Origin of the sequence: Rhizobium sp. CB3090, from assembly GCF_029714285.1 — a bacterium.
Taxonomy (GTDB): Bacteria; Pseudomonadota; Alphaproteobacteria; order Rhizobiales; family Rhizobiaceae; genus Rhizobium.
Map to the genome: position 1 here is coordinate 1 of NZ_CP121665.1, position 57396 is coordinate 57396.

Here is a 57396-nt window from a genome sequence, read left to right on the forward strand (position 1 = left end):
ATGGCGAAGAACGCCGCAAAAACTGCGCCGGAGATCGAGGGACTGACCGCTTTGATGGAGCGACATGCCGACGCTTTATCAGGGCAGTTGCAAGCGCATCACGTCAAGGTCTTTCCGCCGTCTGCAGAAAAAGGAATCCGAGGGTTTGCGCCATCGGAGGCAGCAAAACTCTTGGGCGTTAAAGAGTCATACTTGCGCCAGATCGCGTCTGACATGCCGGAACTGAACGTCAGTACGAGCGCTGGCGGGCGCCGTATATTCTCGATCGAAGACATTCATCAAATCCGAAAGCATATGGATCAGGTCGGCCGTGGGAACCGGCGTTATCTGCCGCATCGGCGAGACGGCGAGCAGTTGCAAGTCATTTCGGTCATGAATTTCAAAGGCGGATCGGGAAAGACCACAACATCCGCGCACCTCGCGCAATATTTAGCGATGCGTGGGTATCGTGTTCTGGCGATTGATTTGGACCCGCAGGCGAGCCTTTCCGCTCTGTTTGGAAACCAGCCGGAAATCCATGTCGGTGCGAATGAGACGCTTTACGGTGCCATTCGCTATGATGACGAGCAACGGCCTATCGAAGAGGTCGTCAGGGGAACCTACATTCCCGACCTTCATCTCATTCCCGGCAATCTCGAGCTCATGGAGTTCGAGCATGACACGCCGCGTGCGTTGATGAGTCGCAAGGAAGGCGACACGCTCTTTTACGGACGGATCAGTCAAGTCATTGAGGACATCGCGGACAATTATGACGTGGTCGTCATCGACTGCCCTCCCCAGCTCGGCTACCTCACCCTTTCGGCCCTGACAGCGGCAACGTCCATCCTGGTGACGGTGCACCCGCAGATGCTCGATGTGATGTCGATGAACCAGTTCCTGGCGATGACGTCGAATTTGCTTAGAGAAATCGAAAATGCCGGGGCCAAGTTCAACTTCAATTGGATGCGGTATCTCATCACCCGCTTCGAGCCAAGCGACGGCCCGCAAAACCAGATGGTCGGTTATCTCAGGTCGATTTTCGGCGAGAACGTGCTCAATTTCCCGATGCTGAAGACAACGGCCGTCTCGGATGCCGGACTTACTAACCAAACTCTCTTCGAGGTTGAGCGCGGTCAATTCACGCGGTCTACCTATGATCGCGCCTTGGAGGCAATGAACGCCGTCAACGACGAGATCGAGTCTCTCATCAAAAAAGCATGGGGTAGACCCACATGAGCCGAAAGGACATCCTGGGCGTTTCCGCGACCCTGCCAACTGCACACGCTCCGAACGACGCGCATGCCCCGAAAACCCGAACGATGCCCCTTCTCGGTGTGGCTCGAAAGGATCGTGATCCGTCGGCCAAGCTGACTGCCAACATCGGCAACGCTTTACGCGAGCAGAACGACCGCGTCGAGCGCGCCGAGGAAATCGAACGCCGTCTTGCCGAAGGACAGGCCGTGGTCGATCTCGATCCGAAGGTCATTGACCCTTCTTTCATGCAGGACCGGATGCCTGGCGAGATCGATGGCCTGCTTGCGTCCATAAAGGAACAGGGTCAGCAGGTGCCGATTCTTGTGCGCCCTCATCCGCAACAGCCCGGCCGATATGAAGTCGCGTTCGGTCATCGCCGCCTGAGAGCGGTGAGCGAACTGGGCCTGCCGGTGAAAGCCGTCGTTCGCGATCTGACCGATGAGCAGCTGGTGGTCGCGCAGGGCCAGGAGAACAATGAACGTCAGGACCTGACGTTCATCGAGAAAGCTCGATTTGCGGCCCGACTCAAGGAGCGTTTCACACGCGACGTGATTATCTCGTCGATGTCCGTTGATAAGGGCGACCTCTCCAAGATGCTATCGATCGTCGACGCCCTCCCCTCGGACCTGATCGATGCGATCGGATCCGCGCCAGGTGTCGGTCTGAGAAGCTGGCAGGAATTGGCCGGGCTGATCGAAAAGGCATCCTCGGCGGAGAACTCTCTCAAGCTTGTGCGTTCGAGTGAAATTCAGGGACTTCAGTCGGCCGACCGGTTCAAGGCGTTGATGGTGCATCTGAAGCCGCGTCGGACGGAACGCGGCCTTCCTGATGTCATGGCGAGCCCAAATGGCGAGCGCCTGGCACAAGTGAAGCAGAGCAAGGCCAAGGTAGAAATCATGATCGATCGCAAGGCGGCGCCCGATTTCGCGGCCTTCGTGCTCGAGCAATTGCCGGCGCTCTATGAGGCGCACCGTGCGAAACAGAAACAAAAGAAGGAAGCGTAAGACGCAAAAAGAAAAGAGCCCCCTCAACGTTGCCGTCGCGGAAGCCCTTCTGTCTCTGTAGCAAGAACAGAATCGCATTTCCTCGAATCCTCGTCAAGAGTCTTTGGCACCGTTTTGGTGAGCAAATTTCGTTTGCCTGCTGAAAGGTAAGAGACGATGCAAACGGGAAATGTGACGACGCCCTTCGGGCGGCGGCCGGTTTCGCTTGCCCTGGTGAGACGGCAGCAAGCTGCCGTAGAAATCAAGGCAGGTAAGTCGGCCGAGAAATGGAAAATCTTTCGCGACGTCTCTGCGGCGATGGCGCCGCTCGGCATTCAGTCGAACAGCCTCGCAGTACTCGATGCGCTTTTGAGCTTTTATCCGGACAACGAGCTGCGCCAGGACGCGCAGCTGATCGTATTCCCTTCGAATACACAGCTGTCGTTGCGAGCTCATGGAATGGCAGGATCGACTCTGCGGCGCCATCTCGCCGCACTTGTCGAAGCTGGTTTGATCATTCGAAAGGATAGCGCCAATGGCAAGCGCTACGCCCGCAGGGATGACGATGGCGACGTCGAAAGCGCCTTCGGTTTCGATCTATCCCCGCTTCTTTCCCGTGCTGAAGAACTCGCGATGCTGGCGCAGCAGGTCGTCGCGGAGCGCGCCGCCTTCCGGAAGATGAAAGAGAACCTGACGATCTGCCGGCGTGACGTGCGCAAGCTGATCACCGCGGCGATGGAGGAAGGCGCAGAGGGCGATTGGCAGGCCATTGAGGACATCTATGTAGCGCTGATTGCACGCCTCCCGCGCACGCCGTCGATAGCCGACGTCAACGGAATCCTCGAAGAAATGCAGATGCTGAAAGAGGAAGTACTCAACCGGCTGGAAACTCAGGAAAAATTAGAAAATCCAGGCGCCAATGGCGCCCAAATCGAGCAGCACATACAGAATTCAAAACCCGAATCCATCCATGAACTTGAACCTTGCTCTGAAGACAGGCGGGGGGCAAAATCGAGCAAGCCAACTAGGACGGAGAGGGAAGGGTTGAAGGCATTTCCGCTTGGCTTGGTTTTGAAGGCGTGCCCGCAAGTCTCAAATTACGCCGCCGGCGGTTCGATCGGGAACTGGCGTGAATTGATGTCCGCGGCTGTTGTCGTTCGCTCGATGTTGGGCATCAGCCCATCGGCTTATCAGGAGGCTTGCGAAGTCATGGGGCCGGAAAATGCGGCCGTCGCCGTTGCCGGCATCCTGGAGCGAGCAAACATGATCAACTCGCCCGGCGGGTATCTCCGTGAACTGACGCGACGCTCCGAGCGTGGACAGTTTTCACTGGGGCCGATGATCATGGCCTTGTTGAAGGCGAATGGTGTTGCGCAAAGCCGAGTGGGGTAGGGTAGGCGAGGGCAATCGTATTCCCGATGACGAAAGTGTTCAGATCGTGGATTTCGGCATGCTTTTTCGGGGGCCCGGCAAAAAGTTGGTCGCGACCAACTCATCTAAGCTTCTGATCTACCTTGCTTTTTGAAAACGGGTTTTCTGCGGCGATGGAAAAACGCTGAGAAACTATCTTCAGGAAAGAAACGGCGGTTCGGTCGCCCGCGTAGCCGAAATAATCCGCTCGAGGGGCGCGGGCCTCCTCTGTAAAAGCGAGTAAGACTTCCGGAAGCGTTAACAAAGAAACGCCTGATCGGTTCGGCGATAGCCATTGGTGCTGCGGCTGGCGTGAGCTCGCCACGCAGATTAAAACGTCCGAAACAGCTCGTCGGTGATGCCTTTGTTCTCGTGGAGGAGCTTTACGTCAAAGAGGTAGTGGGAATGTCGACGATCGGCTGCAGAATGCACCTCTCCATCGAAGGGAGGCTCAAGCGTAAGAGCCTCCATTTCAGGCGAAGGTCGATCCGCCCTCAACACGACTGCTCACTCTGGGAGTTAGGCAGGATGCACCGTCTTTCTGGTGACAGAGAAAGTTCCTAGTTTAATTTCCGTTTGGTCTGCCCAACGTCAACAACTGGGTCGCCTTCACTAGCAATATGTTTGCGCACCGCCCACGGTCCTCTCGATTTTTGCCGCGACGCGATCGACGGTCTAGCCGATTTCGGCGAGGTGCTTGTCTCTTGGCCTAAGCGGAAGATATGTGAGATCGAGACCGACAGGGCGAAGGAAGAGAGTAATAGCGGTCCCGCCCCTCGTTGCAAAGACGGGTTCGCCTGCGATCGCCGGCAGCGCCTGCTCGAGAGGTTTAAGTTGAGAGGCATATTGGTCAAGAGCCAATGTTCTTTCCGGCATAACAGCTAAATATCCAGCTGGGACCGTGATGCCAAGTCAGGTGCACTTTGCCGCTCTTCACGAATGCCCGGTCGCATTTGCCCAAATCGATCAGCGAGTGAACCCAGGTCGAAACCGCAAACGTCCGTTTTAGACGGACGATTCCGTCAACAATTAAAGCGGTTCAAGTCCATAAACTGCGGATACGACTGCGATGAATGGGGGCTGGCGGAAAGACATTCGCGGCATATTTTTCTCCACGCGCCAGTCCGCTGCCTCCGCCATCCACTGCAGCTGCAGACGCAAACGGGCCAACCTATCTTGGAATCTGTGGTCCAGAGCTGCCGAATCCAAAACGCTCTTTCATCTCGGGCGTGCGGATCCAGGGATCGCCGGCGATCTTGACGACTATTTCTTCGAACACGCGCGTGAAGGCATTTTTGGTGGCTTCCTCGGAGAGGCTTTCCGCCTGTTCAAGAGGAAGCAGCGGTTTCATGTCGATCAGGAGGCGCGGATTTGCCAGCTTGGCAAACATTCGTTCCTCGGCCTGGGCACGCGATATCGATTGCCCTGCAAGGTCAAGATACTGACTAAACAACGCAGCGACACGTTCCACATTCAATCCTTCGAACGCCTCCAACGAATAGGAAAGATCGTACAGGTCGCGGCCTTTCTCGCGTTGCAGAAACGCGCGCAACTTCGTCGCCAGCATCTCCTCGCGCGAAAAGGTCGGGATTGCTGCTTCGCCGGCGAACCACGGATTGTCCACCTGGAGCAGCCGGGACTGCGGTGGATCGAGCGCTTCGATCTCTCGCGTATTGATTTCTACCTTCAGCCGGATAGGTACGCCACTCCCGTCTTCTGCTTCCACGCGGAAACGAAACTTGGGAGCGACGGGGCTCTGGTCAAATTGCGCGCGGCCGAGCCAAGGTTCGAGGACGACACGCAATTGATCGAGGATCGGCCCAATCGGTCCCGAAGACGTTCGGACGAGATCGATATCCTCAGAGTAGCGAAGCGGCTTCGGGAAGTGGAGCTTGTTCAGAGCTGTGCCGCCACGGAAACGGAGTTCGGTGCCGAGCATCTTGTCGTTGAAGATATTTATTAGCGCCCGGCTGATGATGAGATCCTGCTCCACCTGCCGCTGGTCCGCCCAAGGAACGACGGCACCCCAAGCAACGATGTTTTGAGAGGGGATCATTCGTCTACCTCCGGTGTACGGCGGACGATCACATGCCAACGATCGTCCCGCTCCTGTGGTTCGAGCGTGAAGTCCGGGTCGCGCACCTCCTGCCTGTCAAGCTCTGTCCATGACACCGGGCCGCGGGCCATCAGAGCGGCGTACATCGTATTCGCCAGATCGGCATGTCCGAGCAGATCCAGCAAATGGCCAAGACGTTGCACGACAGGCCGCTCGGCGGCATCGGAAAGTTCGGCCAGCTGGGCAGGCGAGATTTTCTCGGCGAGATCCGTAAGCACGGTTGCAACATTGTCGGTGCCCCCAGCTGCTTGGGGGTAGCGTAGGAGATCAAGCGCTGTGAGCGCTGGTGAAGATATCTTCATTCTGCCTGTATCTGTTTTCCGGTCCTCAATGCCCGCTTCCACTGCCGCTATGTCCTTGCGGAAATAGAAGACTATGAAATTGCGGCCCGCCTTGATCCTCGGCATACGCTTTCCGGTAATGACCTGAAATTCCATGACGGCCTGATGCGTGGCCCCATGAAGCTCTGCCGCCTTCAGGAGACCGACATAGTAGGGCTGCTGTTCATTTCGCATCAGAGCGTCGATATACCAGGACGGAGGCGGTGCGCCCCAGGAGGCGAACTGCGGGGGTACTGCGACATAAAGGCCCTGCCGCGGCCTTATCAGCGCCTTACGGCGTTGTAGGCGCTCGGCTGCGTCAAGGAAAGCGCCGCGCCCCAACCCGAGCGCATGCTCCACTTCCTTGCTTGTAAACACCACTTTGCCTGCTGATAGCAGACTGGCGATATAGGATGATAGGGGGGATCGCTGATCGTAAACCATGTGACATTATCCGCGCTTCGTGCGGATATTTCAACATGATTTCTGACGTTCAGAAAATCATGTTCGTCTCTCCGCGCCAAGAGCGGCTTTTTCAGCATGATTTGCGAGAGTACACCAGCAACGGCGGCTATGTCCTCATTGTCCGCTGGCACGATATCGTTCGGATTTCTGCGCATTTTCTCATAACCTGTTGAGGTTATCCATCAGTTGATGGTGGGTGGCGACAAAGTGAGCCATGTGCGACGTCTGATGAAACTTTAAAAGATTGCTCGACGACTGGTGCGAAGTCTGAGGGTCACTTTTGAGCTTTAAGAGGAGCGAGGATCCGGCGAGGGCCGATCTTACGCACCACTGATCACAGATTGCGTCCGATTTTCAACGCCGCAGGCGTGCATGTTGACTCTTCGATCGCGGTGGCGGAAAAAGCAGTCAATCCCAGAGGACAATCGATGGCTGACCAAGAGACCCAGAGCCCAGCGGACGATGCCGTGGCGGCCGAAGCCAAGCCCGCTACTCCGAAAAAGGCTTCCAGGGCAAAGAACGCAACAACTGAAACGACGCGGGTGGGCTCGTCCAAATCGGCGAAGCCGAAGACCCGCGGCCTCAGCGATCAGGAAAAGCTAGAAAGGATTGGTCAGATCGAAGCTCAGGTCGCCGGTGGTTCTACCTTGAAAGATGCCGTCAAAGACGCGGGTATTTCCGATCAGACCTATTATCAGTGGAAGAAAGCCGTAGCTCGACCTGCCACGCCAGTTCTGGACCAGTCTGTTTCGGTGGATGATGAGCTTGCCGAGTTCATCCAGCTAGAGGAAGAGAACCGGCGGCTCAGAAAACTGCTTTCTGAAAAGCTACGCGCGGAAAATGCTGATCTGCGCAAGAGACTTGGAATGAACTAGCGGGTTGACCGCCTCCCTACTAAAACCCTCTCGTAGGTATCCCACTGCAAGCAAATGATCTGGAAGTTCTAAGCATCCTGATCATTGCGCGTCGCCATCCAATTCCAATCTTCCGGCACATGAGAACACCACGACCCAACTTCGTCGTCGAATATAAGACGAACAGACGTCAAGCCAAGGCTCGACCCATGTCGATCTGGGGCAATCTGGATCTGCGGGCGGTGGCCCGCGCGGTCGAGTCCGATGGGGTCATGCTGGACGTTGATCCGCGTCAGGTCCCAGCAGTCCTTGAAGACGCTGCGTTGGTTGAACCGGACGTGGCCGCTTCGAATGCCGAGGAAGAGGCTCAAGGCCTTCCGGCGAGTCCCGCCACGATGTCTTCGCCGGACGAAACCGTCGAGCCGGCGGCCGGCGAGTACAACTCATACGACGGCGGGCCTTCCGTCCAGGAGCAACGAATCTCGGCGCCCGAGCGGGTTCCAAAGCCGCGGGCGAGGACGCAGTGCCTGGGCAACTCCAAACATCGGGACGTGTTCGATCATCGGTGCGATCCCTCTCTCCAGGACATATCGGACGAAGAGCTTGCCGCTCTCGAAGCTGCAAATCGGCATCTGAAACGGCTGATGGTCGTAAGGCTCCGTGAGGAGAACGACAGACTCAAGTTCATGCTTCGACGGTTTGGGACTGCCTAAGCACCGAAAGGTCGCGCCAAGAAAATCAGCTCTCTTCAACAGCGACGACGCGTGCGCTCCGAAACCATTTCATGCGATACAATAGCGGTGGTGTCGCTCCACGGGGCCAGCCGACAGCCAGTCGGCAGTCGCCGATTGCCACTTGCGAGCCTCGTCCCGCACCCGGCAAATCCGCACCTAGCGGAGAGGAGAGAGGGAGAGGAGGGAAGGGAGGCTGTGACGGATTGAGAGGGTTGGAGAGAGGCTCCGGCCGGTCCGTCATGGAGAAACGACATGGCTCAGGCCACATCGAAAATCACCCTCAGTGCAGCCCGCGACATTCCCTTCAACAAACTGGTGCTCAGCCAGCAGAACGTCCGCAAGATCAAGGCGGGCGTCTCGATCGAAGATCTGGCGGAAGACATCGCCCATCGCGGGCTGCTCACCAGCCTCAACGTCCGCCCGGAACTCGACGGTGATGGCAACGAGACCGGCATATATCGGATCCCGGCGGGCGGGCGCCGTTATCGCGCCCTCGAGCGTCTTGTGGCGCAGAAGCGTCTGGCCAAGACTGCCGGGGTTCCCTGCATCGTCAGCAAGGGCGAGACCCTCGAAGTCGAGGATTCGCTCGCTGAAAACGTCCAGCGCGTATCCGTGCATCCGCTCGATCAGTTCCGCGCCTTCCAGACCTTGCGTGAGCAGGGGTTGGGTGAGGAGGAGATCGCCGCGCGCTTCTTCGTCTCGGTTGCGACAGTCAGGCAGCGCCTGCGGCTGGCCTCCGTCTCGCCGCGGCTTCTTGATCTCTATGCCGAAGACGAGATGACGCTCGAGCAGATCATGGCGTTTTCGATCACCAACGATCCTGTTCGCCAGGAGCAGGTCTGGGACACGGTCTCGCGGTCGCATAGCCGGGAGCCGTACTACATCCGCCGACTGCTGACCGAAACCGCGATCCGCGCTAGCGACCGCCGCGCCGTTTATGTCGGTGTCGAAGCCTACGAGGCCGCTGGCGGCGTCGTGATGCGGGATCTGTTCGACCAGGATCAGGGCGGATGGCTGCAGGATCCGGCGCTGCTGGAGCAGCTCGTGATGGAAAAGCTGAAGGCCGACGCCGAGGCGATCCGCGTGAGCGAAGGCTGGAAGTGGGTCGAAGCAGCCTTCGACTTCCCCTACGGCCACACATCCGGCCTGCGGCGCTTCTACGGCGATCAGGCCGAAATGACGGAAGACGAACTGGCCCGCTATGACGCCGCCCGCGCCGAATACGACAAGCTCGACGCAGAGTACGCGGAGGCGGACGAGTACTCGGAAGCGACCGAACAGAAACTGGAGGAGCTTGGTATCGAGCTCGACCGGCTCAACGACCGTCCACACATGTTCGATCCGCAGGAGGTCGCCCGCGGTGGGGCCTTCGTCTCGCTCGGCGTGGGTGGCGAGCTCAAGATCGAGCGAGGTTTCGTGCGGCCCGAGGACGAACCGAAGGATGAAGCCGATCCCTCGGCTGATGCCGGCGATGGTGCCGATTATGCCAGCAGCCTTCCGGCAACCGGAGCCGCCGGCGGCGAGGTTACCCAACCGGATGACGAGGACGACACAATCAAGCCGCTTCCCGACCGTCTCGTTCTCGATCTCACGGCAGCTCGCACGATCGCTTTGCGCAATGCGCTGGCGAACAACTCGGTCATCGCCTTCATCGCGGTCCTGCATGCCTTCGTCCTGAAGACCTTCTACGTCTACGGCTCGGATTCGTGCCTGGAGGTGACACTGCAGAGCGCTCGCTTCAGCCAGACGCCCGGTCTCGGCGATACGGTCTGGACGAAGGAGATCGAGCAGCGGCAGGAAGCCTGGGGCCAGGATCTGCCCAAGGATCCAAACGATCTCTGGGATTTCCTGATCGAGCTCGACGAGGTCAGCCGGCAGGCGCTGTTTGCCCATTGCGCCTCGTTGTCGGTGAACGCGGTGACCGAACCCTGGAACAAGCGGACCCGGGCGATCGCCCATGCCGAGCAGCTGGCTCGCTCGATCGGCTTCGACATGGTGAAAGCCGGCTGGACGGCGACCGCCGACAACTATCTCGGCCGCGTCACCAAAGCGCATATCCTGCAGGCCGTCCGGGAAGCCAAGGGCGACCAGGCCGCGGAACTGATCGGCCATCTCAAGAAGACCGACATGGCCCGCGAGGCCGAGCGGCTGATGACAGGCTGCGGGTGGCTGCCGGAACCGCTTCGCATGCCGGTCGAAAGCGGCATCAACCAAAGCGACGCTGTCGCCGATGATGCCTCAGTCGGATCCGATGAGGGCGAGACCCCCTCGCAGCTCTCCAACCTGCCGGCCTTCCTCCTCGACCAGCCCGAAACATCGGACGACGACACGCAGGATATGGAAAGCGGGATCGACGGCGAGCATCTCGCCGCCGCCGAATAGGTTCACGAGCATCACATCACCTGACCCGATCGTCATTGCGGTCGGGTCTTCGTTGCAAAACAGCCCGGCCATCGCGCCGGGTTTTTCCGTTTCAGGAGGCACCCATGCCTGACTTCACCATCGAGACCACCTACGACCTGCCGGTCTTCCGACGCCGCACTTACGCGGCGGACACACTGGAGGCGGCCTGCCGTGCCGCCATCGACGACGACAGCTGGGATATCGCCGAGAAGGACTTCGATTCCTCCGGTCCAGTTCATATCACTGGGCTCTGGGACGGCACACATGCGGCCTATGAAGGTCCACCCATCCAAGTCCCGCAGCAATTCGATGAACCTATCCAGCGCCGGGCGCGTCATTTCGAGATCCTGCTCGGACTGTTGAAGATGTTGTTGGATGACATCAGTTCGGCCCGGCCGCCGTCGCTCGAATGGCTCGCCCGATCTGCCTGGGCGATTGCCCGAGGAGAAGCCATTCTCGCCGGAGAACCGGATCCTGAAGAACCGGCCACCCCACCAAAGCCTTCCCACGTCCTGGTCAGGCTGCAAGAGGCTGGTGTGCGCGATGCAATCGCCGCCGTGCTCGAAATAGATCCGAGCTTCAAAGCTCTATCTCCCGAGGCAGTGACCGACGACGAGGTCCATGCAGCATGCGTTTCCATCGCCACCACGATGGATTTTTCCGACGTCGTCGGAAACGCCGAATTCCAGGCTGCGCTCTCGGCGATTAGGTCGGCGCACCGCCGGCTGACGTTCGATTGATCCTTCTTCTTCCCCAGTCATCCCTCAACCTCGCCCGGCCGCAGCGCCGGGTTTTCGTCTTTAAGGAGACATCCAATGAACACTCTCGCTCCCACCACTCAGACCGTTCCCTCCGCCTTCAAGGTCGATATCTCGCGCGGCGAGAGGATCGCCCGCGTGTCGTCGGAATGGTTTTCGCGTCCTGATGATGAACGCTTCCTGTCACTGACCGATCTCTACGACACCGTTCGATCCCGCGCCGAGCGCGCCCATGCCAGAACGATCGAGAGCGCTGCGATCCGGGTCGAAGCGACGCGCGACAATGCGGAGCGGCTTGAGCTTCTCGTTCCGGGTCAGCGTCAAGCGATCGCACCGACCCATTGGAGCTACGGCCAGCTCTGCAGCCTCGTTCGCGCACCCGCCACCTATATGCGGCAGCTGCCAGCGCCGCTTGCCGCGATCAACCTGCAGCACGGCCTGCTCAACCACCGTGCCGAGCTCGTCAAGACGCTCGAGATGGACGATCGGCGGCTTGAACTACGAGCCGTCACCGGGCCCGAATACGGCCGCATCTGGGACCATGAACTGGTCTCCGCCGTGATGAAGATCGCCGGCAACGGGACCGGCGACACGATGTGGAAAGTGCCGGGTCAGCTCGATTGGGCAACGATGACCCACAATCCCTTCGTCGACATCACCAAGGATACGACGACGCTTTACGCCAGCGACCGGGACGTTTTCCTGTTCCTGGTGGACGACACCCATCCGATCGAAGCCGGACGATTGCCGAATGGCGAGCCGGATCTCTATTTCCGCGGCTTCTATGCCTGGAACTCCGAGGTCGGCTCGCAGACGCTCGGCATCGCCTCCTTTTATCTGCGGGCGGTCTGCGCCAACAGGAACCTCTGGGGCACAGAGAATTTTGAAGAAATCACCATCCGCCACTCGAAGTTCGCCGCCCAACGATTTGCGCATGAGGCAGCACCCGCGCTCACCAGCTTTGCCAATTCGTCGCCGGCGCCCTTCATCGCCGGCATCAAGGCGGCGCGTGAGCGGATCGTCGCGCGCAAGGACGACGATCGCGAAGTGTTCCTGCGTCGTCGCGGCTTCTCAAAGGGCGAGACCGGCAAGGTGATCGAGATGGTGCTGTCGGAGGAGGGGAGGCCGCCCGAGTCGATCTTATGCCGATATCGGCATAAGATCGATTATGCGGAGTATATGATTATGCCGACCACGCCGTGCCAATTGCCGTCATGCTGGGCAAAATCCAACTGATTTACTCGGCATAATTACGGCTCGTTTGACGAGCGAGAACGTGTCACCTTTAGGCTGGAAGTTCTCTGCTTTAAGCTGGGTGCAGGTGTGTGGCACGGACGATCGAACCGTTGAGCGGCGAAGAAATTGAACATGAGATTGGGCGTATCAAGCAACGCTTAGCGGCTTTGGACGCCGAGAAGAACGAGCTTGAGCGCATCCTCGTGTCGCTTGAGCAGGAGCTGGCGCTTGCCGTTACACGCTCCGACCAAACTGAATTGTTTGTCGGCGCCCCCGTTACCAACAACTCCCCGGTATCGGAAAAGGTGGCGCTGTTCCGCCGCATGTTTGCCGGTCGTATGGATGTTTTCCCTGTCCGATGGGAAAACCGAAAGACGGCCCGCTCGGGATATTCTCCGGCTTGCGCCAACGAATGGGCAAAGGGGCTGTGCGGCAAGCCGAAGATCAAATGCGGAGATTGTCCCCACCAGGCATTTATCCCGCTTTCGGATGAGATTGTCGAAAGACATCTGCGCGGCGGTGACAGCTTCAGTGCCGGGGATTTTGTCGCCGGGGTATATCCTCTGCTGCAGGATGAGACCTGCTGGTTCCTGGCTGCCGACTTCGACAAGGAGAACTGGGCCGACGACGCCACCGCGCTTTTGGAAACATGCCGATCCAAGGGGATCGCAGCGGCGCTGGAACGGTCGAGATCCGGGAACGGCGGACATGTGTGGCTGTTCTTCGACGAGCCTGTGCCGGCACGGATTGCGCGTCAACTGGGAGCCGCGCTGATCACGGAAACGATGGAGCGGCGCCCGGAGATCGGCTTTGCTTCGTATGATCGGTTCTTTCCCAATCAGGACACGATGCCGGTTGGCGGCTTTGGCAACCTGATCGCTCTTCCGCTGCAACGAAGGGCGCGGGAAAAAGGAAATAGCGTATTCGTCGACAAGAACTTGCGCCCATATGACGATCAGTGGGCGTTCCTGTCGTCCTTGCCGAGGCTCTCCGCCGATGCGGTCTTTGAGCTTGTCGATGACGCGGAGAGGTCTGGCCGTGTCCTTGCCGTTCGGATGCCGGTGGAAGACGAGCATGCCGACGAGCCCTGGCGGATGACGCCGTCCAGGCGCTCCGACATCGGCCGAATAGAAGCTACGCTACCGAAGAGCGTCAAGATCGTTGTTGCTGATCAGGTCTATATCGACAGGACGGAGATACCGCCAGCTCTGACCACCCGGTTCATTCGCCTTGCGGCTTTCCAGAATCCGGAGTTCTATCGCGCGCAAGCCATGCGTTTGCCGGCCTTCGGCAAGCCGCGGATTATCTCATGTGCCGAGCTTCACCCTCGGCATGTGGGGCTGCCAAGGGGCTGTCTTGACGAAGCGATCGAACTTCTTAGAAACCACGATATCGATGTCGACCTCCAGGACCATCGGGAAGACGGCAAGCAGTTGCCTGCTGGAATCTCCTTCCAGGGAGATTTGCGGCCGCCGCAACTGAAAGCTTTCGACGCTCTCGTCACTCACGATACCGGCGTGCTTGCCGCGACGACCGCATTCGGAAAAACCGTTCTTGCCGCATCGCTGATTGCTGAACGCGCGCGCAATACATTGGTGCTCGTTCACCGTCGAGAACTGCTCGACCAATGGCTGGAACGCTTGCGTTCGTTCCTGAATATCGATCCGAAGCAGATCGGAATTGTCGGCGGAGGGAAGCGAAAGCCAACCGGAATAATCGACGTTGCACTGATCCAGAGCCTTGTCCGTAAAGGAGAGGTATCGGATCTTGTCGGGGAATACGGGCATCTCATCGTCGACGAATGCCATCACCTGTCGGCGGCGAGCTTTGAACTTGTGGCGCGCCGATCGAAAGCCCGGTTTGTCCTCGGCCTTTCCGCAACGGTCGCGCGTAAGGATGGCCATCACCCGATTATCTTCATGCAGTGCGGCCCGGTTCGCCACCGGGTCGGCGCGCAGCAGCAGGCGCTTGAACGAGGCATTCGCCATCGTGCACGCGAGCGCTCGACCAAGTTCGAATTGCCGTTGTCACTGGCAATGTCAGAACGCCCCGCGATGCCGGCGGTCTATGCAGCGTTGAGCCAGGATGCGCGAAGAAACGACCTGATCTTCGACGACGTCCTGAAATCGCTTGAGGCAAAACGCTCGCCAATCGTCTTGACAGAGCGGAAGGATCATCTCGACTATCTTAGAGACCGCTTCTCGCCTTTCGTCCGCAACCTTGCCGTTCTGCGCGGCGGCATGTCCGCCGCTGAGCGTAAAGCGGCGGAAGCGGCATTGCGGGTACCCGACGAGCAGGAGCGCCTGATCCTCGCGACGGGCCGCTATATTGGAGAAGGCTTCGACGATCCCCGGCTCGATACGCTATTCCTGACCATGCCGATCTCGTGGAAAGGCACTTTGGCCCAGTACGTAGGCCGCCTGCACCGACAACATGACGACAAGTTGGACGTTCTCGTCATCGACTATGTCGATGCTGCCGTGCCTGTGCTGGCACGCATGGCGGCGAAACGGCGCACAGGATATCGGTCCCTTGGCTATAGGCTCGAATAGCCGAGAGATCGGGGCTCCCTTTTGTCTCCGACCTGGTGAAGAGGCCCCGATACCGTGCGCTACGTGGCGTTGCGCAGTTCGGTGAGCACCGCCATCAGCTTATCGGATGGTGGTCGGAAACGACCCTGCTTGATGGCTGGCGGCGCATGTGCTGCCAGCACAGCCAGCTTGTCGGCGGGATCCGCGCGTAGATAGGCTTCCGTGCTTTGCAAGCTTGCGTGACCGAGCCATAGCGACACCTTGCGGACATCGCCGGTCGCGGCGAGCGTGTGCATGGCGCAACTGTGCCGGAGCACATGCGGCGTCACCCGCTTGCCGGACAACGCCGGCCGTTTCCGGGTGGCGGTAGCAACGTGCAGTGCCAACCGATGAGCGAAGCCGTCCCGGCTCATGCGTTCGCCGTTCCTGCTGAGGAACAGCTCCGGAGTCGAGGCTTGCGGCCTCACCACGATCCAAGCCCGCAACGCAGCCTGCGTCTCACGCCAGAGCGGCAGGACGCGCTCCCGTCGACCTTTGCCAAGAATGCGAACCATCGAAAGCGACCGGTCGGAAAAATCGTCGAGACGCAGCGAGAGCAGTTCGGAAACCCGCAGTCCGGCTGCATAGGTCAAGTGCAGCATGGCCCGATCTCGCACGCCGCCCCAGCTTCGTGGGTCTGGGGCGGAAAGAAGTTCTTTTACCTCTTCCAGTGTGAGGTAATCGATCAACGCCTTGTCGCTTCGCTTCATGGGCAAGGCTCGTATCCGCAACGCCTGCTCAAGACATGCGGGTGCCTTGTACTCAAGGTAGCGAAAGAATGATCGGATTGCCGCAAAGCGGGCGTTGCGTGATCGGGCCGCATTGCCACGTTCTCCTTCGACATGATCAAGGAACGCCAGAACCAGGTCCGGATCAATCTCCTCGACGGAGAGGTCGGATGGCCGCCGTTTTAGCCGTCCGGCGGCGAAACGCACCAGGAGAGCGAAGGCGTGAGCATAGGTGGCGATCGTATGCGGGCTGGCGTTACGTTCTCGAGGGAGGTGCTCTCGTAAGAAGGCCGTCAGCAAGGGAGCGAGAGCCGTCATGGCAGTTCCTCCCCGAACAGTTGCTCACTCGCGGCAGCAATGTTGTGCATCAGAACGGGCGTCGCCTCCAGATACCAGTAGGTATGCGCGATATCCGAATGGCCGAGATAGGTGCTGAGTGCCGCCATGTGATGAGCGACGGCTTGCCGGTCATGAGCGCAGGCTTCGAGCGAGCGGACTGCAAAGGTATGGCGCAAATCGTGCAGGCGCGGCCCCGGCGTTCCTGTCGGCCCCCGAAACCCGAGCTGCCGGGCGATCCGCACAAACGTCACGTGTGCTGTTACCTTACTGGGGGCATAGCCGGTTCTGAGAGCGAACAAATCATTGCTGTCACTATCGGCCCTGTTGCGTATGGTGAGATATTCGGCCAAGGCGCGGCGGGTCGTCTCATGGACTGGTAGCAGCCGGTCCTTGCCGAACTTTCCATTCCGGACGATCAGCCCGTCATCCGTGATGTCGCTTCGCTGCAACGCCAGAGCTTCCGACACCCGCAGACCGGTTGCTGCCAGAAGGCCAAACAGGTGATGGTAAGTACAGGGACCAATGGAGCCTATATGAGGCAGCTTCAGTGCCGCTTCCAGGATGGCACGAATCTGATGGGTTTCCAGAAGGTACGGAGCGGGACGCGGCCGTTTGCCGCGACCGAATGCCCCGGCAGGTGGCACTTCGTGCAATGGATCCTCGGCGTTCAGAAATGCGCAAAACCGCCGGACGGCGTCGTAGCATGATCGAGCGCGAACGGGCGACGAGGCACTCGCACACCAGTCATGGATGCGCGTAACGGAAGTGTATCGATCTCCGTGGGCCTCGGCATAACGGGCATAAAGGGTAAGGGTTCGGCTTTGCTCGTCGAATGTCAGACCGAGCCGACGGTGAAGGGCGACGTAGCGGATGACATTGTCGATCAGCATGACACATCTCCTGGCCAGGGCTGGGCGATCTGCTTGAGCATCGGAACATCGACTTTGGCATAGATGGCGGTCGTCGAGGGCGAGCGATGTCTCAGAACAGTTCCCACCGTTTCCAGGCCTGCCCCATTGCGCAGGAGTCTTGTTGCCAGTGAATGACGAAACAGATGCGCTCCTGTCGGCACTCCCTCGATTCCGCCACGCGCAAGCACGCGGGACAGGATGTCGGAAATCTGTGATGATGAAGCGAGAGGCGTGAATGGAGCTTGCAGCCGCAAGAAAATCCGCTCTTCCGCCACAAGTGGCCGGGCCTGCTCAATGTAGGCGAGCAAAGCATCGCCTGCGTCCTGAGGCAATGGCAAGTTCGCCGATCGGCGTCCTTTCCCGTGCACGCGGATAAGGGCATTTGCCCAGTCGATATCGGAAAAGCGCAGTCGGCAGATGTCGCCAGCGCGCAGTCCAAGGCGGGCCAGCAACAGGATGATCGCCCGGTCTCTCAAATCCGCCGACGTTGCCTTGCCGCATGACGCAATGATGCGTTCGACGGTGGCCTCGCTGACATATCGTGGAAGATTGGATAGTCGCCGTCGTGCGACTGATGGCACAGCATGACATAGCTCCGGCCGGCATTCGTTGCGCGCAGCGAGGAACCGCAGATAGCTTCGCAGGACCGTTGCGGTCAGCCGTATCGAAGAACGTGAACGGGTCGCCGGCTGGTTCAGCATTATATTGCGAAGGGCCGTCACCTCATAGGAAGCAGGATCATCTCCAAGATCGGCTTGCCATCGAGCGACTTCGTACAGATATCGCTCGACTGTATTACCAGTCATTCCGCAATGTCGCTCAAGCCAAATTCGATATGCAATAAGCCGGGTATCGCCGACCTCTGGGCTATCATCTATAGCGCGGCAGGCGGGAACCATACCGCCTTCCCTGAGAAAACTCAGGAAACGCTGGGCGCCTCGGCGGCGCTTCTGTAATCCGGAGACGGCCAGCTTGCCATTCTTACGTCTGAGGCCGCAGCAACAATTGTGACGCGCGAAACGCTCTATCAAAGCGTCATCGACATCGGCCCATCGCAGACGCGAGACCCGAAGCCATAGGGCGAAATGCTCCGCGGCTGAGAATAGCACGCGATGTGCCCAGGAGCCGTAACCGAGATGCGTGAGGCGGTCTGCATATCGGGCAAGGTGTTGATTGATATCGTGGACCTCATCCGCGCGACGAATATCACCGCGATCCTCCAGAAACCGGACAAATCGACGAACCACGTTGATGTAGTACGGATCCCGGAGCTGTACGGCGCTATAGCGTGGGCAACTACATGCATGATTTGCAAAGCGCCGTACGGTCGACGCATTGACACTGCTGAGTTGGGTTCGGTTCTGATCGAGCCAGAATAAGAAGTGTCGGGCGGCGCTGGAATATCTGAAAATACCGGCCTTGCCGCGCATAGGTGCAAGAAACTCGGTTACAGCATCGCAAAAAAATGAGTTGGCATGCTCAGCCGGCTTTGGGTCTGATTGGTGATAGGCGTCTAATGGCATATTGATTCCTCAAGGTTGTTGAACCCGAGGGAGCTTAATTATGCCGAGTAAATCAGTTGGATTTTGCCCAGCATGACGGCAATTGGCACGGCGTGGTCGGCATAATCATATACTCCGCATAATCGATCTTCGATTTCGTGCAGGGCATCACCGCGCTGGCGCGCACGAAGACCAATCAGGACACGCGCCTCGATCTGGAAGGCAAGGCGAAGAAGCTGCTGGAGAGCGCCTCCTGACATGTTCACGCCCGCCTGGCTCGGACCCGGCCGCGTATACAAACCCCATCGCAGTCATCCCAGAGCCCGGTCAAGCGCCGGGCCTCATTTTGTCTGGAGAACCCCAATGGCTATCCCCGATCATTCCCGCGCAAACTTCGACACGCTGTTGCGCGCCGCGTCCGACGGCAATCTTGCTCTTATCGAATGCATCGATGCGTCTACACGCGAGCCGCGTTGCGTACTTTGCGCCGTTGGCCGCAACGGCGGCGAATATATCTTCACGCCATTCGGCCATCTCGCCGATGGCAATCCATACGACGCCTACCTTCCCCCCGATCCCGACGATCCAACCGGCTTCCTTGCGAGCCCTGCAACCTAACCGCTGACAATCGCCGACGGTTTTATTGGCATTCCCGATCCCTGCTGGCTGCCCGATTTCGCTCCTCCGACCCGTTCGGCAGGGTGTTGGGCCTCGCCGTTCTTTCCTCACTCATGGAGCAACCTTCAATGAATATCATCTCGTATCCTCAAAGTGTTTCCGCCCCTTCGCGTTTTGAGACCAAAAGCCGCGCTGACGAACTTATAGAAGCTGCCGGTCGGATCGCCTCGCTTTTGGAGCAAGGCAAAGTCGTCACTTCAGGCGACCTGCGACAGAACATGATCGAGGCCCTTAGCGGCAGCGATGCCGAAGGCCTCTGGCTTTGGAAAGACGCCTATGAAGCGACCGAAGCCGCTCAGGTCCTTTTCCTGCGCAAGTTCGGGCCAGCGATCGTTTCCCGCGCGCATTCGCCCCAATCGACACTCGCGATGCTGACGAAAGTGGCGAACCTCCTGCCGACCCATAGCCGACGGTCGGAGGAGAGTCGGGCCCTACAGCAATTCTCAACTCCGGTCCCTCTTGCCTACATCGCATCTCGCGCTGCCGGCATCACGGCCGCTGACGTGGTTCTCGAGCCGTCGGCCGGAACCGGCCTTATGGCGATCTTCGCCGAACTCGCAGGCGCCCGCCTGGTGCTCAACGAATACGCGGGGATCCGGTGCTCTCTGCTGCAGCGGCTTTTCCCCCATGTTCCCGTCTTCCAACACGATGCCGCACGTATCGACGATTACCTCGACCGTTCCATTCGGCCGACCGTGGTGCTGATGAACCCGCCGTTCTCGGCCGGTGTCCATGTGGAAGGTCGCGTCGCCGACGCTGCCTGGCGGCATCTGACCTCCGCATTCGCTCGTCTCGCTCCCGGTGGCCGGCTCATCGCGATCACCGGCGCGAGCCGTTCTCCCGAGAATCTCGCGTGGCGCGACGCCTTCGTTCGTCTGCAGGAGCAGAGCACGATACTGTTCACTGCGGCGATCGACGGCAGCATCTACGCCCGTCATGGAACGACAATGGAAACGCGCCTCACTGTGATCGACAAGATTCCGGCGGGCGATCCGTCGAAGCTCGCAATGTCGAGGGGCACCGCGTCCGATCTGGAAACGCTTCTCGCTTGGATCGCTGACCTACCACCTCGCACCCTGGCGAGGGCGCCAGACCCCATTGGAGTGTCCTCCAACGGCATCCTGCGCGCGGACGGGATGCGTCCAGCAGCAGTTGCGGCGCCGCGGCATCGCGCTGCACCTGTCGATGATGAGGTCATCGAACTGTCCTACGAGCTGCGGGACGCGCAGCCGAAGGACGAGGCCAACGCAGTTGACGGCATCTACGAATCCTACCGGCTGCAGTCGATCCACATCTCCGACGCAAGGCCCCATCCCGACAGGCTGGTCGAATCCGTGGCAATGGCCTCCGTCGCACCGCCGAAGCCGAGTTATCGCCCGCATCTGCCGAAGCGCATCGTCGTAAGCGGCGATCTTTCCGACGCCCAACTCGAAAGCGTCATCTATGCCGGTGAAGCCCATTCCGGCTATCTTGCCGGGCACTGGAGCGTCGATACCTCCTTTGACAATCTCAAGGCGGTCGCATCCGACGCGGAAAACGCTGTTCGTTTTCGACGCGGGTGGTTCCTCGGCGACGGAACAGGCGCCGGCAAAGGTCGCCAGGCTGCCGGCATTATTCTCGACAACTGGCTGAAGGGTCGCCGGCGGCATGTCTGGATATCGAAGTCCGACAAGCTGATCGAGGACGCGCAGCGCGACTGGAGAGCGCTGGGTCAAGAGAAGCTCCTGGTCACCCCCCTGTCGCGCTTCCGGCAGGGCAAGCCGATCAAGCTTGAGGAGGGCATCCTTTTCACCACCTTTGCGACGCTGCGCAGCGATGAGCGCGAGGGCAAGCGGTCACGGGTTCAGCAGATCGTCGATTGGCTCGGGAACGATTTTAATGGTGTCATCGTCTTCGATGAAGGCCATGCGATGGCCAATGCCGCCGGCGGCAGAACCGAGCGCGGCGAAAAGGCCGCATCGCAACAGGGCAGGGCAGGGCTCCGGCTGCAGCGTGCCCTTCCGGGCGCCCGTGTCGTCTATGTCTCTGCCACCGGCGCATCGGAAGTGGAGTCGCTCGCCTATGCCGAGCGCCTCGGCCTTTGGGGCAGCAGTGACTTTCCCTTTCCGACGCGCTCTGAGTTCATTGCCGCAATCGAAGATGGCGGTGTCGCTGCGATGGAAGTTCTGGCGAGAGACCTGAAGGCCATGGGCCTCTACGCATCGCGCTCGCTCTCCTTCGAGGGCGTCGAATACGAGATCCTCGAGCACGAGCTTACCGAGGAACAGATCCGCATCTACGACTCCTATGCAGAAGCGTTCCAGGTGATCCACAACCATCTCGATGCCGCGATGGAAGCGTCCGGCATTACTGGCAAATCCGGGACGCTGAACAAAAATGCCAAGGCTGCCGCGCGCTCCGCCTTCGAAAGCTCGAAGCAGCGCTTCTTCAATCACTTGCTGACATCGATGAAGACGCCGGCCCTTCTCAAAGCCACCGCCAACGATCTCGAGGAAGGCCGTGCGGCCATTGTCCAACTCGTCTCGACGGGGGCAGCGCTGACCGAACGCCGGCTGGCACAGATCCCGACCGAGGAATGGGGCGATCTGCAGGTCGACGTGACGCCGCGGGAATATGTCATCGACTACCTGATTCACTCTTTCCCGGTACAGCTTTTTGAGGAATTTTCCGACGCTGACGGCAATCTCAGCTCGCGGCCGGTTCATGATGCGGACGGCAAGCCGGTGATCTGCCGGGAGGCCGAACGGCGCCGCGACGAACTGGTCGAAACACTGGGAAGCCTGCCGGCGATCCCGACCGCCCTCGACCAGATCGTCCAGCATTTCGGAACCGAGAAGGTGGCCGAGATCACCGGCCGCTCTCGCCGCATCGTTCGTCGTGAGGACAGCACTTCCATTGTGCGCTATGCCGTTCAGAACCGGCCGGGCAGCGCCAATCTCGACGAGGCCCGTGCCTTCATGGACGACGAGAAAGCCATTCTCGTCTTCAGCGATGCCGGTGGAACCGGCAGATCCTACCATGCGGATCTTGCCGCCAAAAATCAGCGCCTGCGCTTGCATAACCTTCTGGAAGCCGGATGGCGAGCCGACGTGGCGATCCAGGGTCTCGGGCGCAGTCATCGCACCAACCAGAAGCAGCCGCCGCGCTTTCGGATGATCGCCACCAATGTCAAGGCAGAACGGCGCTTCCTCTCGACCATCGCCCGGCGTCTCGACACGCTCGGCGCCATCACCCGTGGTCAACGCCAGACCGGCGGTCAGGGGATGTTCCGATCCGAGGACAATCTCGAATCGCAATATGCCCGCGACGCGCTGCGGCAATTCTACGGACTGCTGCATGCCTGCAGGATCGAAGGCTGCTCGCTGAATAAGTTTGAGGGCATCACCGGCCTGTCGCTGACCTCGGAGGAGGGAGGATTGAAGGACGAGCTGCCGCCGATCCAGACCTTCCTGAACAGAATGCTGGCGCTGACCATCGCGATGCAGAACGTGCTGTTCGAAGCCTTTGAGCAACTTTTGGCGGCACGCGTCGAAGGAGCGATCGCCGCCGGCATCTACGACAAGGGCCTGGAGACGATCACCGCCGACAGCATGACGGTCACCGACCGCCGGCTGATCTACACGCATCCGGTCACCGGCGCGCAGTCGCACCTGCTGACGATCGAACGCAGGGATCGCAATGCACCGATGCTGCTTGACGATGTGCGGGCGCTGGTCAGGCAGGACGCACGCGCCAAGCTGATGATCAACGGCAAGTCGGGCCGGCCGGCGGTGATGGTCCCGACGCGCTCGATCATGCTGGACGACGGTTCGGTCCAGCCGCGCGTGTCGTTGATCCGGCCTATGGATGAGCTGCGCTTCGAAGTCCGGCAACTTGAAGAGACCAACTGGGAGGAGGCCGACGAACAAGCGTTCGCCCTTGCCTGGAATACCGAGGTCGCAGCGGTGCCGGAATTCTCGACGTCGACGATGCACATCGTCAGCGGGTTGTTGCTGCCGATCTGGAAATTGCTGCCGCAGGATTTCTGCCGGGTGCGGCGGCTGCAGACCGATGACGGCGAGCGGATCGTCGGCCGGGTCATCGCGCCGGATCGGCTCACCGGCCTTTGCCGCAACTTCGGGATCGATCAGACGGAAGTGCTGAGCGCTGACCAGGCCTGGGCGTCGCTAGTCGACGGATCCTCTATCGTCGGCCTCGCCGGCGACATGACGCTCCGCCGCGTGCGCGTCATGAACGAATACCGCGTCGAACTGACTGGCTTCACGGATGGCATGCGCGAGTGGTTGCGCTCGGTGGGACTGTTCTCCGAGATGATCAATTGGAAGCTGCGCTTCTTCGTGCCGGCGACAGATGAGGGTGCGGAGATCCTGTCGAGGCTGATCGAGCGTCATCGCCTTGTCGATGTCGCGCGCCGGTCATGAGGGAGGCCCGCCATGCTTTCCGCCTCGAAACTGGCGGATCGTCTCGCGCAAGACGCGGAGGCGGTCTGCCGCCACTATCTCTCCGCCGGCCGCCGGGCTGGCAACTACTGGCTCGTCGGCGATGTCGGCAACAACGAGGGCCGGTCCCTCTATGTCCATCTGGTCGGTCCTCGCGCCGGCCGATGGACCGATGCGGCGACTGGACAGTTCGGCGATCTGCTCGACCTCGTCCGCGAGACCTGCGGCCTCGTCGACTTCCGGGACGTTGCAGGCGAGGCGCGCCACTTCCTCAGCCTGCCTCGACCGGAGCCGGTGTCGTTCCGGAGGGCCGACGCCGGTGATTCAGCACCGGTCGAACGGCCTGCGGCTGAACGCGCCAGGCGTCTGTTTCGAATGACGCAGCCGCTGGCCGGCACATTGGCCGATGTCTATCTCCGCAAGCGCGGTATCCTGAAGGCATCCATCCATGCGGCGCTCCGTTTCCACCCGTCCTGCTACTATCGCGACCTCGTCACGGGCCGGACGAGCAGCTATCCTGCCCTGATCGCCGCCGTGACTGACTGTCCCGGCGCGATCACCGGCGTGCATCGTAGCTGGCTCGATCCCGACGGCGACGGCAAGGCGAAGGTCGACGATCCGCGCCGCGCTCTTGGCGGACTGCTCGGGAACGGCGTCCGCTTCGGCTTTCCGGTCAATGCACCTGTCCCGGTGATAGCGGCAGGCGAGGGCCTCGAAACCGTGCTGTCCCTCTCACACGTGATGCCCGGCATGCCGATAGTGGCGGCGCTCACGGCCACTCACCTTGCCGCCTTCCGCTTTCCGCCGGAATGCCGGCGCGTTTACATCGCAGCTGACGCGGATGCCGCCGGCCGACATGGGATCGAGGGATTGAGCCGCCGGGCACAGGAAGAGGGGATCCTGCCGCTGGTGCTGTCGCCGGAGCTCGGCGACTTCAATGAGGATCTTCGCTGGCTGGGCCCGGACCGGCTGACCGCAAACCTCAGGGCCCAACTCACTCCGGAAGACGCGATGGCATTTCTGCCTACGTGAAGCGGGTCGGAACAGCGTGGGGAGAGGGTGTGGCGGCATTCGCGAAGGGCGGCGGTCCACGGTTCTCATAGGATGAGCGCGCGCCCACGGGCCTGCCGAGAGGCGACCCTTACCACGCGGGCCTCCGGGCCTTCAGCGGGTCGGTCGGGTTTCTTCCCCTGCCGGTCCGCAGACGCGGCCCGTCATTCCCCGCGGATCAAGAAACCTTCCCTCCGCCGCCCGGCGCTTCGCTGGGCCGCGGCACTTCGCTTGCGGTTCCGGCCTCGGCCCGCGTGATCGGGTTCGCCGTCAGGCCGCGAGAGGCGCGGCCCAAACCGATGGAGACCATCATGGACATGATCCTTCACCCCGACGACACCTTCGAGCCCCATCAGGCGTCCTCCCCGACCGATCGCTTCATCTACGAGATGCAGGTTTTCGGCTACCGCCCCTTCCAGGACGAGCCCGACCCGCGCCCATTGCCGGAGGAACAGCAGGTCCGCTCGTCGATCACCACGATCTTCGATGCGCTCGCAGAAATGCTCGGTGACACCCGGCTGGAACCCGATCTCGAAGACCTGTTCTGGTCGATCCCCAATCTCTTCCATCGCGCCGGTGAGCGCATCGAGCGCGAGCTCGACCGCAACGAAGAAGCGCAGCGCACCGGCCAGCGCGAGCAGGACGGCTCGGAGGTGAAGAGTGTCGAGCTCGAACGCCTCATCGCCGAGGGCATCACGCTGCTTGAGCGGCGCAATGCCTTCGAGTTCATGCGCGACTACGCGGCCGATCTATTCGAGGCGCAGACCGGTTCGTCCTGGCGGCCGCGCACCGGCTCTAAGGTCAACCACGCCACCATGACGGCGGCAATGATCGACAGCCGGGACTTCCTCTCTGCCCGACGGCGCGCCGAAACCGAAGTGCTGATCCCGGCCGGCACCAAGATCGCCTTCTCCGGTGGCATGGACTACAACGATCATGAGCGGATCTGGGCCAAGCTCGATCAGGTGCAAGCCAAACACCCTGATATGGTGTTGCTGCACGGTGGTTCGCCGAAAGGTGCTGAACGCATCGCCGCTTGCTGGGCGGAGGCGCGCCGGGTGACGCAGATCACCTTCAAACCCAATTGGACCAAGCACGCAAAGGCCGCTCCGTTCCGGCGCAATGACGAGATGCTGTCTGTCATGCCCGCCGGATTGATCGTCTTTCCCGGAAACGGCATCACCGGTAACCTTGCCGACAAGGCGCGTCGCCTCGGCATTCCGGTCTGGCAGGCTTCAGGAGACGGCGCGTGAGCGCCGTTTTCCGAAAGATGGAAAATGTGGAAAACATGGGAAAAATGGGTTATATGGAAAAACACGCTGGAGACCATAGCCATGAAGCAGTTCACCACAGGCGACCTGAACAAACAGATCGGCGATATTACCGATGCGGCAAGCCGCGAACCGGTCATGCTCACCCGCCACAAGAAGCCTCGCTTTGTGCTGATGAGTTATGAGCACTATGAGCGCATGCGCACGGGCGGCGACCCTCGCCGCGCCTATCATATCTCCGATATGCCCGCCGAGCATGCGGAACTGTTCGACGAGGCGATAGATCGGCTGGCGCGCGGCGAAGGCTACGATGATGAGCCATGAATTCCGGCCCGGCGAAGTCATCTCCTATCCCTATCTTGGGCCTGGCAGCAGCAGCGCGGCGAGACCGAAGGCCGCAAACAGCGACCGGTCTGCGTCGTCATCGCCATCCGAAGTGCCGCCGACGGAAATACGCACCTTGCTCTTCTCGCCATCGCCACCCAGCCCCCGCAAACGGGTCGGGCCGCTCTGGAGATCCCGGAGATTGAGCGGAAGCGCGCGGGCTTAAGCGACATGAAGCAGTGCTGGATCATGGCCGACGAATACAACTATGACATCGTCGAACGCTCCTGGTACATCGAGCCGGGCCAGGACATTCTCGGCCGCTTCAGCAAACCCTTCATGATAAAGATCGCGAGCCTGTTTGCCGAGGCGCGTGGCAGATCCGGCCGGGTCAACCGCCTCGATTGAGCGGCGATCGAAACGGTCATCATCCGGCACATCTCCGGCGACTACATCGCCGGCGCCGTTAATGTCGGAGGCCGGCCTCACGAGGCAACTCTCCGACTGGCGGCTGTTTTTGGCAGGTCTCCCTCTCTTGACCATCACCGCGCGGGAACGACACCCGGCAATCAAACCGGTGTTGTGACCTTTATTCAACCGAGCTGCAGTCGCGCCATGGTGTTCGGCAATTCGAGCGCCACACCGACCGAAGCCATTTCTGACAATGACGATGGGATCGGGAGGGGGCTGATCTCTGGCGTCGCGTCAGATGATTGGCGGCCAGCATCCGTTGACCGAACACTCACCGACGCAATCGACGAGCGCGGCACTCCGCGGGTCCGCAAAGGGCAGCCAAGGCGAGGTCTCCTGCCGACGTCGCAATCAAGGACCATTCCCGTTCTTTATGTCGCCTTTCTAAGGGACCGGCCGCGATCAGCGTCAACCCCGCAAGGGGGTTCCCCTCCGCTAAAGCTTCGGTGACGCCTGCGGCGCAGCCCCTTCTTCGGGCGCCATCGGGAATGGTCCCGATGCAACGAAGGAGACAATCCCATGGCTACCACGATCGCAACCCTCACCGAAAAAACCGACGGAACTTTCGAAGGCGTCTTCGCCACCATCCGGGTCAACGCCCCGATCGCCATCGTCCCCAACGCCAATAAGGCGAGCAAGGAAGCCCCCGACTTCCGTGTCATTCACCGCAAGACCGGCTTCGAAATCGGCGCATGCTGGAACCGCATCTCCCGTCAGACCGGCGAGGAATATCTCTCAGTAACGCTCGAGGCACCCGAGATCGGCGTCATCTTCGGCAACGTCGCCCCGGCGCCCGGCGGTGAGCCCGGCAAGAAGGTCATCCTCTGGAACAGCCCGGCCTGAACCGGACCGCCGGCCCCTCGGGGCCGGCCTCCCCAATTCCAAAGGAGGCCCCTATGAGCCGCTACACAATTGCCGTCACCAGGACCGCATCCCGCCACGCCGACCCGGATGCCATTATCGGTTACGACCGTCCGCTTCAGACGTTCTTCCTCCAGGCATTTTCGGATGCCGAAGGCGAGGACCTGAAACTCTGGCTGGGGACGGACTTCCAGGAGTTCGGGACACTGTCGCAACTGCGGACCGCGGCGATCGCACGTGGTTTCGACTTCATACCCTTGGCATCCGGCGTTCTTCACAAGCTGCTGGACGACCATGCCCGGGAAGCCGATCACGCGGTCAGCGACACGATCATTCAGGATCTTCTTGAGCGGACGTCCGTGCACTGATGCAAACTCAGAACGAAAATAGCCCGGCTCGGTCCGGGCTATTTTTTTGCTTGGCTGGCAAGATTACTTGTTCAGCGCGTCTTTCAGTGCCTTGGCCGGCTGGAAGCTCAGCTTCTTGGCCGCGGCGACCTGGATGGTTGCGCCGGTCGCTGGGTTGCGTGCCTCGCGCTCCGGCGTTTCTTTTACCTTGAACTTGCCGAAGCCGGGCAGGGACGTCTCATTACCGGCAACCGCAGCTTCGGTAATGGAAGCGATCACCGCCTCAACGATGGCCTTGCCCTGAACCTTGGTCAGCCCATGCTCGCTCGCGATCTTGTCGGCGATTTCGTTGGTTGTGGTCATTTTCTTCTCCGCATCGTTTCAGATGCAGAATCCCTGCCATTGCCGATCGGCGCTGTCATCGACAAGCTTCGGCAAATGCCGTTGAAAGCCCGGATCTCCACAGCTATTCGCGCTGTCAGCTGTCAGCTGTCAGATAACCCGAAGACGGGCATCGAGCCCGTCTTCGAATTCGGGTGCGATACGGAGAGGAAATATCTGCTCAGTCCGACCGAGGATGCCATGGCGCCATGCCGGCCTCAAGGACGAGCGGTGCCCCCAATTTTGCCTCCGCTCCGGTTCCCTTCGCTCTGCCAAAATCGGCTCCCCCACTCGCCGGCTCCGCCGGTCGCTGGCGCGATCCTTGACCCCGCCATGCCCCCATGACCGCACGCGTCGTCTTTCACAAACGTCAAGGAGACGACGATGCTTCTGGAACAACACATTGAAGAGCTGCGGGCCGAATTGCGAAATGCCGTATACCACGATGAACGACGCGAGATCGAGGTCGAGCTGGAACTCGCCTGCGCCGAGTTGGCTGTGATCATGGCCGAACAGGAGGGCGCAATCGACGCCGAGCCGCCTTTCTGAGGCGGCTTTCGCCATATCGCCTGGCCTGATGCGCCGGATCGACCGGCGCTTCAGGCTCTGACCCCTTTAGCCATCGTCTGCCAACACCTGCCGTGGTTCCTGTATGAAGGGCGGAAGCGCCCGTGTTCACGCTGCTCGTTGATCTCGTCTCCCCGATGTGAGGATGGCATCTGCCTCCACGACAGTCGCTTCACCATCTGTCACCTGATGCATCCTGCGGGAAATAAGGTTTGGGCCGGTATCCGCGCGACCGTCGCTTCCGCAAAAGCTGAAGGAACAGGCTGACCGCCTCTTCCTCCCGCGCAAAATGATGCTCCCGCCTTTGGCCAGTCGCGCCGATGCGACCCCATCGGCGGATGAGACAGGTCTCGCCGAACAGGTTGGGCTCAATCGACATGGCATAAAAGCGGGCCATGTTCTTCCCGGCGTCGATGCGTTCGACATAGAGCTGGTAGGATTGCGCAGTCATGAAGTTGAGAATCGGACAAGGCGGACTCGGCGTCCAACGACATATTTGAATCGGTCGGGCTTGATTGATTCCTGCTGCTGATGAGTTTTCGGCTGACGATCTGGGCGAGCCGCCTGCGGCGGACGGTGCTATTCGCTCGTGCTCACGAAGCCCGCTAGCGGTCTCCGCCCATTCGGGTCACGCCCCTCTCGCGCCTGGCGCACTGGCGGCGCGAATTTCCGCGACCGTGCGCGATGATATGCTACATAGCCGGCTGGGCGCCGGATATGGGCACGGCGCCTAAGGCGCCGTGTTCTATCTCTCTGTCGGGTAGCAGCGGGGCATCGCTGCCCCGCCGCCCCCTCAGAACCGGGCGTACGGATCACCCCGTACCCGGCTCAAGCCATTCCTCAGCACCATGCTGTGGCACCGGGCCACTCGGCGTTTGATTTCGTGGCTCGACGATGGGCGAAGTACTCGTGCCATACTGGATCGAATGGGCTGGCCGAAGCGCGGATTTTGATGTGCCTCGTGATTGAGACCGTGGCTGCGCGGAATAACCGATATTTGGTGTCTTCCGTGCCAAATTCCCCGTTCCGGTTTCCATAAGTCCGGTAGTACTTGTTCTGCACCCATCGTGCTGTCTTGTTGGGGTGCCTTCGGCCCGCCCATTTCCGAAGCATTCGCCAGATGCGGTCATCCACCAAAGAGAAGGTTGCCTTTGCCGCGCAATGCCGGTGATACATCGCCCATCCCCGAATGATCGGATTGAGCATATATATCAATGACGCCTGCGTAGCGGTGGCGTTACCTTTTATGATTTTCCGGACCTTATCGAGGAGCGACTTCACGCTCTTCTTGGACGGCTTTATCAGGAGCTTGCCGTTGTACTTGCGTACGTTCTGGCCCAGAAAATCGAAACCCTCCGCTATATGCGTTATTCTGGTCTTCTCTTCCGAGAGTTCCAGACCCCGAGCGGCCAGAAACACCCTGACCGCAGGCATGACCTTGTCCTCCAGTATTTCCTTGGAAATGCCGGTGATGACAAAATCATCTGCATAGCGGATGACGTTCAGGCAGGCTTTCTCGCGCGTGCGTCTCGAGGACCCCACGCTTGCGTGTGCCGCTGCTTCCAGCCCATCTAACACAATGTTCGCGATCGTCGGCGAAATTACCCCGCCTTGGGGAGTCCCCGCCGTCGTCTCGAACAGGGTTTCCTCTTCGATATATCCGGCTTGAAGCCACTTTCGCAGGACGCCCTTATCCATCGGTATGTGCTTGAGGATGTAATCGTGGCTAATTTCGTCAAAACAGCCACGGATATCACCCTCCAGAATCCACGTTGGCGAAACGTGTCTCGCCAACGTGATGAAGCACTGGCCGATGGCGTCGGCTGTCGAGCGTTTGGGCCGAAATCCATAGGAGTTCGGGTCCGCCCGGGTCTCTGCCACGGGTTCCAGAGCGAGCTTCCATAAGGATTGCATCGCTCTGCACCGCATACAGGGAATCCCGAGGGGGCGCTTCTTGCCGTTGCTTTTCGGGATGTAGACGCGGCGCAGTGGCATCGTTCGATAACCACGGTGCTGTAGCGTCGACATTCCCTTCCATCTGGCCGCCGAGGTTGACCAGATTGCTCCGTCCACTCCCGGCGTGTTCTTACCACGATTTTCCGTCACCCGCTTCACAGCAAGCATTTTGCCGCTGTGCGAGCGGGTCAGCAGACGTTGCAGGGCTTTCACCTTGCCCCATCGGCCTTCGCGAGTGGCCTTGGCGATACGTACTTGAAGTCGCTCCACGATTGCCTCAATGTGAGGCCAGTTCGCCTGATCCCACATCTGTGCCTCGTGCGAGGACGCACCAGCCATCGATGCTTTCGCATCCCTGGCCGTCATCTGCTTTTCCTCGTCCAGCGATTTGTCATGCTCTCTCACCATGAATGACCAGGCGGAAGTCTGCCCACTTTCGTGTTGGGCAATGTTGCAGCCCATATCCCGGCCATTACAGCCGGGCTTTCGCTTTTTCCGCCTTCCTTTACCCGCAGCGCCAACAGCGTTCCTTACAGTTCGCCTGCCGTTTCCGGCAGCGCTACGGGCTTACCCTGTTCCGTACAAGTCTCAGAGCGGGTCGGATCCCTCCTATTCGCCGGCAGCTTATCGTCCATGGTGGCTCAAGTCAGAGGAGACCACACCTTGCTGCATACCTTTTGGTTCAAGCCTGTCAGCACGTTTGGCTTGTTAATGGTCACGACGTTTATCAGAGGTTCACGTATGTTGATCGTTACCGCCCGTCCCTCGCGCCTCACCGCCTTCGTGCTGGCAGATTCCACCTCGCCTCGCGGTTCGGTGTACCGGACATCCGGTGGCTGCATTGTTCCCGAAGCTTCACACCGAGTCGTTACCAACTCCGCGTGTCCGGGTAGGGAACGGTTGATGGAACAACCGGTTTTATCAGTTAGTTCATCTCCTGAATTCCTCCTGTAAAACCGAGACTTGCACGACTTTCCAGGTCGCACCTGACTTCCTATTGTCGCATTCGCCCCGGCGGCCTCAAGGACATCGCGGCCCCTCCAATTTTTCCGCCGCGCCGCTCACGCGCCACGCCGAAAAAATCGGTTCCTCCGCTCGCCGCCGCTGGCGGTCGCTCGCGCGATCCTTGACCCCTTGGGTCGCCAATGCGGGCCCCTTTTCGTCAGAACGAAAAGGAGGTTTCTTATGTCTGATTTCAACTTTCTCATGCTCTATGCCAAGCTCGCCGGCTTCAAGCTTCTCGTGAGCGCGAACCGTCTCGGCTGCGAGGATGAATTCTCAAAGACGCTACACGACCGGCTGCTGGCTGACCTCGATGGGACGATCGACTCGACGCGCCACATTATGGCCCTGCAGCGGCAAGTGCTTTCCGGGGACGATCCCGACGGTATGATCTCGTGCCAGCTTCAAGGCGAGGAGGAAATCCTCGCCCGCCGGACGACCGTGCTCCTCGATGAGCTGGAGATCGATTATGACACTTGTGAATATCGGGTAAATGGCGGCGAGTGGCACTACGCACAGTCGGCAGACTGCGACGGCATCGAGATCCGCTACCCCAGTACCATCCGTCTGAGCGACGACGAACTCGGTCCCCTCGCTGCGATCATCCGCGATATTGCGCAGGAGACAGGCATCGCGGTCAGCGTCGCCCGCGTCGTCTACGACTGAAATGACAAGACGAGAGGCGGCTTTGGCCGTCTCTCGTCTCATCCGCTGGCTTGACCGCTTGCAGGCGTCGAACCCGTGCGCGGTCTTGAGGGGAGAGAGCCGCTCTCCCCTCAAACTCCCCTCTCACTGCGGAGCGGGTCGAGACCCGCCCGGCCTTCCGGGCCGGTAGATAGACGCTGCCGCGACTTCTCCAAACAAGACGGAGAGGATGATCACCTTGCGCTACGCCCTCATACTTCGGGCATCCGCTGCAGATGATCGTCCTCTCCTGCGGCGCGCTCGCCGTCTCATCGTTCGTGTGCCATCAATGCCCGTTCCCTTCAGTCACGGACATCCCGGCACCTCACGACGACGGCTCGCTTCAGCATCTCCAACTAAATCGGCCCGGCCACCGCGCTGTTCCTCCGGCGCGGATCACAGGCCTGAGCCTGTGATCGCTGTTGCTTCGTCTGACGACTCGCAACAGCATTAGCGCCTCGGGCACGGTGGCCGGGCCGATTTAGTTGAGATGGCAGGATAGGCTATTGGTATACCAATAGCCGTTTCGCCCGAGGGGCGAGTCGCCTCAGAGGCGAGCAAGGGTTTCCCGGTCTTTCATCTTTCAGACGTAACGAGGTCATGAGGAAGAGACGTCGGGCCGGCGCAAGGGGAGGGCTGGGGAACCGAATCGTTGGGGCAAAGAGCCTTCGGCCGCAGTGAGATGCAGCGGCATTTCGTCGGTCAGGCGGCTACGCTAATCAGCGAATGGGCGAACCCGCCGATAGGTGGTTCGCCGATTCAACGGGCCTGCGAATGTGCGAATAGGCGGATACGCAAATAGGTGCATTGCCGCTTAGATATTTTCACAGATCCATGCAGCGTTTTCATAATGCTTGCGGCGCCACGGTCACTCACGCGGGAAGTGGGCAAACGTCGGGAGGCCGGATTTCGTCGGGGAAGGCGCGTCAGGACGTCGTTAGACAATACGACTCCGCCACCGACCACTCAAATCCTTCAAGAGCGAAATTTCTAACGCCTTCCGCTGAAGGTCGGTGTGGGCGGGTTCAGGCCAGCCCACATCGATAAATTTGATCTTACTCACCCCAGACAAGCCCGCCGACGCCCCCACGTGGAGCGATCTCGTCGATCCGCTTGAGATCTGCGTTGGTCAGCACCAGCTCCGCAGCCGAAATGTTTTCCGCTACACGTTTCGGGTTGCGAGAGCCAGGGATCGGGACGATGTAGTCCTTTCGCGTCAAGAGCCAAGCCAACGCAAGCTGGGAGAGGCTGAGACCCTTCTGGGTGGCTAATGAGCCAAGTTCCTTCGCAAGCTCGACGTTCTTGCTGAAATTCGCCGGCGCCCACCAGCCGAGTTGCTGCCGGAAATCGTCGGCTGCACAGTGGTCGCGGGATGTTACTTGGCCCGTCAGGAAACCGCGCGCCAGCGGCGAGTATGCAACCAGCCCGATGCCGAGTTCTTCAAGGACCGGCAGCAGCGGCTCCACATCCCGGGCGAAGATGGAATACTGGTATTGCTGCACCGAGATGGGGGCAACGGCGCTCGCACGACGGATGGTGTCCTCGTCCGAGTTGGAAAGGCCGAGATATCTCACCTTGCCCGCCCGGACGAACTCCTGCATCACGCCCACGACGTCTTCGATCGGGACGTTGGGGTCGGGGATGTGTTGGTAGAGCAGATCGATAGTCTCGACGTTCAGGTCCCTGAGACTGGAGTCCACGACTTGACGAATAGTGTCCGGCCGGGAGTCGGGAGCGTAGCTTTCCGTCAGGCCGAACTTCGTCGCGATCGTCACCTGGTCGCGGATCGGCCTGAGAGCAATGCCGAGCAGCTTCTCGCCTTCACCCCAGCCATACATGCGGGCGGTGTCGAAGTGGGTGACGCCGAGCGCATGGGCGCGGCGGATCGCCCTGATCGACTCCTGGTCGTCGCTCGGGCCGTAACCGATGGCGGTACCCATGGCACCATACCCAATGGCACCGACCGTGAGGCCGTGCCGGCCAAGCTTGCGTTGCTGCATCGCGAATGTCCTTTCATGTTGGATGTGCCCAGTGTGGCTTTCCCCCATCGACGACGCGATGCTCGATCCTGCCGATTGATTGCCTGATCCTGCCGATCGCTTGACGTTTCCAGGCGAACGGGAACAATGGTCGCATGACCGATCTTGCCCAACTCAAAGCCATCGTCCTGCGCCATGCCGGCAAGCAGCAACTGAAACTGCCGCGCGTCAGCGTCAGCACCTTCGACCGACCCTCGGAGCGCGGGTGGTTGGTCTATGACCCGGTTGTCTGCTTCGTGCTGCAAGGATCCAAGCAGGTCTTTATCGGTGACCAGGTTCTGGAATACGGCGCCGGCCACTGCATGGTGGTGGCAGCCGAACTCGCCGCCATGGGGCAGATCAGCGAGGCTTCACCCAAAGAGCCCTATGTCGCGCTCAACCTCTACATCGATCCGGAGGTGATCTCGGCGCTGCTCCTGGAGATGGGCGGCATGCCGGAGCCGCCAACGGACAAAGGCTTCGGCTTCAGTCCCGCGGGCCCGGCGTTGATCGAGGCTTGGCGGCGCTTCGCCGAACTTCTGGACCGTCCCAGCGAAATTCCGGTCATGGCGCGTCATAGGGAGCACGAACTCATGTTCCGCCTCCTCATGGGACCACAGAGCGCGCTGCTTCGGCAGATCGCCGGCGCCGGCAGCCGCCTGTCCCATATCCGGCGGGCCATGGCCTGGATTCGCGAGCACTACGCGGAGCATCTGAGTATCGAAGCCATGGCTATGGTAGCCGGGATGAGCCTATCCGTGTTCCATCGCCGCTTCAAAGCGATCAGCGGATTGAGCCCGCTGCAGTACCAAAAGCAAATCCGCCTGCATGAGGCGCGCCGGCGGCTGATCGCGGAGCACTCGGAAGCGGCGACGGTTGCCTACGCGGTCGGCTACGAGAGCGTTTCGCAGTTCAGCCGCGAATACAAGCGGCTCTTCGGCGCACCACCCCGGCAGGATGCCGGAAAACTGCAGAACATCGTTGATCCAGTGCCTTGAGGTCTTCCCACAGCACCTGCGCGAGCCCGTTCGCGCGGAGGCGGGAACGAAAACTGGCGAGCTACTTCCCCAGCTGTCTCGACTCTTCCTCGTGTAACACGCGATGGGCTTCGATCTCGCCCAGATGATCCAGCACCCAAGTCGCCAATTGCATGATCGGTGCGGCAAGAGAACGGCCGAGATCGGTCAGGCCATATTCGACCTGAGGCGGTATGGTGGGATAGACCTTGCGCGTCACCATCCCGTCCGCTTCCAAGGCCTTTAATGTGCGGGTGAGCATTTGCTGGGAAATCCCGCCTATCAGTCGCTTCAACTCGTTGAAGCGCCGCGGCTGGTCGGCCAGCATCGTGATCGCAAGGATGGTCCATTTGTCGCCGATGCGGCCGAGAATCGCGTTGACCTTCCGACAATCGGGGTTGGTCCCAGGGGCATTTGGCGGGGCAGGCATATGCATGTGACTAGGCCTTGAAAATATGCGTTCTTGCGGGGTTGGCGGTCAGTATTACATATTTGGTCAGCAAAACATACTGCCTTTTGGAGTACGCTATGACCAACATCCTCCTCGTCACCTCGAGCCCACGCGGTCCTCAGAGCCTGTCTACCCGATTTGCCCGTGAGATCGCTGAGAGCCTCAACGCTCGCTCTGGCCACGCGATTATCGAACGCGACCTTGGGGCAGCACCGCTGCCGCATATCACCGCGGCTTACATCGATGGCCGCATCGCCCTGCCCGAGACACGCACCGTAGAACAGATCGAAGCAGTCGATCTCGCCCAAAGCCTTGTCGACGAGGTTCTGTCCGCCGACGTGATCGTCATTGGCTCGGGCATGATCAACTTCGGCCCGCCGACGCAGCTCAAGGCCTGGTTCGACTATATCACTTGGCCGGGCGTTACCTTCCGCTACGGCACAACTGGTCCGATGGGTTTGCTGCCGAACAAGAAAGTCTATCTCGTGACCGCAACCGGCGGCGTCTTTTCGGAAGGTGCAAATGCGCCGTTCGATTTCCAGACCGCCTATCTCACTCACCTTCTCGGTTTCATCGGCCTCACGGACATCGAAGTGATCCGGGTGGAAGGAACGCTCATAAGTCCAGATGCAGCCAAGGTTGCCATAGCCTCCACCGAAACAACGATCCGAGCTGCGCTGGAACGCGCCGCGTAATTGGCTTCCGGAGTATAACAGGATGAAGATTGCGCTTTTCGGGGCCACAGGTCCCACCGGAAAATACATAATCGAAGAAGGTCTCAGGCGGGGCTACGAACTCTCCGCCTACACCCGCGATACGGCCAAACTGTCCGACTATGCCAGCAAGATTGCCATCGTCACCGGAGATCTCAAGGATCGGGAGGCGATCCGGAGAAACATCGCCGGTTCCGATGCGGTGATCAGCGCCCTTGGCCCGAACGGCGCCAAAACGCAAGAAGCGCTGCCTGTCATGAATGGACTTCGAAACGTGATCTCGGCCATGGACGAATTGGGTGTCCGGCGGCTTGTTCAGGTCTCGACCTCAAGTCACCGCGATCCACAGGACAGCTTCGATCTGAAGGCGAAGGCTATGGGGATGCTGATCAAGCTTATTGCCCGGGGTGCCTATGACGACATCAAGGCAATCGGGGCACTGATTTCAGGCTCCGGCCTCGACTGGACCCTGGTGAGGCTTCCCTTCCTCAAGGACGGCCCAGCCAATGGCGGCCCGGCGGTCGGCTTCTACGGAAAGGCGAAGCTGGGCATGAAGTTGTCTAGAGGCAATCTGGCGAAATTCCTGTTCGATCAGGTTTCGAGCAGAGAGTTTGTGCGGGCCGCCCCTGGCATTGCCGACCGTTCATAAACCGATATGGAAGCTGGCAGTATGCGGGCAACCTGCAGGAACATTGATGTTCATCTCGCCACGTCCGGGAGGCTCGCGACGGGCCAGCAATCAGACTAACAGAGGAAAGACCATGAAAGTCGAGATCTGGTCCGATATTGCCTGCCCTTGGTGCTACATCGCCAAACATCGCTTCGACGCCGCCCTGTCGCAGTTCGAGCACCGCGAACAGGTGGATGTCATCTGGCGCAGCTACCAGCTCGACCCGGATGCACCGCCCGTTACCAACAAGAACCTCAACGACATCTTGTCGGAAAAACACGGCTTGAGCATTGAGGAGGCCGTCGCGATGAATGACCAGATGCGTCGGCTCGGCGCGCGGGAAGGACTTGACTACAAGTTCGATCGGGCACGCTACGGCAATTCGTTCGATGCGCACCGGCTGATCCACTTCGCACGCAGCCGAGGCGTGCAAACGGGGATGGAGGAGCGTCTGTTCAGGGCCTACTTCAGTGAGGGCAAGGCGCTCGGTGATATAGATACCCTGGTCGAGCTTGCCGGAGAGATCGGCATCAATGCCGATGAAGCACATGTGGTCCTCGTCAGCGATGCTTTCGCCGATCAGGTTCGGGCGGACACGCAGACTGCGCGACGGCTGGGTCTCAAGGGTGTCCCATTTTTCATGATCGGCGAGAAATTCGGCATCGCCGGCGCACAGACGTCACAGAGCTTCCGGGACGCGCTGGCGCAGGCCTGGATGGAGGCACATCCGCGCGGCAGCATTTCAGGGGCTGCCATCGTCGACGCAGGCTGCTGCACGGACGACGGCTGCGAGGCTCTGAAATCCAAGGCCATTGGAAAGGCTGACTGAATTCTCAGCAGTGTCCGCTCTGGTCCAGAATGGCCCGGCAGGGAAAAGCCGCCGGTTTCGACTGGTCCATCAGGCCTTATCGGCATGACATGAAACCGCTGGCCAAGCTCTTTGCAGAGTGCGGTGGCGACAGCGGGTCCGATCGGGGGACGCGCGGTGCGGCGACGGGGCTTGACCGGGTATGACCTAAAGCGGACATGTTGCTTCGCGTTGTTACCGATCAGTTCTCCCTTCTGTCGCGCAGGAGAAAGTCACTTTGAACAGAAAGTCGCCGGTCTATCTCAACGCGTTGCGTGCCTTCGAGGCCAGTGCGCGCCATGGCAGCTTTTCCGGCGCGGCCGAAGAGCTGAATGTGACCGCGGCCGCGGTCGGACAAATGGTGCGCGGACTGGAAGAATGGCTGGGCATGCCGCTGTTTCATCGCAGCGCAACCGGGAAGGCCCGGCTGACCCCGACCGAAAATGCCGATCGCGCGCTGCCGGATATCCGCGCCGGGCTTGATCGACTCGGCATGGGCCTGGATCGTCTTCGCGAATCTACCACCGGCGGCATCCAAAGTCACCGTCAGCCCTGCTTTTGCCGCCAATTGGCTGCTGCCGCGTATCGATCGGTTCCAAACGAGATGTCCGGACACCGATATTCGCCTCGAGACGAGCTTGAAGCTTGTTTGCTCTTTTTGATTGGGATCGATCTCGACAAAAAGATCTGTCTTGGCAGCACTGGCGAAAAGCGCTTCATTGCTCATGGAGGCGATCTCGCGGCCGCTTAATACACGCTCGCCCTTCAACCCCACCATCTTTGCCAGATGCGCAACGACATAACGATTGTCTCCCGAGATGATTTTGATGCCGATCCCCCTTTTGCGAAGTCCTTTAAGAGCCTCTTTCACGCCAGCCTTGGCGGGATCGAGAAACAAGAGAAACCCTTCCAGGCAAAGGCCGATTTCATCTCCCTTGTCGGGCACCGTCTTTTGTTGGTCGAATGGGCGCGTCGCCACTGCAATGACGCGAATTCCGTCCTCGCTCCACCGCTGATAGCGTTCTTCAATTTCGGCTCGAAATTCCGCATTGATCGGTTTGACGGCGTCGCCTGCTTTCGCTGTCGCGCAAATGTCCAGGAGGGTGGTGACCGCACCCTTGCAGATCAGTTGGGCACCACCCTGCTCAGCGACGACTACCGAAAGCCGCTTTCTGGCGAAATCATAGGGAATCTCGCCCAGCTTTCGATAAGCCGCGAGCAAGGCATCCGGCTTTTCGGCAAGGATGGCATCGTCGAGGGGATTTTTGAGACCCGCCTGCAGGCCGGCGTTAAGAATGGCGAGCAATTTCACCCTGTCAGAGAGTTGACCAGTTACGTCGATACATCTGTCGAGGTGGATTGCTCCTTCCGTCAGGGTCCCGGTCTTGTCCGTGCACAGAAGATCCATGCTGCCCAGATTTTCCATGGCCTCGAGACGGCGGATGATGACGCCCTGTCGCGCCATGACGCGGGCGCCGCGCGCAAGCGTTACACTGATGATGGCCGGCAACAGCTCTGGCGTCAGTCCCACGGCGAGTGCCAGCGAAAACAGCAATGAGTCGACAAGCGGACGATGTAGGAGAAGGTTGGCAATGAAGACGACGAAGACGATGACCAACATGATCCTGGTCATCAGATAACCGAAGCTGCGAATGCCCCGAGCGAAATCCGTTTCGGGAACTTCACGCGTAACGGCCTCGGCAATCGAAGCGAATTCCGTGCTGTTGCCCGTCTTCACGGCAAGCGCGGTAGCGATGCCGCTTCTAACTGATGTGCCGGTGAATACGCAGTTCAAGCGATCATCAATCGGGGTGTCGGGCGTAGATATGCCCGGCGATTTGGCGATAGGAAACGTCTCCCCGGTCAGCGCCGCTTCGGTCACGTTGAGATCTTGCGCCGTCAGAAGAACGGAATCCGCTGGCACCAGACTGCCTGCGGACAATTTGATGATGTCGCCAGGTACGACGTGGCCGACCTGTATCGTCTGCTCCTTCCCATCGCGAATGACGGTAGCAGTCGGCGAAATGCTGCGCCGGAGCGATTCTACTGCATGCGAGGCGGAAAATTCCTGCGAAAATCCAAGAAGACAGCTCGCTCCGACGATACAGCCTATAATCACGGCATCGTGCATTTCCCCCGCTGCCGCCGCGACAAAGGCTGCGAAGATAAGAATTAAGACCAGGGGGCTGAAAAACTGCTTCAACAAAAGCCGGAAAGCATCTGCGTGACCAGTGGCGTTGAGCGTGTTCAAGCCGTAGGTCTGCAGCCGCGCTGCAGCTTCTATGGCGGACAAGCCGGTCGGCTGCGATTTGTATTCAGCAAACAACTGCGCAATGGATCTTGCCCAGTAGGGAAATGGAGGCTCCAAGACCCGGTGCTTTAGCCCGACATTCTCGGTCGAATTGTCCATGGTTCTGCTCCCTGGGAAAAACAATCGCACGAGCGGCAGAGAGAACATTGATAAGGGTCAATTCCCCGCTTTTCTCATACCCCGACAAAGTCATCGGCTGTTGCTTGGGACGGTAGTCGAGCGGCCGCGTCGACAGGGCGCTGACGATCTCCGGCTCTGCGATTGAGCGGAGCCGCGATGTTGGTGCCTTGAGGCACCACACCATTTCCTGAACTGTCAATCGAGTCTGGCGGTGAACACATAGCCGACGCCGCGTACGGCCTTGATGAACTGCGGCTTCTTCGGGTCGGTTTCGATTTTGCGACGGAGTCGGACGATCTGAGCGTCGATCGTACGGTCGAAGGCTTCGAGGCTTCGACCCCTCGTCAGATCCATCAGCACATCGCGGGTCAGGACTCGGCCAGCATGCCGCACGAAGATCGTCAGCATATCGAATTCGCCGGTCGTCAGCTCAACTTCTTCGCCTTCCGGATCGAGAAGTTGGCGGCGGCTGATGTTAAGCTTCCAATCTTCGAAACCGATGGTCTCCTCGCTCGCTGTTTCGACATTGCGCGGCAAAGGCTGCCGGCGGCGCAGGATCGACTTCAGACGCGCATGCACTTCCCGAAGATGGAATGGTTTGGCGATGTAATCGTCAGCGCCGACTTCAAGGCCGACGATTCGGTCAACAACATCGTCGCGGCCAGTGAGCATCATGATTGGCACATCAGACTGGGCGCGGATTTCGCGGGCAAGATCGAGGCCGTCCACCCCGCCAGGAAGGACGAGATCGAGCAGAATTGCGTGGAAACTCTGCTGGCGAAGGCGCACCCGCATTTCCACACCATCGGAGGCAGAAGACACCGTGTAGCCCTCATCCTCGAAATAGCGCGTCAACATCTGGCGAATACGCGGATCATCATCGACGACGAGAAGATGCACGTCATGGTGAACTGTTGCCATGGTCCGTCGTTCGCCTAGCGTTGTTGGTACTCAACTGCACCGTCTTTAACACGCGCAGCATCGGCATGTCACCGGCGACCAAACAATGGTCCCCATCGACGGCACCGAAGGACGAACATGTCGCAAATCATGTCCACCCGGGCGCATTAATACGATCAAGGCGCTCGTTTGAACGGAACTGTGAAGCAGCTCCGCTCGCGTCGCATTCGGCAGGGCATGAAATAACGGGAATTCATCCAGTGTGCCCTCCGCGTGGCCCATGGTCCTCTGTTTTTCACATCTATTTCGTCTTGCCTGCCGCATCTCGCCCGGCAACGTATCGCAACCGTCGGTCATACTCATCTTTAGGCAGCCACCAACGCGCGGCGCCGAGCCGGCGCGCAATCTTGGGCATTCCTGCGGAGCGGCTAATGATGAGCCGTCCGACTGTCAGCCAGACGTTTGACGTAGCGATTACGGTCGGCACGAAAACCCAAAGGGCGGCCAGCGAAATGGTGCCCGCTTGTGAGGGCCTCATGGTGAGGCCGATGATGACCGCCTTCGGGCTCAGCAAGGTAGTCACAAACAGTTGCTTTCCGCCAATAGCCGCAGGCTGCATTGGCGGTATAGGGTGCCCAGAGCTTGATCGCCAAATAAGAGACCCACGTCGCGGCCAGCAATTTGACTCCCTGAGTGATGGTCCGATGCTCGTGACGCAATGGTCCCCCGATTCCGGAGACGGCGATCACCACGGCGGCATAGGCCGAGACGGCGATTGCCAGCAGCGATGTGAAGCGCAAGGGCGTTAGGCCCTCTGCCGAGAATGCGAGAACTGTGTTCGTTGGACCTGGCAGGATCAGAAGAGCGAAGGCTGCGATAAAGAAATGTGAGATATCCATTTACGGGGTTCCAAAGTTTGCTCGCTTCTATTGGCACACGACACATGGAGGGCAATTGATTAAAGTCATTTTGGGATGGAACCAGCCTCCCGCTTGTGAGTTGAAATCGATTGGAGGACATCCCCATGCCTCGCTTGATTTCATTCATGCTCACGCGGCTTTTGATTGGTTTTGCAATGGGCACCGTGGTCGGCCTGATAATATGGACGAACGGTGTCTCATCGGTCGCTTCATCGCTCGTTACTCCGGAGCGCTACATAGCATTCGGAATGTTCGTCTACCTTTTCGCCAGCACAATCGGCATCAGCTATTTCTCGACGGCGCTTTTCCTGGATGATCTTTAGAGTGAGACGTCGTCACGTGGGAAGCCCAGAACGGCGCGCGGATCTCCACCGACACCGCTGTTTGAACCGAGGAATTCGAGAACATCCAGGTGACAGCGACGCTCGAGTTTGTAGTTCGTTCCTCATCGTTCCGATCCTTCCATGCGGAGCTCTGGGTGCCCATTGCCGCTCCTGCGAGGCTCATTCGACTGAGCACGACCGCCTTAAGAAGTTGCGACCAAAGCCGCGCCTGCAGCGCCATGTCCTCGAAGAGCATGACCGCTTCTTCAAGCTCTCCTCGCTCGGCATACGAGTCCAACTCTTCCAGTCCGGTGGTGAGGTCGACGAGGGTGGCTACTTTCACACGTTGTCGAAGCGCGAGATGGTAGAGCTCTTGAACGATCGATTTTCCTTTTGGACGGCTCCACCCTCGTCAAAACCTCACCGACGGCCGACGAGCAGTCGTATTCGGGGTCGAGTCGCCTGGTGAGCACCTTTATCTGACGGGTGGTGGAGACGTCCCACTCATCCGGCGACGGTCTGAGAGTTGAAGGCATCAGTTTCCCGCTTTACATTCGATTGCTTTCAGCCACATTGTCTCGGCCAAGATACCTGGCCTCGACATATCCGATCGGTCCAAGCATCGGCACGAACAGGGGTGCCATATGGGGACGTCTTCATTGGCTGTATCGTACCCATTTTGTTGCCGGCCTTACTTGTTCGGCATCAAACAGAACGTGCGTTACGCCCGCTCTAGCGAAGACCACACCTCGTCATGTCTTCGGTCCATACCCTGATCGGCTGCCGGTTATCTCCGAGCGCCGTCTGCGAGAATAAGCAGACGCTCTCCATCCGTTACCGTGAGTTTTTGCCGCCCGCCCTCGACGATACCCTTCGCCTCCCATGCGCTGAGGATTCTTGAGACCGTGTGCAGTGTCGTCCCGGTCATCTCCGCGATATCCTGACGGGAGATTGGGAAATCGATGCGAATCCCTGCATCCACGGCCCGGCCGGCCTGCTTGCAGAGTCGCAGGACGGCATGGGCGACCCGCTTTTCAACTTCCTCGGTCGACATTTCGCGTATCCTGGTATGCGCTTCTTCCAGGCGCTGCCCAATCGTCTGCATCGCGCTCATAGCCAGTCGGGGATTCTGCTCTACGAAACACGACCACATTTCCGTCGGCCATCCGAGCGCCACACTTTCCGCTGCAGCAACCGCGGTGCCGGGATAATCGGTTCTCCGAAGTGCCATGGCGAAGCCGAATAGATCCCCCGGATGGACCATCCGGACAATGATCTGCTGGCCGTCCTGAGTGACCTGCGTCACCTTCAGCCGCCCGTGCAGCAGCAGAAAGAAGGACCTCGCTGGGGCGCCCTGCTCAAAGACCGAGTCACCCATTGCGACACGGCGTGAAATAGCATGCTTGAGCATTGCATCGATATCCGGATCCGTCATTCGCTCGAAGAGCGGCAGCGTCTTTAAAACTGTGCGATCGACCCTCATCGTCTGTTCGTCTTTCTCTAGGTTTTAACGATTGGTGCAAGGAGCTGCGCGGTGGCCCTGCGAGCAAAATTCGCGATGCTTTCCAACAGCGACGGGCGGCGCACGAGACGGAATCCAAGATTGTCGGGAGGTGCTCCCACGGAGCATCCGCCCCCCTTCGGGTTTCTGACGAAGCTGTTCATCGGCGAGCGATGTCTTCCGGCAGCGATCATGACTCCGCAACTGGCAGGGTCCAGATCTTCGTGGACTTTCGCTTTATCGAGATCGATTCGCCTGTTGCAGGTCGACGTCCATTCCCAGACATTTCCGGCGAAATCGACGAGCCCCGTCTGGCTGATGCCGAAAGAACCTTTCGGCTGGGGGTGAGGATCAACCGAGGCGGAGCGGCGGGCTTCGCGTTCGTAGTCGGCGAGCCAGCGCTTGGCCGGATTGCGATCGTCCGGGTCTATGCCAAGGGCATCGTCGGGAAATCGATCGGCCGCCGCGTAAGCAAGTTCGAAATCAGTTGGAAGCGCCCATTCTTGGCCAGTGTGCTGCGACAGCCATGCCGCGTAACGCCCCGCATCATCATAGCTCACGCCTGTCACCGGAATGCTATCGTTCGGCAAGGTAGCGCCGGCTTCCGAAGGGATGCATGCAGCGTCGGAGACACAGCGATCGTATTCGGCCTGCGTGACCTGGTACTTCATGACGTCGAGAGGAACCACCATCGCTTCCTGCTGTTGAGGAGCGTCGATCGCGAGACCGTTTCGAAAGTATTCCGTCGCATCGCGATATTCGAAGGCATGCGGCGCGATGGTGACGACCTCGGGCGGTACGACGGTGACAGCCTGTCCTTCGAACGAAAGAAGCCCCGCCTTCTGGGCGAGCGCTCCAGAGAGCAAGCCGAGAATAGCGAGGGGGATGAGGATCGACATTTCCGAAACCGTTCTTCTGACGGCGTGCAGTATCATATCTTTGTTCGCAACTTGCGCCCTTCTATTTGAAGCGGTGCGCGGATTCGATCGCCGGATCCGCGCAGCCGAAATACGATCAGGTTGCCGAGGGCGCCCTGATCGAGGTCATAAGATCGTCATTCCAATCGCCGGTCACCTTGAAGTGGGCCGCCGCGCCCAGTTCGAACGCCTCGATGAGATTGTGGTTCACGTAGGCATAGATGCCCGGCTGCTGAAAAGTATAGATTGCGGCGCCGGCGGTGCCGCCCGGAATGAACCATGTTTCCTGGTCGGTATCCGGAACGTTCAAGAACTTTCCGGTGGCCCACACGTACTCGCCGTGGCCGCCGATGAGATGCGGACGGGTGTCACGGTTCGCCTGCGAATGCACGATTAGGACGGTCTCGCCCACCTTTGAAGTCATCGCGTTTTCGCCGGTCAGCGCTCCCACCGCACCGTTGAACACTATGTGTGTCGGCAGGAGGGTCTTCATGACGGCTATCGTCTCTTCGTACGCCTCACCGGGGCTCCCGAACTTCTTGAACTTGCCCTCGGCGTCACGCGGGACGTAGAAATCCTGTTCGCCGACATAATAGACCTTGTCGTAGACGATCGGCTTGCCGCGGCCGTCGGTCAGCCCTTCGCGCGGTAGCACCATGATCGCGCCGTTCATCCCGGAAGTGACGTGCCAGGGCACCATCCCCGGAGGTGCGCAATGGTAGACGAACACGCCTGCCTTTGTGGCCTTGAAGCGCAGAACCGTGCTCTCGCCCGGATTGACAACCGTCAGCGCTCCACCTCCTAGACCGCCGGTGGCGGCATGAAAGTCGATGTTGTGTTGCATCGTGTTCGTATCGGGATTTACCAATGTCAATTCGACGTAGTCATTCTGATGGACGACCATTAGCGGTCCCGGAACGGAGCCGTTGAAGGTCATAGCGTTGATTTCGGTACCGTCCTTGTCGAGCACCATCTTCTTTTCCTTGATGGTGAGCGTGAACTCCTTGATCTTGGGGCCGCCTTCAGCCTTCTGCGTGTGGGCATGGACGAAGGGCGGCTTGACGAGTTCGATCCTCTCTCGCGCAATCTTCGATAGATCCACCGCCGATCCTGGGTTCCTAACCACATCCGCCGAGGCCACTTCTTCGTCGGCGCGAGCGGCAGTGGACATGATGATGGGCGTAAGCGCTCCCGCGACAGCAGCGCCCGTCAGCATCGTGCGCCGGGTCATTTGCAGAGTATGTGTCATTTCCAATCTCCATAGTTGAAGAGAGGGCGAACGCCGCCCGGTCGAGGACGAAGATATAAGAACCCCCGAGAAACTCTTTGATTTGGCGCAAACTGCCTTTTTGCTTCGGCGCAAACTCGAGGTTGTGGTCTTCGAGTAATCGCAGACGCCGCGCTTCGCGGTCAGCGGAGCGTCGGGGTGTCGCTTGGCGTCGCGGTTCTTGACCGACTGACCGAGCTGCGGATCAGGGTTCATCTCGTCATCACCGACGCAAGAGGACGCTGGCGCATGAGGTCGGGCCGGAAACATATGGCCGAATGCCGCTCAAGGCGCACAAATGGTACGATAACAAGGATATTGGTTCGGCCATCGCGAGCGGCTCCTTTCCCTTTTCGGGGATGTCGCGCCGTGCTCGATTAAGACGATGCGGCGATCGCGACGGGAATGTCGGAAATTCTGATCGCTCTTGCCGCCGACGTTCAGCTCAAGGAGCACCGCCGTCTTGTTCTCATGACGCGCGAGACGCCGCTTCATCTGGGCCACCTGCGCAACATGACGTCCGTCACGGAGATGGGAGCAATCGTCATGCCGCCGGAGCCGGCATTCTATAACCGGCCGCAGTCGATCGAAGACGTCGTTGACCATCCGGCCCGCCGTGCGATCGACCTTCTGGGCCTATCTCTTCCGCACCAGTCGCGGGGATGGACCGGAGAGGCTTCGTTCACTCAGCCGAACACAGCGATCGGATCCGCTCCGAAAAGCAGGGCATGACCTCCTCCGAACAACAACCAGGCGCCGAGTGCCACCGCAATCAGTGCTGCAAACAGCATGGAGAGATCGCAAGCGGGGCGACGACCCGAGAAGAAGGCTGCCAGCGGCACGATCGAGGTGTCTTTCGATACGGTCTTCCACCGGCCTCCGAGGCGACGGCGGGCGCGCTTTTCAGTGATCGCGATCGATCCGAGGGAGAAAAGGGCGAATCCTCCAAAGAGAAGCAGCGACCTTAGATCGCCGTTCGCAACGATGTGACCGAACGCCCATATGGCAAATCCCCAAAGGACCGGGTGCCTTGTTATACCCACCACTGCACCGACCTTCTCCGAGGATCTGATCGTGACGGAGAGCGGGTTTGCACTCAACAATCCCGCGATCACCAGGAAACTGCCCAGTGGTGCGAGGATGAATGTTATGGCTGCGTGCCAGGGGCGAAGGTCCCACAGAGGAACATAATCGAGCGCCAGGGCGGCCGAGAAAAGCCAAACGAGAGCGACAATCGAGGCGGCGGAGTAGCCGATGAAGTATGTCGGCCTGCCGATGTGCGTGATGATGCTGGAGCGGATCACCGGAATAGCCGGGATCGAATGAAGGAGAAGAAAGAATGCAAAAGCGGAAACGAACGAGATCATGAGAACCTCCTGAAGCGTCCGTAATAGCAAATTGGTTCCGCCATAAGATTGATCGCAATCAATTACCGCAGCATTGGTGCCACTAACTTCAGCGTTTATCGGCGCTTCCGTGGTGGCGCCTGTATTTGCGTAATCTCAACGACCTCTCCTGAAAATAATGACATTTCTGAATGATCAACTTCGGAGACAATGATCATGCAGAACAAAAAGGATGGCGGCGCCCATGCTCCCCGCGGAATGTCTCGCGAGGGTATTGTCATCTTCTCCTACGGTTTTCGCCCCTTCTTTCTGGCTGCCGCGATATGGGCGATCGTCAGTATCGATCTTTGGGCCGCCTTTCTGACGTTCGGCATTCCACTCGCCACGGAGTACGGGGCGCTCTATTGGCACGCCCATGAAATGCTCTTCGGATTTGCGCCAGCTATCCTCGCCGGCTTTCTGCTCACGGCCATACCGAACTGGACTGGAAGATTGCCGATTTCCGGCCGCCCGCTTATCTATCTTTTGAGCCTCTGGACTGCCGGTCGTCTCGCCATGCTCGCGAGCAGCCTCATAGGCGTCATTCCTGCGGTGATCATCGACGGCGCGTTCCTTCCTGCCATGCTCCTTCTATCAACCCGTGAGGTCGTAGCCGGCCGGAAGTGGGCCGACCTCAAGGTGATTGCCGGTCTGGCTGTCTTGTCGCTTGCGAACATTCTCTTCCATCTGCAAGTCGTGAAAGTAGGCAATCCGGAGCTGGCGATCCGTCTGGGCCTCGGCGCCTACGTCCTGCTGGTGACGATCGTTGGCGGACGAATTCTTCCGAGCTTCACGCGCAACTGGATCAACCAGTTCGGCCGGACCGATTTTCCCGTGCCCTACAACCGCTTTGACGCGGCCACGATCATCCTCGGCGCGGTATCGCTCGCCGTATGGGTAGTCCGGCCCGACGCATGGGCGAGTGGCATTCTCGGCTTCGCGGCCGCCGTTCTGAATGTTGTCAGATTGGTGCGCTGGCGCGGCTGGACAACGTGGCCAGAACCCATCCTGTTCGTGCTGCACGTCGCCTTCGCGTTCGTGCCTCTCGGGTTTGCGGCCATCGCACTCCAGGCGGTGGGACTGCCGGAGCTTGCTGTCCTCCATATCTTCGCGATCGGATCGATATCGCTGATGATGCTGGCGGTGATGACGCGTGCCAGCCGCGGCCATACCGGCCGGAAGCTGAAGTCCAGCCGGGTTACGAATCTATCCTACGTTATTCTCCTGGCTGTGGCTTTCGTCAGACCGATGGCGGAATTGTTCCCCGACTACAGTATGACGATCTTGATGATGGCGTTCCTGGGATGGACGGCGGCGTTCGGCCTCTTTGCCATCGAGCATGCACCCATGCTCTGCTTCGACAGAAAGCCGTTGACCGTTCGGTGAGGCTGACAGTCATTTATTCCGAGTTCACTGCACGCCGATTCACTCGACGGCGTGCAGCATATTTTATCAGGGAAGAGCGAGCATGCTTATCGAATATCATCGACCCATTGCGCGCTAGCCCGGATTTCGTCAACAATCTTGCGAAAGTCATGCAGCCACTGATGCGATGGTCAAATCCGCTGCGGTACATCAGCGGACCGGCGGTGTCGGCGTCATTGCGGATCAAGAGCCGCCGAATTTATGATTATATGTCGTAAACAAGAACGTCGCTGAAATGCCATTGATGGAAAGGATACGGACAGCGCTTGGCCTGGAGCCTTGGTAGGACCTAAACTGTCAGCGATGGCTGTGAATGAACCGTTTCTCTTCGGTCAATATGCGGGTCTGCCCGTCCGCGACGGCGATCCGCTGACCGTTGTTGATGTGGAGAGTGTGGCCGCCTTGCCCTCATCCTCTCCGATGCCGATCTACTCGGCTGCGGACGAGCCCGCACTCTAGAAGCTTTTTGAGGTTGTTGGTGACAGCCCAAACCTCCAAACGCGAGCTACAACGGGGCCTCCCAACCTATCGGCATCGAGGCCCCGTTCAGAAGCTCATCAGATCTGCCATTTCGGGTGACCACGGCGGATCATAGACCAGGTTGACGACGGCTTCGCTGACGCTCGCAAGTGTCTCGATCCTGGCTTTCGCCGCCTGGGATAGAAATTCCGAGGCCGGACAGAAGCGGGTGGTGGTTGTCATCTCGACTGTCACGACGCCGTCGTCTGAAATCGAGACGTCATAGACTAGGCCGAGGTCGACGATGTTGGTTCCGACCTCGGGATCGTCGATCTCCCGGAGGGCGTCAAGCACGTCCTCCCGTGTCGGCTCAGTTCCACACATCGGTGCCATCCTTCGGCGTCGCCCGGATCATGATCCGATAGACGCTACCCGTCCCATCAAAGTTGCCAATCCACTCGTGTCCTCGCTCCTTCAGCTCGTTGAACAGGAAGACCGGCTCGCGGTTCAACAGCGCGAAAAGCACTTCGCCGCTTGCCATCGTCTCCAGCCTTGCCAGGATTCTTTCCATGGGTTCGGGGGGAGGCAGATCGGTGAGGTCGAGGTTCCAAACTGGCTCGGGCCAAATCGCATCCTTGTTGCCTTTTTGAGCATCGTCTGCAGCGGCAACGGGAAGGAACTCAATTTCCCAATCGTCTTCCGCTAGCCGTCGCGCCGTGTAGGTGAAACCCCGCTGCAAGAGCTGCCGGATCAGCGGCCTGGGCTCAAAAATGGCGTGAAGCCTGACACCTTCGCCTGGAGCAAGGCTCGCAAAGGTATCCATGATCAGTTGAAAGGGCATCCCGCCATCGCGCAGGATCTGTCGTACGTCGAGTTCACGAAGCTGAACCATTGGCCTTACCTCTGTTGTTGCCGGCAAAAAAGAAGGATGGATGTTTGAACGGGAATTGCTTGGCTTCGGCGTCTACGCCAACGAGGCCTCGCGACAATGCGAGCTCCACGGCAAGCGCTACGGTCGAAAGCGCCTGAACGAACGCAGCCATGCGGAAGGCGTCATCCCATTGTAGAAAGATCGCGGCCGCGGCGCAGATGACAGCCACGTAGAAAGCACCGAGCCAAATGGACGACCGGCCGGCGGCAACAAGGTCCGCTAGGCGTGGCGTCGGACGTCGTCCGAGGAGCGGACCGAACGCCTCGATCCATGTGAGGAAGGGTACGATCCTCAGGAGTTGCGCGAGCCCGAGGCCGCTCAACCAGCCGAAGACGAAGAGATAGGAGAGTGCGATGATGGCATGTTGGCCAGCGTGGAAGACAAGCGCGAAAGCGAGGAGCGGAACTGAAGCGCTGAGCAGGACGAACGCTGGCAGAGACCAGAAGGTATTGAGCTCAAGAGTCTTCCGGCGACGGCTGCGATAGGTGCGAAACAGTTCGGCCAGGTATGCCGCAGTGGCGATCAAAAGGAAGAAGGGCGCGAGAAGGGTCAACGTGCCCGCGACATTGGCGTCGAAGATGAGCGCGATGGCAGCGCAGACAAGAAGGCCAACAACTGCCCACCCACCACTGTAAAGCAAAACGGACCGCTTCATGTCGTTCGACAGCAGAAACATCGGCAGCAGCTTGTAGGTGACCCCGATCGCGCCGAACGTCATCCAGCCGCCCAGTCCGAGGCCGGCATGCAACGGCGCGGCGTCGACCACGAAGGACACGACGGACGGTATGCCGATGGTGCCGGAGATCACGACCGCAAAGAGCGCGCCTAGAGCGACAGTTGCCGCTAGGCTGCAAATTCCGATAAGGAGAAAGCGTGACGCTTCATGGGCGTTTCGCCCGCGCCAGAGAAGTGCGAAGAGCACGGAGGCGATCGACAGGATCGATATAACTAGAATTGACGCGGCGGCGACCATGACTGGACCGGCCATCACCGAGCCGTTTTCGATCAGCCTGAAACCGCACAGAAGCAGTCCCAGCCCGAAAACCATGCCGCCAAGGATCGTCAGACCGAGATTGCCGGTTGGCAGGCTTAGCCCCGTCACGACAGGTCCGAATTGCAGAAGGGCCCCGATCATAAGCAGGCCCAGCCATCCGATCGTCGTAGAGTGCACGATGATGAGCGCACGGGGCTCGGCGATAGCAAGTGACGGCACCCAGCTTCCGGTCGCAAGCAAACCTTCCGCGAAGAGCAGAAAGAAGAGCGCCGCTGCGAAATAGGACATCGTCCATCGCGACAGGCTCGTGCCCATTGGCATCATTGTGCCTCCCTGCGTCAGTGGCTGCCGCAGCAGCAGTCGCAGCCGGCGTCAAGGCGAGCAATCTCGACACGCCACACCTCCGGTCCCTGCTCCAGATATTCCCAGGAAAACTTGCCGGGCAGGGCCATTTCCAGTTGATATTGGAGCGGTCGTGGCTCGTGGTCGCTCGTAATGTGGAGGACTGCGCCCGGCGTCAGCGCATGAAGGGCGCCAAAAATGCGCGGGTGACGTTCGGCCGGCCGGAGAACTCGGACGTCGATATGCGCGATTTCGATTTGGGTGGGATAGGCGTCGGTCATGCTGGTTCCTTTGCCGCTGCTCATGAAGTGCGTGGACGACGGCTCGTCCGTTCGTCGATGTTCAAGATACGCGTTCGGGAATCCACGAACTTTGACAGCGAGCAAACATCCGGAAAGTTTCGGATAGTCGGAGCTCCCCTTCATTGACTTATGACAAGGAAGGCTTCCCCGCCGGCAGGCATAAGGAGCCATGAGCTTCATAAGGGAAAAGAAGATGTCCAACGCCCTGGTGGCCAAATACGGCGAAGCCCGATTGCCACGCTACACAAGTTATCCCACCGCGCCTGCATTTGCGGCCAATGTGGGGCCAGCGGACTATGAGCAGGCCCTGGCAGCCGCCGCAGGAGGCGGCCCCGTGTCGCTGTATCTCCACGTCCCCTTTTGCCGCACCATGTGCTGGTATTGCGGTTGTCATACGACTATCACCCGCCACGACGGCCCTATTCTCGACTATCTCGACGTGATGAGCCGAGAGATCGAATTGGTTTCGAAGGCCGCCGGCGGCGATATGCCAGTCAAGAATGTGCATTTCGGCGGCGGCACGCCGACGATCATGAAGCCGCACGAGTTTTCAGCCCTCATGGCGAAGCTTAGAGGGGCGTTTTCTTTTGCTCAGAAAGCTAGCGTAGCGGTCGAGATCGACCCTCGGACGCCTGCGAGCGAAATGATCATCGCGCTCGGCGAGAACGGCGTCGACAGAGCAAGTCTCGGTGTCCAGAGCTTTGATCCGGTCGTCCAGAAGGCGATCAACCGCATCCAGACGTTCAGCCAGACGAAGGCGGCGGTTGCGGGCCTGCGGGCATATGGCGTTTCGAGCACGAACTTCGACCTTATCTATGGCCTGCCGTTTCAAACCGTCGGCTCGTGCGTCGACACGGTGAACATGGCGATCGAGCTACGGCCGGAGCGGTTTGCAGTTTTCGGATACGCGCACGTTCCTGCGTTCAAGAAGCATCAGCGGCTTATCGACGAGTCGGCGCTTCCAGGGGCTGAAGAGCGCAACGAGCAGGCTGAAGCTATTGCAGAGACCCTCGTGGCTGCAGGATACGTCCGAATCGGCCTCGATCATTTTGCGCTGCCTGACGACGAACTCGCGATCGCGGCCCGCTCAGGCACGCTGCGAAGAAACTTCCAAGGATATACGACGGACGATTGCGAAACGCTTATCGGCCTGGGAGCGTCCTCTATCGGACGTCTGCCATCCGGTTACTACCAGAACCACGTGGCGATCGGACGGTATGCGGATATGGTCTCTTCCGGCATCCTTCCAACGGCGAAAGGCTATCTTCTCACCCAAGAAGACAAGCTCCGCGGCCGGATCATCGAACGGCTCATGTGTGATTTTGAGGTCGATCTCGAGGCATTTAGCCGCGAGGCTGGATACGATGCAGGATTTCTGCTGGAGCGGAACGACAGGTTTCGCGAGTTAGTGGCCGACGGAGTGGTTGCCATTGTCGAAGGTCGGGTCACCGTTTCCAAGGACTCGCGCTTTATGGTCCGCGCTGTGGCTGCGGCGTTTGACGCCTATTTGGGAGCGCTGGGTCGAACGCACAGCAAGGCGGCTTAGACGCCGCTTCCTCTGGATGGTCGTTTCCTTTTCCTGAAACCATGCACCCCAAGGCACCGGCTACGCCGTCAGGCTCCTATAGATCGCGGGGAGGGTGCTTGGCAGCTTAGCGATATCAGAGACAAGCGCATATCCGTGGCGGCCGAAGATCGCGGGAAGGTAGTCGCCTGAATTTCGATCCACCGTGACCGCAAAAACGGTCTGACCACGGCCCCACGCCTCGATAACGGCCCGCCTGCAGTCTTCCAGAGCAAACCTTCCCTCGTAATGATCGACATCGTTTGGCTTTCCGTCGGTCAAGATCATCAGCAGTCTCTTCCGCGCGCCCTGCTTGTCGAGCTGCTGCGAGACGTGCCGGATCGCGGCGCCCATGCGGGTGTAGTAACCGGGCCTCAGGCTCGCTATACGGCGGGCGACCGCCGGTGAGAAGGTTTCGTCAAAGCGCTTGACTGAATCGACGCGGATCCAGTCGCGTCGGCGCGAGGTGAAGGTTTCGATGGAGAACCTGTCGCCGCAGGCGTCAAGACCGCGTGCGAGCACGTCGAGGGCCTGCATTTCCACATCGAGAATCCTTCTGTTGTCCACCCATGAATCCGTGGACAGGGAGACGTCGACAAGCAGCGAGGTCGCGAGTTCGTGCGCAGCCGGTCGGGCGCACTCGTAGATATAATCGTTCGGCTGCCCCGTGGCGAGAAGATCGATACGCGAGCGGACGACTGCTTCGAGATCGAGATCGCTTCCGTCCAACTGCGCCCGTCGTATTTCGCGCTTCGGACGAAGTGTTTCGAACTGCTTCTTCACCTTGCGAATGATGGACTGATCGCTGGCCAGTGCCGTCCGGTCATCGTCCTGAGCCGTCCCCACCACGACCCGGCAATGATCCGGGAGGTACTCCTCCTTGCGATAGTTCCATTCGGGATAGACGAATTCCCCGCGAATGCGCGTGGGATCAGCAGCTTCGGGGGAAAGGTCGAGATCAAAATGAAACTTAGATTTCGGCTTCTCTCTCGTCTCGCTGAGTGTGATTTCGTCCAGATCGTCCGCAACGGAAGGCTCGTCGTCTTCCCTGTCATCTGTTGGGCGGTCCATAGCTACCATCTCCGCCATGGCGAGAATCTTCTCGAACCGGTTCAGTATGAACGGATCGCGCTTGCGATCGTCGGCGTCCTTCTTGCGCTTGCCCTCATGTGTTGGCTTTTTCGTTTCGTCGCGCTGCGAGATATCGGAGGGAAGATCGTCGCGCTCCGCGTTCATACAGTCGGCTCCGCCCCGGAAATCCGGCCAGAGTGGAATCGGCAGCATCGGGAGATAACCCGCCGGCGCTGCATGGATCTCGGGCTGGGCGTTGGGTGGAAGATCATGCTCGATCGGAAAGGACAGGGCCGTCATTGCGAACGTCTCGATCCGAGCCTCGACCGAGGGAAGTCTGCCTCGCTGCCGGCAGGAAACCAGAGCATGGCTTAGGCGAGCATACCGGCTGCTCATGCCGGGGAATGTCTCCACCAATAACCGTGAGTTGCGGCGCCCCGCTTCGATGCGGGCGAGATCCCGAACGGCCGGGTCAGAGGACATCTGATCAGGCGCAACCGCGACTGCGACCGCGAAATATCCCGCAAGCCAGAAGTATAGGTCGCGATTGAGCTGAGTGTCGTCGAAGATTTCGATCGTTGCTGGAAGGTACAGCGCCGAATCGTCCCAGGTCGGATGATCGCTCCTCTCTTCGCCGAGGCCTACGACCTGGCGCAGGCGAAGGCGATGAGCGGAGGTCTTCTGCCGCGACTTCTGGATCTGAAGAGTGGACTCGCCGCCGAAGGCGCAGAAGCAGACGGCGAGCTGCGACTTGACGTCTGCGAGTTGCACCGCTTGATCCGGATGATGCGGCCATGAGCTCGTATCGCCGACGAAGCGATGCCATGCGCGCCCTACGGTTTCTTCAAGTTCCAGAAGTTCCAGCATTTCACCCGATCCTATGCAAACGTTGCCTTGGCCACTTCAAGGAGCGCGGCCTTCACGTCAGGCTCGTCAGTGAGCGGCTCGATGATGGCGGCGCGGACGGCGTCAAAGGTCGGCAATCCGGCCTCGACGAGTGTTGCGCAGTAGATCAGCAGTCGGGTCGACACGCCCTCTTCCAGATCCTGGCCCTTGAGCGCGCGCAGGCGCCGCGCCAGATCGACGAGCGGAGCGACTTTTCCTTCCGCAAGCCCGCTCTCGATAGCGACGGTGGCGATCTCCTTTTCACGGGGAAGGAATTCGAACTCGATCGAGACGAAACGCTGACGGGTGCTCGGCTTCAGAGCCTTCATCAGGTTTTGGTAGCCCGGATTGTAGGACACGACGACCATGAATCCGGGCTGAGCCTCCAAGATCTCGCCCGTCCGTTCAAGCGGGAGGATTCGACGATCGTCGGTGAGCGGATGCAGCACGACCGCGACATCCTTGCGCGCTTCGACGATTTCATCCAGGTAGCAGACACCGCCGTCGCGGACCGCCCTTGTAAGTGGGCCATCGACCCAGACCGTCTCCCCGCCCTTGAGCAGATAGCGGCCGGTCAGGTCGGCGGCCGTGAGGTCATCGTGGCAGGAAACCGTAGAGACCGGCAGTCCAAGCCGGGCGGCCATGTGATGTACGAACCGAGTCTTCCCGCAGCCTGTCGGCCCTTTAAGGAGGACCGGCAGCTGCCGGGTCCATGCTCTTTCGAAGAGAGCGCATTCGTTGCCTTGAGGCGCATAGTGAGGGATTTCCGCCTTTGGGTTCAGCGGAAGATTGAGAGCTATCGTCATTTCCGATCTCCGTGAGGTAGCCCGCCTATTCGGCGGGCTGGGCTGTGGCGTTGGTCACGCGCTCGCGGCCTGGAACAAGGACCGACCAGATGAACATGAGCGCGCTCATGAAGACGAATATCCCGGAGCCGAGTCTCACCCAGTAGAACAGGCTGAGCTGGTCCTGGACGTCCATATACGATTGACCGAGAACTCTCTGCAGATGCACCTGGATGATGCCGGCGAAGGTGAGCGCAAAGGTCATCACGGACATGGCCCCGCACATGATCCAGAAGCTGCCGATGGAGAGCCATTGGTTGTAGGGCGCACGGCCGCGTATCTGCGGGATCGCGTAAGTCATGGCGGCAAGATTCAGCATGACGTAAGCGCCGAAGAATGCGAGGTGCCCGTGGGCTGCCGTGACCTGCGTTCCGTGGGTGTAGTAGTTTACCGACGACAGCGTGTGGAGGAATCCCCAGACGCCCGCTCCGAAGAACGCCATCACGGAGCAGCCGATAGACCAAAGCAGCGCCGCCTTGTTTTCGTGCTTACGTCCGGCCCGCCATGTCATTACGAAGGTGAAGACGACCATTGTGAAAAACGGTGCGACTTCCAGCGTCGAGAAGAGCGAGCCGATCCACTGCCAGTAACCAGGTGCGCCGATCCAGTAATAATGATGGCCGGTC

The 57396-nt window shown here is 59.7% G+C and carries 49 protein-coding genes and 4 pseudogenes (1 of these 53 only partly in view); 28 read left to right on the forward strand and 25 right to left on the reverse strand.

Annotation, left to right across the window (positions count from 1 at the left end):
- The 3 genes from repA (at position 1) to repC (ending at position 3608) form a co-directional block, all read left to right on the forward strand.
- Positions 1 to 1215, forward strand: a complete 1215-nt coding sequence (gene repA / locus QA646_RS29400) for a plasmid partitioning protein RepA (protein ID WP_283061125.1) — start codon at positions 1 to 3, stop codon at positions 1213 to 1215.
- Positions 1212 to 2237, forward strand: coding sequence for a plasmid partitioning protein RepB (gene repB, locus QA646_RS29405; RefSeq protein WP_283061126.1), 1026 nt, complete (start codon positions 1212 to 1214; stop codon positions 2235 to 2237). Before repA ends, repB begins: the two co-directional genes overlap by 4 nt.
- 156 nt (positions 2238 to 2393) lie before the next feature.
- Positions 2394 to 3608, forward strand: coding sequence for a plasmid replication protein RepC (gene repC / locus QA646_RS29410; RefSeq protein WP_283061127.1), 1215 nt, complete (start codon positions 2394 to 2396; stop codon positions 3606 to 3608).
- A 1189-nt stretch (positions 3609 to 4797) separates the two neighbouring features.
- Here repC and QA646_RS29415 read toward each other — a convergent pair.
- Positions 4798 to 5682, reverse strand: coding sequence for a nucleotidyl transferase AbiEii/AbiGii toxin family protein (locus QA646_RS29415; protein WP_283061128.1), 885 nt, complete (start codon positions 5680 to 5682; stop codon positions 4798 to 4800).
- Entirely contained in the window at positions 5679 to 6506 is an 828-nt protein-coding gene (locus QA646_RS29420; RefSeq protein WP_283061129.1) for a type IV toxin-antitoxin system AbiEi family antitoxin, read from the reverse strand. The genes QA646_RS29415 and QA646_RS29420 overlap by 4 nt, the downstream gene beginning before the upstream one ends.
- A gap of 362 nt (positions 6507 to 6868) precedes the next feature.
- Here QA646_RS29420 and QA646_RS29425 point away from each other — a divergent pair, with 362 nt between their 5' ends.
- The 6 genes from QA646_RS29425 (at position 6869) to QA646_RS29450 (ending at position 15064) form a co-directional block, all read left to right on the forward strand.
- Complete coding sequence (locus tag QA646_RS29425) at positions 6869 to 7402, forward strand: transposase (protein ID WP_349254284.1); 534 nt, start codon at positions 6869 to 6871, stop codon at positions 7400 to 7402.
- A 188-nt stretch (positions 7403 to 7590) separates the two neighbouring features.
- The gene (locus QA646_RS29430; RefSeq protein ID WP_283061130.1) at positions 7591 to 8094 is read left to right on the forward strand and encodes a hypothetical protein; all 504 of its coding nucleotides are present in this window, start codon (positions 7591 to 7593) and stop codon (positions 8092 to 8094) included.
- Positions 8095 to 8367: 273 nt separating this feature from the next.
- Positions 8368 to 10497 (forward strand): ParB/RepB/Spo0J family partition protein, encoded by a 2130-nt coding sequence (locus QA646_RS29435; protein ID WP_283061131.1) that lies wholly within the window; start codon positions 8368 to 8370, stop codon positions 10495 to 10497.
- 104 nt (positions 10498 to 10601) lie between these two features.
- Positions 10602 to 11258 (forward strand): hypothetical protein, encoded by a 657-nt coding sequence (locus QA646_RS29440; protein WP_283061132.1) that lies wholly within the window; start codon positions 10602 to 10604, stop codon positions 11256 to 11258.
- A 75-nt stretch (positions 11259 to 11333) separates the two neighbouring features.
- Complete coding sequence (locus QA646_RS29445; RefSeq protein ID WP_349254285.1) at positions 11334 to 12512, forward strand: DUF932 domain-containing protein; 1179 nt, start codon at positions 11334 to 11336, stop codon at positions 12510 to 12512.
- Between the two features lie 110 nt (positions 12513 to 12622).
- Positions 12623 to 15064, forward strand: a complete 2442-nt coding sequence (locus tag QA646_RS29450) for a DEAD/DEAH box helicase (protein WP_283061236.1) — start codon at positions 12623 to 12625, stop codon at positions 15062 to 15064.
- 59 nt (positions 15065 to 15123) lie between these two features.
- On the opposite strand, the gene QA646_RS29455 is transcribed toward QA646_RS29450, so the two are convergent.
- Genes QA646_RS29455 through QA646_RS29465 form a run of 3 tightly spaced genes read right to left on the reverse strand, consistent with a single transcriptional unit; the run spans position 15124 to position 18583 of the window.
- Positions 15124 to 16128 (reverse strand): tyrosine-type recombinase/integrase, encoded by a 1005-nt coding sequence (locus QA646_RS29455; protein WP_283061133.1) that lies wholly within the window; start codon positions 16126 to 16128, stop codon positions 15124 to 15126.
- The gene (locus tag QA646_RS29460; RefSeq protein ID WP_283061134.1) at positions 16125 to 17039 is read right to left on the reverse strand and encodes a tyrosine-type recombinase/integrase; all 915 of its coding nucleotides are present in this window, start codon (positions 17037 to 17039) and stop codon (positions 16125 to 16127) included. Before QA646_RS29460 ends, QA646_RS29455 begins: the two co-directional genes overlap by 4 nt.
- Positions 17033 to 18583 (reverse strand): tyrosine-type recombinase/integrase, encoded by a 1551-nt coding sequence (locus QA646_RS29465; protein WP_283061135.1) that lies wholly within the window; start codon positions 18581 to 18583, stop codon positions 17033 to 17035. Before QA646_RS29465 ends, QA646_RS29460 begins: the two co-directional genes overlap by 7 nt.
- Positions 18584 to 18925: 342 nt before the next feature.
- Here QA646_RS29465 and QA646_RS29470 point away from each other — a divergent pair, with 342 nt between their 5' ends.
- The 8 genes and pseudogenes from QA646_RS29470 (at position 18926) to QA646_RS29505 (ending at position 28024) form a co-directional block, all read left to right on the forward strand.
- Positions 18926 to 19180 carry a DUF6117 family protein gene (locus QA646_RS29470; RefSeq protein ID WP_283061136.1) on the forward strand — a complete coding sequence of 85 codons (255 nt, stop codon included), beginning with the start codon at positions 18926 to 18928 and terminating at the stop codon, positions 19178 to 19180.
- 128 nt (positions 19181 to 19308) lie between these two features.
- Positions 19309 to 23661 carry a bifunctional class I SAM-dependent methyltransferase/DEAD/DEAH box helicase gene (locus QA646_RS29475; protein WP_283061137.1) on the forward strand — a complete coding sequence of 1451 codons (4353 nt, stop codon included), beginning with the start codon at positions 19309 to 19311 and terminating at the stop codon, positions 23659 to 23661.
- A gap of 12 nt (positions 23662 to 23673) precedes the next feature.
- Entirely contained in the window at positions 23674 to 24711 is a 1038-nt protein-coding gene (locus QA646_RS29480; RefSeq protein WP_283061138.1) for a toprim domain-containing protein, read from the forward strand.
- Positions 24712 to 25040: 329 nt separating this feature from the next.
- Complete coding sequence (locus QA646_RS29485; RefSeq protein ID WP_283061139.1) at positions 25041 to 25982, forward strand: DUF2493 domain-containing protein; 942 nt, start codon at positions 25041 to 25043, stop codon at positions 25980 to 25982.
- A gap of 81 nt (positions 25983 to 26063) precedes the next feature.
- Positions 26064 to 26324, forward strand: coding sequence for a type II toxin-antitoxin system prevent-host-death family antitoxin (locus tag QA646_RS29490; RefSeq protein WP_112756809.1), 261 nt, complete (start codon positions 26064 to 26066; stop codon positions 26322 to 26324).
- Positions 26314 to 26732 (forward strand): annotated as a pseudogene (locus QA646_RS29495) (hypothetical protein). Before QA646_RS29490 ends, QA646_RS29495 begins: the two are co-directional and overlap by 11 nt.
- A 582-nt stretch (positions 26733 to 27314) precedes the next feature.
- The gene (locus tag QA646_RS29500) at positions 27315 to 27638 is read left to right on the forward strand and encodes a DUF736 family protein (RefSeq protein ID WP_112756744.1); all 324 of its coding nucleotides are present in this window, start codon (positions 27315 to 27317) and stop codon (positions 27636 to 27638) included.
- A 53-nt stretch (positions 27639 to 27691) separates the two neighbouring features.
- Entirely contained in the window at positions 27692 to 28024 is a 333-nt protein-coding gene (locus tag QA646_RS29505; protein ID WP_283061140.1) for a hypothetical protein, read from the forward strand.
- Positions 28025 to 28087: 63 nt separating this feature from the next.
- On the opposite strand, the gene QA646_RS29510 is transcribed toward QA646_RS29505, so the two are convergent.
- On the reverse strand, positions 28088 to 28366 hold the full coding sequence (locus QA646_RS29510; RefSeq protein ID WP_283061141.1) for an HU family DNA-binding protein: 279 nt from the start codon (positions 28364 to 28366) through the stop codon (positions 28088 to 28090).
- Between the two features lie 402 nt (positions 28367 to 28768).
- Between QA646_RS29510 and QA646_RS29515 the strand changes: the two genes are divergently transcribed.
- Positions 28769 to 28933 carry a hypothetical protein gene (locus QA646_RS29515; protein ID WP_283061142.1) on the forward strand — a complete coding sequence of 55 codons (165 nt, stop codon included), beginning with the start codon at positions 28769 to 28771 and terminating at the stop codon, positions 28931 to 28933.
- A gap of 190 nt (positions 28934 to 29123) precedes the next feature.
- On the opposite strand, the gene QA646_RS29520 is transcribed toward QA646_RS29515, so the two are convergent.
- Positions 29124 to 29402 (reverse strand): WGR domain-containing protein, encoded by a 279-nt coding sequence (locus QA646_RS29520; protein ID WP_283061143.1) that lies wholly within the window; start codon positions 29400 to 29402, stop codon positions 29124 to 29126.
- Positions 29403 to 29791: 389 nt separating this feature from the next.
- Positions 29792 to 31273, reverse strand: a complete 1482-nt coding sequence (ltrA, locus tag QA646_RS29525; RefSeq protein ID WP_283061144.1) for a group II intron reverse transcriptase/maturase — start codon at positions 31271 to 31273, stop codon at positions 29792 to 29794.
- 819 nt (positions 31274 to 32092) lie between these two features.
- Here ltrA and QA646_RS29530 point away from each other — a divergent pair.
- The gene (locus QA646_RS29530; RefSeq protein ID WP_283061145.1) at positions 32093 to 32575 is read left to right on the forward strand and encodes a hypothetical protein; all 483 of its coding nucleotides are present in this window, start codon (positions 32093 to 32095) and stop codon (positions 32573 to 32575) included.
- A 1073-nt stretch (positions 32576 to 33648) separates the two neighbouring features.
- On the opposite strand, the gene QA646_RS29535 is transcribed toward QA646_RS29530, so the two are convergent.
- Complete coding sequence (locus QA646_RS29535; protein WP_283061146.1) at positions 33649 to 34593, reverse strand: aldo/keto reductase; 945 nt, start codon at positions 34591 to 34593, stop codon at positions 33649 to 33651.
- 134 nt (positions 34594 to 34727) lie between these two features.
- Between QA646_RS29535 and QA646_RS29540 the strand changes: the two genes are divergently transcribed.
- On the forward strand, positions 34728 to 35609 hold the full coding sequence (locus QA646_RS29540; protein ID WP_283061147.1) for an AraC family transcriptional regulator: 882 nt from the start codon (positions 34728 to 34730) through the stop codon (positions 35607 to 35609).
- A gap of 61 nt (positions 35610 to 35670) precedes the next feature.
- Here QA646_RS29540 and QA646_RS29545 read toward each other — a convergent pair whose 3' ends face one another.
- Entirely contained in the window at positions 35671 to 36063 is a 393-nt protein-coding gene (locus QA646_RS29545) for a helix-turn-helix domain-containing protein (RefSeq protein ID WP_283061148.1), read from the reverse strand.
- Between the two features lie 92 nt (positions 36064 to 36155).
- On the opposite strand from QA646_RS29545, the gene QA646_RS29550 reads away from it, so the two are divergent.
- The 4 genes and pseudogenes from QA646_RS29550 to QA646_RS29565 all read left to right on the forward strand — a co-directional run.
- Positions 36156 to 36773 (forward strand): NAD(P)H-dependent oxidoreductase, encoded by a 618-nt coding sequence (locus tag QA646_RS29550; RefSeq protein ID WP_283061149.1) that lies wholly within the window; start codon positions 36156 to 36158, stop codon positions 36771 to 36773.
- 22 nt (positions 36774 to 36795) lie between these two features.
- Entirely contained in the window at positions 36796 to 37440 is a 645-nt protein-coding gene (locus QA646_RS29555; protein ID WP_283061150.1) for an SDR family oxidoreductase, read from the forward strand.
- A gap of 112 nt (positions 37441 to 37552) precedes the next feature.
- Positions 37553 to 38290, forward strand: a complete 738-nt coding sequence (locus QA646_RS29560) for a DsbA family oxidoreductase (protein ID WP_283061151.1) — start codon at positions 37553 to 37555, stop codon at positions 38288 to 38290.
- Between the two features lie 256 nt (positions 38291 to 38546).
- Positions 38547 to 38958: pseudogene (locus tag QA646_RS29565) on the forward strand (LysR family transcriptional regulator); the annotation flags it as partial.
- Between the two features lie 173 nt (positions 38959 to 39131).
- Here the strand turns inward: QA646_RS29565 and QA646_RS29570 are convergent.
- The 7 genes and pseudogenes from QA646_RS29570 to nirK form a co-directional block, all read right to left on the reverse strand.
- Positions 39132 to 40766: pseudogene (locus QA646_RS29570) on the reverse strand (HAD-IC family P-type ATPase); the annotation flags it as partial.
- A gap of 168 nt (positions 40767 to 40934) precedes the next feature.
- Positions 40935 to 41660, reverse strand: coding sequence for a response regulator (locus QA646_RS29575; protein WP_283061152.1), 726 nt, complete (start codon positions 41658 to 41660; stop codon positions 40935 to 40937).
- A 407-nt stretch (positions 41661 to 42067) separates the two neighbouring features.
- On the reverse strand, positions 42068 to 42538 hold the full coding sequence (locus QA646_RS29580; protein WP_283061153.1) for a hypothetical protein: 471 nt from the start codon (positions 42536 to 42538) through the stop codon (positions 42068 to 42070).
- Positions 42539 to 42841: 303 nt separating this feature from the next.
- A complete protein-coding gene (locus QA646_RS29590; RefSeq protein WP_283061155.1) occupies positions 42842 to 43225 on the reverse strand; it encodes a hypothetical protein in 384 nt (127 codons plus the stop codon).
- A 444-nt stretch (positions 43226 to 43669) separates the two neighbouring features.
- Positions 43670 to 44365, reverse strand: coding sequence for a Crp/Fnr family transcriptional regulator (locus QA646_RS29595; protein WP_283061156.1), 696 nt, complete (start codon positions 44363 to 44365; stop codon positions 43670 to 43672).
- 17 nt (positions 44366 to 44382) lie between these two features.
- Positions 44383 to 45318, reverse strand: coding sequence for an SUMF1/EgtB/PvdO family nonheme iron enzyme (locus tag QA646_RS29600; protein ID WP_283061157.1), 936 nt, complete (start codon positions 45316 to 45318; stop codon positions 44383 to 44385).
- Between the two features lie 79 nt (positions 45319 to 45397).
- Positions 45398 to 46549 (reverse strand): copper-containing nitrite reductase, encoded by a 1152-nt coding sequence (gene nirK, locus QA646_RS29605; RefSeq protein WP_283061158.1) that lies wholly within the window; start codon positions 46547 to 46549, stop codon positions 45398 to 45400.
- 138 nt (positions 46550 to 46687) lie between these two features.
- On the opposite strand from nirK, the pseudogene QA646_RS29610 reads away from it, so the two are divergent.
- A pseudogene (locus tag QA646_RS29610) lies at positions 46688 to 47299 on the forward strand (UbiX family flavin prenyltransferase).
- Here the strand turns inward: QA646_RS29610 and QA646_RS29615 are convergent.
- Positions 47254 to 47934, reverse strand: coding sequence for an NnrU family protein (locus QA646_RS29615; protein WP_283061159.1), 681 nt, complete (start codon positions 47932 to 47934; stop codon positions 47254 to 47256). The pseudogene QA646_RS29610 and the gene QA646_RS29615 sit on opposite strands and share 46 nt — an antisense overlap.
- A 195-nt stretch (positions 47935 to 48129) precedes the next feature.
- On the opposite strand from QA646_RS29615, the gene QA646_RS29620 reads away from it, so the two are divergent.
- Positions 48130 to 49338 carry an NnrS family protein gene (locus QA646_RS29620; RefSeq protein ID WP_283061160.1) on the forward strand — a complete coding sequence of 403 codons (1209 nt, stop codon included), beginning with the start codon at positions 48130 to 48132 and terminating at the stop codon, positions 49336 to 49338.
- Positions 49339 to 49680: 342 nt separating this feature from the next.
- On the forward strand, positions 49681 to 49836 hold the full coding sequence (locus QA646_RS29625; protein ID WP_283061161.1) for a hypothetical protein: 156 nt from the start codon (positions 49681 to 49683) through the stop codon (positions 49834 to 49836).
- Positions 49837 to 49923: 87 nt separating this feature from the next.
- Here the strand turns inward: QA646_RS29625 and QA646_RS29630 are convergent, their stop codons facing one another.
- From QA646_RS29630 to QA646_RS29645, 4 genes are read right to left on the reverse strand one after another with little or no spacing between them, the layout of a single operon-like run.
- Entirely contained in the window at positions 49924 to 50220 is a 297-nt protein-coding gene (locus QA646_RS29630; RefSeq protein ID WP_283061162.1) for a metal-sulfur cluster assembly factor, read from the reverse strand.
- Positions 50207 to 50728, reverse strand: a complete 522-nt coding sequence (locus tag QA646_RS29635) for a DUF2249 domain-containing protein (RefSeq protein ID WP_283061163.1) — start codon at positions 50726 to 50728, stop codon at positions 50207 to 50209. Before QA646_RS29635 ends, QA646_RS29630 begins: the two co-directional genes overlap by 14 nt.
- Positions 50712 to 52085, reverse strand: a complete 1374-nt coding sequence (locus QA646_RS29640) for a hypothetical protein (RefSeq protein ID WP_283061164.1) — start codon at positions 52083 to 52085, stop codon at positions 50712 to 50714. Before QA646_RS29640 ends, QA646_RS29635 begins: the two co-directional genes overlap by 17 nt.
- A 14-nt stretch (positions 52086 to 52099) precedes the next feature.
- The gene (locus tag QA646_RS29645; protein WP_283061165.1) at positions 52100 to 52384 is read right to left on the reverse strand and encodes a DUF2249 domain-containing protein; all 285 of its coding nucleotides are present in this window, start codon (positions 52382 to 52384) and stop codon (positions 52100 to 52102) included.
- 214 nt (positions 52385 to 52598) lie between these two features.
- On the opposite strand from QA646_RS29645, the gene hemN reads away from it, so the two are divergent.
- Positions 52599 to 53951: an oxygen-independent coproporphyrinogen III oxidase gene (gene hemN / locus QA646_RS29650; RefSeq protein WP_283061166.1), complete on the forward strand. Its 1353-nt coding sequence runs from the start codon at positions 52599 to 52601 to the stop codon at positions 53949 to 53951.
- Positions 53952 to 54011: 60 nt separating this feature from the next.
- Here the strand turns inward: hemN and QA646_RS29655 are convergent, their stop codons facing one another.
- The 3 genes in view from QA646_RS29655 to QA646_RS29665 are tightly spaced (at most 25 nt apart) and all read right to left on the reverse strand, a layout consistent with a single transcriptional unit that may run on beyond the window.
- Entirely contained in the window at positions 54012 to 55907 is a 1896-nt protein-coding gene (locus QA646_RS29655) for a VWA domain-containing protein (RefSeq protein WP_283061167.1), read from the reverse strand.
- 11 nt (positions 55908 to 55918) lie between these two features.
- Positions 55919 to 56731 carry a CbbQ/NirQ/NorQ/GpvN family protein gene (locus tag QA646_RS29660; protein WP_283061168.1) on the reverse strand — a complete coding sequence of 271 codons (813 nt, stop codon included), beginning with the start codon at positions 56729 to 56731 and terminating at the stop codon, positions 55919 to 55921.
- Between the two features lie 25 nt (positions 56732 to 56756).
- On the reverse strand, positions 56757 to 57396 hold the final stretch of the coding sequence (locus QA646_RS29665; RefSeq protein ID WP_283061169.1) for a cbb3-type cytochrome c oxidase subunit I. The gene runs 701 nt beyond the window's last position; 640 of the gene's 1341 nt are visible here — the last part of the coding sequence; its start codon lies beyond the right edge, outside the window; it ends in the stop codon at positions 56757 to 56759.

What these genes read in the sequence shown, in the direction of transcription:
- repA (WP_283061125.1), top strand. Translation starts at nt 1, where the DNA reads ATGGCGAAGAACGCCGCAAAAACTGCGCCGGAGATCGAGGGACTGACC.
- repB (WP_283061126.1), top strand. Translation starts at nt 1,212, where the DNA reads ATGAGCCGAAAGGACATCCTGGGCGTTTCCGCGACCCTGCCAACTGCA.
- repC (WP_283061127.1), top strand. Translation starts at nt 2,394, where the DNA reads ATGCAAACGGGAAATGTGACGACGCCCTTCGGGCGGCGGCCGGTTTCG.
- QA646_RS29415 (WP_283061128.1), bottom strand. Translation starts at nt 5,682, where the DNA reads ATGATCCCCTCTCAAAACATCGTTGCTTGGGGTGCCGTCGTTCCTTGG.
- QA646_RS29420 (WP_283061129.1), bottom strand. Translation starts at nt 6,506, where the DNA reads ATGGTTTACGATCAGCGATCCCCCCTATCATCCTATATCGCCAGTCTG.
- QA646_RS29430 (WP_283061130.1), top strand. Translation starts at nt 7,591, where the DNA reads ATGTCGATCTGGGGCAATCTGGATCTGCGGGCGGTGGCCCGCGCGGTC.
- QA646_RS29435 (WP_283061131.1), top strand. Translation starts at nt 8,368, where the DNA reads ATGGCTCAGGCCACATCGAAAATCACCCTCAGTGCAGCCCGCGACATT.
- QA646_RS29440 (WP_283061132.1), top strand. Translation starts at nt 10,602, where the DNA reads ATGCCTGACTTCACCATCGAGACCACCTACGACCTGCCGGTCTTCCGA.
- QA646_RS29445 (WP_349254285.1), top strand. Translation starts at nt 11,334, where the DNA reads ATGAACACTCTCGCTCCCACCACTCAGACCGTTCCCTCCGCCTTCAAG.
- QA646_RS29455 (WP_283061133.1), bottom strand. Translation starts at nt 16,128, where the DNA reads ATGACGGCTCTCGCTCCCTTGCTGACGGCCTTCTTACGAGAGCACCTC.
- QA646_RS29460 (WP_283061134.1), bottom strand. Translation starts at nt 17,039, where the DNA reads ATGCTGATCGACAATGTCATCCGCTACGTCGCCCTTCACCGTCGGCTC.
- QA646_RS29465 (WP_283061135.1), bottom strand. Translation starts at nt 18,583, where the DNA reads ATGCCATTAGACGCCTATCACCAATCAGACCCAAAGCCGGCTGAGCAT.
- QA646_RS29470 (WP_283061136.1), top strand. Translation starts at nt 18,926, where the DNA reads ATGGCTATCCCCGATCATTCCCGCGCAAACTTCGACACGCTGTTGCGC.
- QA646_RS29475 (WP_283061137.1), top strand. Translation starts at nt 19,309, where the DNA reads ATGAATATCATCTCGTATCCTCAAAGTGTTTCCGCCCCTTCGCGTTTT.
- QA646_RS29480 (WP_283061138.1), top strand. Translation starts at nt 23,674, where the DNA reads ATGCTTTCCGCCTCGAAACTGGCGGATCGTCTCGCGCAAGACGCGGAG.
- QA646_RS29485 (WP_283061139.1), top strand. Translation starts at nt 25,041, where the DNA reads ATGGACATGATCCTTCACCCCGACGACACCTTCGAGCCCCATCAGGCG.
- QA646_RS29490 (WP_112756809.1), top strand. Translation starts at nt 26,064, where the DNA reads ATGAAGCAGTTCACCACAGGCGACCTGAACAAACAGATCGGCGATATT.
- QA646_RS29500 (WP_112756744.1), top strand. Translation starts at nt 27,315, where the DNA reads ATGGCTACCACGATCGCAACCCTCACCGAAAAAACCGACGGAACTTTC.
- QA646_RS29505 (WP_283061140.1), top strand. Translation starts at nt 27,692, where the DNA reads ATGAGCCGCTACACAATTGCCGTCACCAGGACCGCATCCCGCCACGCC.
- QA646_RS29510 (WP_283061141.1), bottom strand. Translation starts at nt 28,366, where the DNA reads ATGACCACAACCAACGAAATCGCCGACAAGATCGCGAGCGAGCATGGG.
- QA646_RS29515 (WP_283061142.1), top strand. Translation starts at nt 28,769, where the DNA reads ATGCTTCTGGAACAACACATTGAAGAGCTGCGGGCCGAATTGCGAAAT.
- QA646_RS29520 (WP_283061143.1), bottom strand. Translation starts at nt 29,402, where the DNA reads ATGACTGCGCAATCCTACCAGCTCTATGTCGAACGCATCGACGCCGGG.
- ltrA (WP_283061144.1), bottom strand. Translation starts at nt 31,273, where the DNA reads ATGACGGCCAGGGATGCGAAAGCATCGATGGCTGGTGCGTCCTCGCAC.
- QA646_RS29530 (WP_283061145.1), top strand. Translation starts at nt 32,093, where the DNA reads ATGTCTGATTTCAACTTTCTCATGCTCTATGCCAAGCTCGCCGGCTTC.
- QA646_RS29535 (WP_283061146.1), bottom strand. Translation starts at nt 34,593, where the DNA reads ATGCAGCAACGCAAGCTTGGCCGGCACGGCCTCACGGTCGGTGCCATT.
- QA646_RS29540 (WP_283061147.1), top strand. Translation starts at nt 34,728, where the DNA reads ATGACCGATCTTGCCCAACTCAAAGCCATCGTCCTGCGCCATGCCGGC.
- QA646_RS29545 (WP_283061148.1), bottom strand. Translation starts at nt 36,063, where the DNA reads ATGCATATGCCTGCCCCGCCAAATGCCCCTGGGACCAACCCCGATTGT.
- QA646_RS29550 (WP_283061149.1), top strand. Translation starts at nt 36,156, where the DNA reads ATGACCAACATCCTCCTCGTCACCTCGAGCCCACGCGGTCCTCAGAGC.
- QA646_RS29555 (WP_283061150.1), top strand. Translation starts at nt 36,796, where the DNA reads ATGAAGATTGCGCTTTTCGGGGCCACAGGTCCCACCGGAAAATACATA.
- QA646_RS29560 (WP_283061151.1), top strand. Translation starts at nt 37,553, where the DNA reads ATGAAAGTCGAGATCTGGTCCGATATTGCCTGCCCTTGGTGCTACATC.
- QA646_RS29575 (WP_283061152.1), bottom strand. Translation starts at nt 41,660, where the DNA reads ATGGCAACAGTTCACCATGACGTGCATCTTCTCGTCGTCGATGATGAT.
- QA646_RS29580 (WP_283061153.1), bottom strand. Translation starts at nt 42,538, where the DNA reads ATGGATATCTCACATTTCTTTATCGCAGCCTTCGCTCTTCTGATCCTG.
- QA646_RS29595 (WP_283061156.1), bottom strand. Translation starts at nt 44,365, where the DNA reads ATGAGGGTCGATCGCACAGTTTTAAAGACGCTGCCGCTCTTCGAGCGA.
- QA646_RS29600 (WP_283061157.1), bottom strand. Translation starts at nt 45,318, where the DNA reads ATGATACTGCACGCCGTCAGAAGAACGGTTTCGGAAATGTCGATCCTC.
- nirK (WP_283061158.1), bottom strand. Translation starts at nt 46,549, where the DNA reads ATGACACATACTCTGCAAATGACCCGGCGCACGATGCTGACGGGCGCT.
- QA646_RS29615 (WP_283061159.1), bottom strand. Translation starts at nt 47,934, where the DNA reads ATGATCTCGTTCGTTTCCGCTTTTGCATTCTTTCTTCTCCTTCATTCG.
- QA646_RS29620 (WP_283061160.1), top strand. Translation starts at nt 48,130, where the DNA reads ATGCAGAACAAAAAGGATGGCGGCGCCCATGCTCCCCGCGGAATGTCT.
- QA646_RS29625 (WP_283061161.1), top strand. Translation starts at nt 49,681, where the DNA reads ATGGCTGTGAATGAACCGTTTCTCTTCGGTCAATATGCGGGTCTGCCC.
- QA646_RS29630 (WP_283061162.1), bottom strand. Translation starts at nt 50,220, where the DNA reads ATGTGTGGAACTGAGCCGACACGGGAGGACGTGCTTGACGCCCTCCGG.
- QA646_RS29635 (WP_283061163.1), bottom strand. Translation starts at nt 50,728, where the DNA reads ATGGTTCAGCTTCGTGAACTCGACGTACGACAGATCCTGCGCGATGGC.
- QA646_RS29640 (WP_283061164.1), bottom strand. Translation starts at nt 52,085, where the DNA reads ATGATGCCAATGGGCACGAGCCTGTCGCGATGGACGATGTCCTATTTC.
- QA646_RS29645 (WP_283061165.1), bottom strand. Translation starts at nt 52,384, where the DNA reads ATGACCGACGCCTATCCCACCCAAATCGAAATCGCGCATATCGACGTC.
- hemN (WP_283061166.1), top strand. Translation starts at nt 52,599, where the DNA reads ATGTCCAACGCCCTGGTGGCCAAATACGGCGAAGCCCGATTGCCACGC.
- QA646_RS29655 (WP_283061167.1), bottom strand. Translation starts at nt 55,907, where the DNA reads ATGCTGGAACTTCTGGAACTTGAAGAAACCGTAGGGCGCGCATGGCAT.
- QA646_RS29660 (WP_283061168.1), bottom strand. Translation starts at nt 56,731, where the DNA reads ATGACGATAGCTCTCAATCTTCCGCTGAACCCAAAGGCGGAAATCCCT.